Raw genomic sequence first — 57,356 nt, forward strand, 5'->3', positions numbered from 1 at the left:
CTCCTTGGTTCGGGTGTGGATCTGCGGTCGTTGCCGGACGCGGAGCTGGAGGAGCTGACGCGGGCGCGCACGGCGTCGGGCATCGCGGAGTGGCTGGGGCGGAAGACGGGCGCATCGACGGGGGAGGGCGCCGAGTCCCAGCCCCTTCAGGATGCGCAGGCCTCTCAGGCCTCTCAGGCCTCTCAGGCCTCTCAGACCTCCCAGATCTCCCAGATCTCTCAGATCTCTCAGACCACTCAGACCACCCAGACCACCCAGGCCCCCCAGCTCTCCTCGGCTCCCGCCGCGGCCTCGGCTCCGGCGTCGGACCAGGCACCCGCCTCAGACCTCGGGGTGCCGCCTGCCGAGGAGCCGAACGGGTCCCCCACCGGATCCGCGCCCCTCACCGGATCCGCCCCCAAGCGCTACCTCCTGCGGCCCACCGCCCTCGCCCCCGCTCCCGCCCCCGGCTCCGTCGAGCAGGATCTGCGGGGGAAGCACTTCCTCGTCGTCGGGGACGGGACGGCTGTGGCGCAGGCGCTGGTCACCCGGCTCACCGTGCTCGGGGCCAGTGCCGTGCGCGGCAGCGGGGATCTCGAAGGGCATGCCGCGCCGCTCGACGGCGTGCTGCACGTCGGGGCCCTCGCGCCCGTCGGCGAGGCCCTGCTGCCGGGACAGTTCCCCGTGTTCAAGGGCCTGCTCCGACGCGCCCCCCGCTGGCTCATCTGCGCCCGCTACGCCGGTGACGCCAACGGCCTGAGCGGCTTCTTCCGCACCGTCGCCCGCGAGTACCCGGACACCCTCTCCCGCGTCGTCGACCTCGACGCCTCCTGGTCGCCCGCCGACCAGGCCGAGGCCCTCGTCGAGGAACTCCTCGCCCCCGACCGCGAGCCGGTCGTGCTCCGCACCGAAGCCGCCGACGCCCCGGCAGGCGCGCGGCGCGGCATCGAGACGTACGAGAGCGGACTCGGCCTGCTCGGCGGCGGCGGGGCGGGACCGGCCGGGGACGGGGCCGCGGAGGCCGCCGTCCTCGGGCTCGGCCCGGACTCCGTGGTCGTCCTGGCCGGCGGCGCCCGCGGCATCACCGCCCGCTTCGCCGTCGCCCTCGCCACCGCGTCCCGCTGCCGCGTCGAACTCCTCGGCCGCACCGAACTCCCCGACGGCGGCGACCCGTTCCCCGAGGCCCGCGACAAGGTCGCCCTGCGCGCCGCCCTCGCCGCCCGCGGCGGCCTGCGCCCCGCCGAGATCGAGCGCGAGGCGAGCCGCGTCCTCGCCGCCCGCGAGGTCGCCCAGACCCTCGCCGAGATCCGCGCGGCGGGCGGCACCGCCGGTTACCGCGCCCTCGACCTGCGCGACGCCGAAGCCGTGCAGCAGGCGGTCAAGGACATCCAGGCGCGCCACGGCCGCATCGACGGCATCGTGCACGCCGCCGGGATCATCGAGGACCGGCTCGTGACGGAGAAGGACCCGGACTCCTTCACCCGCGTCTACGGCACCAAGGTCGACGGCGCCAAGGCCCTGCTCGCCGCGGTCCACCGGCTGCCCGAACTGCCCCGCTTCGCCGTCCTGTTCGGTTCCATCTCCGCCGTCTACGGCAACCGCGGCCAGATCGACTACTCCGCCGCCAACGACGCCCTCGCCGCCCTCGGCCGGCACTGGCGCGACGCCACCGGCAGCCGCGCCCTCACCGTCCACTGGGGCCCGTGGGCGCCGACGGGGGCGCACGACGGCATGGTCTCGCCGGAGCTCGGCCGGGAGTACGCCCGCCGCGGCATCTCCCTCATCGACCCCGAGGAAGGCGTCCTCGCCCTCCTGCGCGAACTCGCCTGGGGCGACGCGGAGACCGACGAGGTCGTCTACACCGCGTCGGGCTGGTGACCGCGGTGCTGCGAAAGGCGCCGCCCGTCGCGATCGTCGGCATGGCGGTCACCCTGCCGGGGGCCGCCGACCTCGACACGTACTGGCACAACGTCCGTACAGGCGCGGACGCCATCTCCGAGGTCCCGCACGCCCGTTGGGACCAGGACGAGTACTACCGGCCCGACGCGATCTACTGCCGCCGCGGCGGCTTCGTCGACGACCTGCCCGAACTCGCCGCCTTCGACCCGACGGCGTACGGCATCATGCCCGGCTCGGTCCCCGCCACCGAACCGGACCAGCTGATCGCGCTGCGCACCGCGGCCGCCGCGCTCGCCGACGCGGGGCGCGGCGGACCGCCCGCCGACCCCGCGCGGGTCGGCGTGGTCCTCGGCAGGGGCGGCTACCTGACCGACGGCCTGGCCCGCCTGGACCAGCGCGTCCGTACGTCCGGCCAACTGATCCGTACGCTGCGGGAGTTGCTGCCCGACATCGGCGAGGACCGTCTGGCGGAGGTCCGCGAGGCCTTCTGCGAGGCCGTCGGCGGGCCGCGCACCCCCGAGTCCGTGATCGGCCTCGTCCCGAACTTCGCCGCGTCCCGCATCGCCAACCGCCTCGACCTGCGCGGCCCCGCGTACACGGTCGACGCGGCCTGCGCCTCCTCCCTGGTCGCGGTCGACCAGGCGGTGGCGGAGCTCGCCTCGGGGCGCTGCGACATGATGCTCGCCGGCGGCGTCCACCACTGCCACGACATCACGCTCTGGTCGGTCTTCGCCCAGCTCCGCGCGCTGTCCCCGTCCCAGCGGATCCGCCCCTTCCACCGCGAGGCGGACGGCGTCCTGATGGGCGAGGGCACGGGCGTCGTGGTGCTCAAGCGCCTCGACGACGCCCTGCGGGACGGGGACAGGGTGTACGCGGTCGTACGAGGCGTCGGCATCGCCGGTGACGGGCGTGCCGCGTCCCTCGTCAACCCCGACCCGGGCGGGCAGGCGCGGGCCGTCCGCCTCGCCTGGCGGGCGGCGGGCCTCGACCCCTCGGCGCCCGGCTCCCTCGGCCTCCTGGAGGCCCACGGCACGGGCACGCCGAACGGCGACGGCGCCGAAATGGCCACGCTGGCCGAGGTGTTCGGAGCGGGGCGTGAACCGGACGCGGTCATCGGCTCGGTCAAGTCGCAGATCGGCCACACGATGCCGGCGGCGGGCGTGGCGGGCCTGGTCAAGGCGGCCCTGGCCATCCACCACGCCACCCTCCCCCCGCTCCCGCACTGCGACGACCCCCACCCGTCCCTCCTCCCGACCCGCTTCCGCCCTCTGGCGGAGGCACGCCCCTGGGACACCGACCTCCGCCGAGCCGCGGTCAACGCCTTCGGCTTCGGAGGCATCAACGCGCACGTGGTCCTGGAGGCCCCTCCCGCCCCCGCCGATGGCCGTCCCGGCCGTGGGCAGGCGTTCCGCACGGCGAGTGGGGTCTCCCCTGCTCGAGCGGAGTCGAGAGCTTGGGCAAGGGTGGGCACAGCCTCCGCTGCCGGGCACCGTGAACGAGGCGTCACGTCGGTCGACGAGCCCGAACTTCTGCTCCGCCTCGCTGCCCGCACTCCGCGGGAGCTCGCGGAGCTGCTCGACGCCGATGACGTCGAACTGCGCGCCCGCAGGGGGGAACCCCGGGGCGCGGCCCGCGTCGCCATCCTCGACCCCACTCCCAAGCGCCTCGCCCTGGCGAGATCCGCCGCCGCCAAGGCGAAGCTCTGGGGCGGCCGGAGCGACGTATGGTGTGCCCCCGAGCCCCTCCTCGCCCCGCACGCCCACGGCAGGACCGCCTTCCTCTTTCCCGGCCTGGAAGCCGAGTTCACCCCCCAGGTCGACGACATCGCCCGCCACTTCGGCCTCCCGGAACCGGCCGGCCTCGACGCCCGCGTCGGCGACGTGGCCGAACACGGCGCCGCCGTGGTCCGCGTGGGCCGCCTCCTGTCCACCGCCCTGTCCCGCATCGGCGTCACCCCGGACGCCGTGGCCGGCCACAGCGTCGGCGAATGGACGGCCATGGTCGCGGGCGGCATGTTCGCGGACGACGAGGTGGACGCGTTCCTCGGCGACTTCGACCCCTCGGTGCTCCGCGTCCCCGGCCTCGCCTTCGCCGCCTTCGGCGCCCCCGCGGCCCAGGTGGAGGCGGCACTGGCGCGGTACCCCGGAGTCGTCCTCTCCCACGACAACGCCCCCCGCCAGTCCGTCGCCTGTGGCCCGCACGCCGAAGTGGAGGCCCTCGCCGCGCAGTTGAGGGCGGACGGCGTACTCGGACAGGTGCTGCCGTTCGAGTCCGGCTTCCACACGCCGATGCTGGAGCCCTACCTCGCGCCCATCCAGGAGGCGAGCGAGCGGTTCACCCTGCACGGGGCGACCGTGCCGGTGTGGTCGGGGACGACCGCCTCGCCGTTCCCCGAGAGGGAGCGGGAGGTGCGGGCACTGTTCGTGCGGCACCTGCTCGAACCCGTGCGGTTCCGGCAGCTCGTGGAGGCCTTGTACGCCGACGGGGTACGGGCGTTCGTGCAGCTCGGCTCGGGGCAGCTGCCGGCCCTGGTCGGCGACACGCTGGCCTCGCGTGAGCACCTCGCGGTGAGCGCGAACTCGCCCCGGCGGGACGGGATGTCGCAGCTCCGGAGAGTTGCCGCAGGGCTGTGGGCGTGCGGCGCCGAGCCGGACTTCTCGGCGTTCACCCGCCGCCGGGGCTCCCGCTCCGGGGTGCCGGTGGCCCTGGGGGCGCGGCTCGTCTCGCTGGACGCCGCGACCAGGGACCGGCTGCGGTCCTCGCTCCGCGGCGGGACCCGGCAGGACGTCCTCGCCCCGGTCGCCGCGGAGTTCCCCGCGGCGGGGGAGCTGAGGGCCCTGCTCGACTCGACCGCGTCACTGGCCGCCGAACTGTTCACCGGCCGCACCGCGAAGACCTCTCCCACCCACCGTCCCGTCACTCCGCACCGCCCCGCCACCCCGCGGCGCCCCGCCCCCGCCCCCCAGGCAGTCCCCACCCGAGGCGGGCAACCGGCCAAGACGACCCACCCCATCCACATCGACGTCACCACCATGCCCCACCTCCTGGACCACTGCTTCTTCAAGCAGCCCCCCAACTGGCCGGACGTGGCCGACCGTTGGCCCGTGGTCCCCGCGACGACCATCGTCCAGCTGATGATGGACGCCACCCCCGGCGGCGACCTCCCCGTCACCGTCCGGGACGCCCGCTTCCTGGAGTGGGTCGTGGCCGAGCCCGCGGCCGAGGTCGACCTGACGGTCGAGGCGCAGGCCCCCGGCCGGTACGACGTGAACTTCGGGCGGCACGCCAGAGCCACCGTCGAGACCGCCCCCGCGTACCCTTTGGCCCCCGCCCCCTGGCCCGCCCCCGCCACCGAGCGCCCGCCCACCGTCTCCGCCCGGGAGATGTACGACGAGCGGTGGATGTTCCACGGGCCCCTCTTCCGCGGCGTCACCCGCATCGACGCCCTCGGCGACCGCCACGTACGCGGCGTCCTCACCGCGCCGCCCGCCCCCGGCGCCCTCCTCGACAACGTCGGCCAGCTCCTCGGCTACTGGCTGATGGCCACCCACACCGACCGCACCGTCGTCTTCCCCGTCGGCATCCGCGAGGCCCGCTTCCACGGCCCGCACCCGGCGCCCGGCACGGAGCTGCGCTGCGACGTCCGCGTCACGGCCCTGACCGAGACGGTCCTCGAAGCCGACGTCCAGCTCACCCGCGGCGGCCGGGTCTGGGCCGAGATCCGCGGCTGGCAGGACCGCCGCTTCGACTCCCCGGCCCGCATCGACCCGGTCAAGCGCAGGCCCGAGGAGAACACCCTCTCCGACGAGCACCCCGGCGGCTGGCAGCTCGTCTTCGAGTACTGGCCCGACCCCGCGTCGCGCGACCTGATGATGCGCAACCAGCTCGCGGGGGACGAGCGCCGCCAGTACGCCGCGCACCCGCCGCGCGGCAGGCGGCAGTGGTTCCTCGGCCGGATCGCCGCGAAGGACGCGATCCGCAGGCACCTGTGGCGGCTCGGCGAGGGCCCGGTCTTCCCCGGCGAGGTCCGCGTCCGCAACGAGGACAGCGGAAAGCCGCGTCCGGAAGGTGTGCACGGGCGCGAACTCCCGCCCCTGGAGCTCTCGTTGGCGCACTGCGCCGAGGCCGCCGTCGCCCTGGTGCGCCCGCCCGGCGAGGGCCCCGTCGGCATCGACATCGAGGAGATCGCCGAGCGCCCCGACACCACGTACGACGCCGTCCTCGCCCCGTCCGAACGCGCGCTCTTCGACGGTCTCGCCACCCGCGACGGCGACCGGGCCCGCACCCTGACCCGTTTCTGGGCCGCCAAGGAGGCCGCCGCCAAGGCGGAGGGCACCGGCATGGGCGGCCGCCCGCGCGACTTCACGGTGACCGAGGCGGAGGACGGGGCCCTGACCGTGCGGACGCCCGCGGCCCGTGCCCACCGCGTCCGCGTCGCCGAGACCGCGAACCCGCCGGGCCTGCCGCCCCGCGGCTACATCGTCGCCTGGACCGACTCGACCGACCCGACCGAGGAGAACCCGGAATGACCACTCCCGCCACGACTCCCGTCACCGGCCCCGCCACCACCCCCGCCGCCGACTCGGCCGCCGACGAGAGCGCCGTCCTCGCCGGCCTCACCGACGCCCTGCGCTCCGTGCTCGACGAGGCCGAGCTGGAGGCGATGCCGATCACCATGGACACCCGCTTCGTGGAGGACCTCGACCTGGAGTCCATCGACCTGGTCACCCTCACCGGCGAGCTGCGCCGCCGCTACGGCGACCGCGTGGACTTCCCCGCCTTCTTCGCCTCGCTCGAACTCTCCGAGATCATCGGGCTCTCCGTCGGCCAGGTGGTCCGCTACGTGAGCGGGCAGCTGCGGTGACGCTCGTCGAAGCGGGCGGCGCCCGCCTCAACGTCGAGCGGCTCGGGGAAGGGGGCGGCGAGACCGTCGTGCTCGTACACGGCATCGCCACCGACAACCTCACCAGCTACTACTTCACCGTCGCGCCCGAGTTCGCGGCCGCCGGATACGACGTCGTGATGTACGACCAGCGCGGCCACGGCCGCAGCGCCCGGCCCGAACAGGGCTACCGCGTCGAGGAGTTCACCGCCGACCTCACGGCGCTCCTCGACGCCCTCGACATCCGCCGCCCCGTCCACCTCGTCGGCAACTCCTTCGGCGGCACCGTCGCCCTCGACCTCGCCCTGCACCACCCCGACCGGGTGGCCAGCGTCCTCATGGTCGAGTCCGAGCCGCCCACCGCGGCCTGGGCGAAGAAGATGAGCGGGCTGCTCGCCGGATCCGCGTACAAACTGCGCGACGAGCGCACGCTGCCGTGGATCGAGGAGACGTACGGACGCCACGAGGCCCGTCTCGTGCGGTGGGCGCAGCGCATCCTGCACGGCACGAGCATCGCCGAGGACATCGCCGCGAGCCGCATCCCCCACGAGGACCGGTGGCGCTCCCTGGGCATCCCCGTCCTCGCGGTCTACGGCGCCGACTCCGACCTCGCCGACATGGCGCCCTGGCTGGAGGAGCTCCTGCCGCTGTGCCGCACCCTCAAGGTCGAGGGGCACGGGCACTCGGTCCTCGTCGGCACCCCGGAGACCGTCGGGCCGCTGCTCCTGGACTGGGTGGGCGAGGGCCACAAGGAGCTCGCCCGCGGCGGCAGCGGGGTGGCGTCGTCATGAGCCGCTTCCTGTTCGTCGTGCCGCCGCTCGTCGGGCACATCAACCCGCTGGTCGGCGTCGGGGCCGAACTGGAGGCCCGCGGCCACCGCGTCGCCTGGGCGGGCCACCCGGAGCCGATCGCCCACCTGGTCGGCCCCGAGACCGAGTCGTACGCCTGCGCGACCCCGCGGGAGCTGACCAGGCCGCCCGAGCTGCGCGGCGTCGCGGCCCTGCAGTTCCTGTGGCAGGAGTGCTTCGGCCCCCTCGCCGAGGCCATGGCGCCCGGCGTCGAGCGGGCGGTCGACGCGTTCCGCCCCGATGTCGTCGTCGCCGACCAGCAGGCGCTTGCGGGCGCCCTCGTCGCCGAGCGGCGCGGCATCCCGTACGCCACGTCGGCCACCACGACCGCCGAGTTCAGCGGCGCCCTGGAGGGCATGCCGAAGGTGGCCGAGTGGATCGAGGGGCTGATCGGCGGCCTCCGCGCACGCCTCGGCGACCCCGCGGCGGCCTACGACCCGCGCTTCTCGCCGCACCTCCAGATCGCCTTCAGCACCCCCGAACTCGCGGGCTGCGACGCCCCGGGGGCCCGCTGGGTCGGCCCCGCGATCGCCGAACGGCCCGCGCCGGACTTCCCCTGGGAGTGGCTCGACCCGGCGCGCTCCCTCGTCCTCGTCTCGCTCGGCACCGCCAACACCGACACCGGCGGCCGCTTCCTCGCCGAGTGCGCCGCCGCGGCGCGGGAGCGCGCGGCACGGCTGCAGACGGTGCTCGTCGACCCCGGCGGCGTCCTCGACACGGGCTCCGACGCCGATGTCCTCATCGCCTCCGGTGTGCCCCAGCTCCCGCTCCTGGAGCGGGCGTCGGCGGTGGTCTGCCACGCCGGGCACAACACCGTCGCCGAGTCGCTGTGGCACGGCGTCCCGCTGGTCGTCGCCCCCATCCGCGACGACCAGCCGGTGATCGCCGCCCAGGTCACCGCGGCGGGCGCGGGCGTGCGCGTGCGGTTCGGGCGGGCAGGGCGCGCACAGCTGGGCGCGGCCCTCGACGCCGTGCTCACCGACCCGGCGTACGCCACGGCCGCCCGGCGCGTGCGCGACGCCTTCCGCGCGGCGGGCGGCGCCCCGGCGGCCGCCGCGCACCTAGAAAAGCTCGCGGTCTGACCCCCGCGTCCCGACCCCCCACACACTCCAGGAGTACGAGCATGACCACCGACGCCGCCCAGCGGGTCGCCGAACGGCGCCCCGCCTACCTCGCCGAACTCGCCCAGGGCACCGAGCGGTTCCACGAGCCGCGCCGCACCGACTGCCCCTGGTGCGGCTCCTCGCGCCTGCGGGTGCGGCTGCGCACCACCGACCTGATCCAGCACAAGCCGGGCACCTTCACGGTCGACCAGTGCGGCGACTGCGCCCACTCCTTCCAGAACCCCCGCCTCACCCCCGAGGGCCTGGACTTCTATTACCGGGACTTCTACGACGGGCTCGGCGGCAAGGAGGCCGAGAAGCTCTTCGGCGCCGAGTCGAGCACCAAGCGCTACCTCGCCAGCGCCCGCGCCCTGCGCGTCTTCGACGAGCCCGAGTCCTGGCTGGACGTCGGCACCGGCCACGGGCACTTCCCGGCCGTCGCCAAGCAGGTCCTGCCGTACACGTCCTTCGACGGCCTCGACCTGAGCGACGGCGTCGAGGAGGGCGTACGGCACGGGCGCATCGAGGAGGGCCACCGCGGCCACCTCACCCAGCTCGCGGAGTCCCTCGCCGGCCGCTACGACGCGATGAGCATGTTCCACTACCTGGAGCACAGCCTCGACCCGCGCGAGGAGATCAAGGCGGCGCGGACCGTGCTGCGCCCCGGCGGCCACCTGATGATCGAGGTCCCCGACCCCGAGTCCCGCTACACCAAGCTGCTCGGCAAGTGGTGGGTGTCGTACTTCCAGCCGCAGCACCTGCACTTCGTGCCGATCGCCAACCTCCGCAAGGAGCTGGAGTCGCTGGGCTTCACCGTCGTCGCCGAGGAGCGCCGCGAGCCCCACATCCCGTTCGACCTGACGACCGCGCTCGCGCTGTTCCTCAACTGCCATCTGCCCAAGGCCGACGCCCCCTGGCGCGCCAAGGCCGCCACGCCGCTCCAGCTCAGGCTGCGGCAGGCCGCGTGGTGGGCGTCGGTGCCGCTGTTCGCGGTGGCGTACGGACTCGACACGTTCCTGCCGCCGCTGCTCACCCGCACCGGCTTCTCCAACGCCTACCGGGTCATCGCGCGCAGGGGCGACGACAAGTGACGTACGGAGAACGGGAGTTCGCGGGCCGCACCGCCCTGGTCACCGGTGCGGCCTCCGGCATCGGCCTCGCGGTCGCCCGCCGTCTCGCCGCGGCGGGCGCCGCCGTCGCCTGCGCCGACCGGGACGCGGAGGGCGCGGGGAAGGCCGCCGCCGAGCTGACCTCGTCGGGCGCCCACGCGATCCCGGTGACGGTGGACGTCACGGACCCGGTGCAGGTCGAGGCGGCCGTCGCCACCACCGTGTCGGTCTTCGGGGCGCTGCACCTCGCCGTCAACAACGCGGGCGTCGCGGGCCCCACGGCGCTCACCGCCGACCTCGATCCGGCCGAGTGGCGGCGCGTGGTGGACGTGAACCTGCACGGCGTCTTCCACGGACTGCGCTACGAGATCCCGGCGCTGCTCGCGGCGGGCGGCGGCGCGATCGTCAACATGTCGTCGGTGCTCGGCGTGAACGGCTTCCTCGGCTCGGCCGCGTACAGCGCCGCCAAGCACGCGGTGGTGGGCCTGACCAAGAGCGCCGCGATCGAGTACGCCGCCCAGGGCGTCCGCATCAACGCGGTCGGCCCCGGCTTCGTCGAGACCCCGCTGCTGGCCGGGGCCGACCAGGGGGTGCGCGACCTCCTGGTCTCCCTGCACCCGGCGGGCAGGCTCGGCACACCGGAGGAGGTGGCGGAGGTGACGGCGTTCCTGCTGTCGGACAGGGCCTCGTTCACGCACGGCGCGCACTACCTGGTGGACGGCGCGTACAGCGCCCCGTAAGGGGCGCGGGGAACTGCGTGCTCGGCCACGAGAGACCCGCAGTTCCCCACAGGCCTCAGCGGAACCAGACCTGACTGACAGCAGGCGAGATCGACCGGAACAACGGCACAAGATGCTGCCGCTCGATCAACCGGCCCAGCCGCCCCCGCCCTTGAGGCATCGTCAGCGCCCGCACTTCCCCGATGGCGGGGTGCGCGGACCGCAACTTGTACCGCTCGTCGGCGGCCATGGCCCAGTGCATGGGCGGAATGGTGAGATCGCCGACCCGCAGCGAGCCCTTGCGGGTCGCCTTGACGACCCACCGCGGCATCGAGTCCAGGACGAGCGATCCGCCGGGCAGCCGCTCGGCGCAGCCGGCGAGGATGCCGCGGACCTCGCCGGGCCGCAGATACATCATCAGGCCCTGCGCGGTCACGATCACGCCGTTGTCGCGGTCGCGCACCCGGTCAAGCCAGCTCAGGTCGGTGGCGGAGCAGGCCACGACGTGATGGCGCGGGCTCTGCGGGAGCAGCCGGGACCGCAGCGCCGCTGCCTCGGGCAGGTCGACGCTCAGCCACTGCAGACGTCCGTTGTCGGCGCGCCAGAACCCGGTCTCCAGGCCCTCGCCGAGGGCCACGACGGTCGCGTACGGATGGTCGGCGACGTACTCCTGGACGGCCCGGTCGAAGCAGAGCGAGCGCAGCCCCTGGATCTGCGAGAAGAGCGGATGCGGCGGACCGAGCCGCTCCTCGAAGGGGTAGTCGATCTCCTCGACGAGCCGCACGGCCATGGGGTCCTCCAGCACGGAGTCCGCCCGCCGCGCCTCGCAGGCGCGGTTCCACAGGGTCCACAGCAGGGTCTCGGGCACCCCGTCGAGCCGGGGCCTGACGCGCTCGGCGGCGCGCTCCCCGACGCGTACGGGGCGCCCTTCTCCCGATACTTCTTCGGCTTCTTCGGCGATGGTCATAAAGGCAGCTCAAAGCACGCGCCGGTGGCGGGCAAGCCGACACGAGCGTCGTTCAGCCACGTAGCGGCAGGGCCTGTCCCGCGACGACCAGGAGCACGTGCTCGCACTCCGCCGCGAACGCCGTGTTCAGGCGGCCCAGTTCGTCGCGGTAGCGGCGGCCCGACGCCGTGGCGGGGACGATGCCGGAGCCGACCTCGTTCGAGACGGCGACGACCGTGCGCCTGCTCGCGCGCACCGCGTCCGCGAGTTCGGCCACCCGGGCCCGCAGCGTGCGCTCCCCGCCGCCCGCCCACTCGGCGTCGTCCCACGCCTTCACCTCGTCCATGACGTGGGTCAGCCACAGCGACAGGCAGTCGATGAGCAGCGGCGGCCCGTCCTGCGCGAGCAGCGGCACCAGGTCGCAGGTCTCCGCGGTCCGCCAGGACCCCGGGCGCCGCTCCCGGTGCAGGCTCACCCGCTGGGCCCACTCGGCGTCGCCGCTCCTGGTCCCGCCCGTCGCCACGTACAGCACGTCGGGGAACGCCTCCAGGCGCCGCTCGGCCTCCACGGACTTGCCCGAGCGGGCGCCGCCGAGGACGAGGGTGCGGCGCGGCACGTCCGGTACGTCCTCGTAGGCGCCGACGGCCAGCGTCGTCCCGTCCGGCACGGCCCGCGCCCCCGCGGCCGCGAGACGGCGCGTCAGCTCCCTGCCGGGCGGCACCTCGTGGCCGACGTGGACCGCGATGACGTCGGTGGTGGGCCCGACCGCCCCCGCCGCGCGCAGCCGGGCGAGCCCGTCGGGGCGCCCGACGACGTCGGCGACGACCATCTCGTACGGAATCTGCCGGGCGTCGCCGTTCGCGTCGGCGAGCCCCGCGGGCGCGCCGCCCGGCGGCAGGTACAGGAGCCGTTCCCCGTCGGGGCCCGTCACCTCGTACCCGGAACCGGGGGCGTCCAGCGCCACCGCGCGCACCCGGTGCCCGGTGAGCAGCGCCAGCTCCCGGCCGTCGGCGACCCGCCCCGGCTGCGGCAGGCCCGCGGGGACCTCGACCGCGGGCCCGTCGTGCGGATGGGAGAGCAGGACCTGGCGCACTCCGCCGAGCGAGTGCCCCGCGCGGGCGGCCGCGAAGGCGGCACCGGGGGTGAGGTCGAGCAGCAGGACGCCGTCCACGAGCAGCGCGGTGGCGGCGCGGGCCGCGTCACCGAGCGCGGTCGCGCAGGCCGCGCAGGGGCAGTCGGGGAGGGGCAGTCCTCCGGGGGCGCCGGTGCCGAGCAGAGTCAGTTCCACACGAAGATCCTCCCGCGTCGGGTCCAGCGCCGCGCGCCCGGCTAGGCTTCAAGCGGATTCAGGCGGTTCTCAGGGCCGCGAAGGGACCTTCGGGAGGCTGACATGGCGGCATGGACGTGGCGGTTCGAGAAGGCGGACGGGACGGAGGTCCAGCCCGCGGTGCAGCCCGAGGAGTTCACCACACAGGGCGACGCGGAGTCCTGGGTCGGTGAGTACTGGAAGGCGCTGGCCGAGGGCGGTGCCGACCAGGTGACCCTCTTCGAGGACACCAACAAGATCTACGGCCCGATGAGCCTGCACGCGGACGCGGAGGACGCGTCGGCGTAGCGAGCGCGTCGAGCGTGCGAGGGGTGGTGGCCGGAATCCCGGCCACCACCCCTTTCGCGTGTCCGCATGTCGCACGCGCCCGGCTACATCTCGCCGAGCGTGACGTCCGCGGTCTTCTCGTTCCCGTCGCGTACGTACGTGACCTGGACCTTCTGGCCCGGCTTCTCGGAGGCGAGCACCTCGGAGAGGGAGTTGATGGTGGTGATCTCGTCGTCCCCGACCTTGGTGATGATGTCGCCGGCCTCGATCCCCGCCTGGGCGGCGGCGCCGTCCTTCGGGGCCTCGGCGACGGCCACGCCCGCGGGCCGGTAGTCGTCGCCGAGGACGGTGCGTCCGGTGATGTCGAGCGCGGCCCGGCCCGAGTCGGTGACCTTGCCGTCCTTGATGATCTGGTCGGCGACGGTCTTCACCATGGAGGACGGGATGGCGAAGCCGATGCCGGGCGCGGCGCTGTCGCCCATGTCGGGGTCGGTCGCGGCGAGCGTCGGGATGCCGATGACCTGCCCGTCGAGGTCGACGAGTGCGCCCCCGCTGTTGCCCGGGTTGATCGCGGCCGAGGTCTGCACCATGTTCGCGATGGTGGCCCCGGTCCCGCCGCCGGAGCGCCCCTCGCTGACGGTGCGCCCGACGGCCGACACGATGCCCTGGGTGACGCTGGACGACAGGCCGAGCGGGGATCCCATGGCCAGCACGATCTGCCCGACCTCCGCCTTGGCGGAGTCGCCGAACGCCGCGGCCTTCAGCCCGCCGGGCACCTCGCCGAGCTTGATGACGGCGAGGTCCTGTTCGGGGTAGGCGGCGACCAGCTCGGCGGAGAGCGCCTGCTCGCCGGTGGCGGTGGTGACCTTGAAACGCTTCTCGTCGCCCACGACGTGGGCGTTGGTGACGATGTGCCCCTTGTCGTCGTAGACGACGCCGGAGCCGAGGCTGTCGGCGGCGTCGATCTGGACGACGGACGGCAGGACGTCCTTGATCACCTTCTGGTAGTCGTCCTGCAGGTCGTTCGCGGCGGCGGGCGCGGCCTGCGTGGTGGCCCCGTCGGAGCCACCGGAACCGGACCCGGAGGAGGAACACCCGCCGACGAGGGCGACGGCGGAGAGAGCGGAGGCCAGAGCGACGGAGACGACACGGGTACGGGAGAGGTTCATGTCCCGAGTCTCTGTTTTGCCCCTGCGTGCTGCTCGCGCCGCGGGGCAAACGGGTGGGCGGGCGCGGGGAACGCGCCGCGAAGCGGTGCCTAGGCCCGCACCCCGCACAGATGCAGAAGCGCGGCGACCCGCCGATAAGGATCACTGCGCCCGGCCCGCTCCTCCGCGGAGAGCAAGGCCTCGAGCTCCCCATCGGACGGCAACGCCGGATCGTCCCCCACCGTGTCCGTGAAGACCCGCACCCCGTACCAGACCTGCAACGGCGCCGCGATCCCCGCCAGCGTGGCGGTCAACGCGTCGAGCCGGTCCGCCCGGGCGTCGACCCCGATCCGGTTGCGGTACGCGACGGAGTCGAAGGAGGCGAGCGCCCCCGCCCAGTCCCCGGCGAGGCCGGGCCGCATGGCCAGCGCGTCGCCGTTGCGCACCAGGAGGGAGAGCAGCCCGCCGGGCGCCAGCATCCGGGCGAGCCCGGCGAGCAGGGCGTCGGGCTCCTCGACGTACATCAGTACGCCGTGGCAGAGCACCACGTCGAAGCTGCCGGGCAGGAAGTGCACCCCGGTCTGGTGTCCGTCGCCCTCGACGATCCGCACCCGCCCCCGGATGCCCTCGGGCTCCTCGGCGAGCGCCGCGCGCGCGGCGGCGATCATGTCGGGATCCTGCTCGACCCCCGTCACCTTGTGCCCGGCACGGGCGAGCCGCAGCGCCTGCGTGCCCTGGCCCATGCCGACGTCGAGCACCCGCAGTCGCTGCCCCACGGGGAAGCGCGCGGCTATCTGCTCGTCCAGCTGCCGGGCCACCAGTTCCTGGCGTACGACGTTGCGCAGGCCGCCCAGCTTCGACAGCCAGGCCCCCGCCCCGCCGGAGAATCCGCTCAGGGCCGCTCTCCGCGCTTGACCATCGGCTTCGGCAGACGCAGGCGGCGCATCTGCAGCGTACGCATCAGGGCGTACGCGACGGCGCCCTTCTTGCTGTCGCTCGGGAAGCGCTCGTTCAGGCGCTTCTTGAGGCGGAACGCGGTGGCGATCGAGTCGACGATGATCAGCACGATCACGAAGAGCCAGAGCAGCAGCGCGATGTTCTGCAGCTGGGGGACGCGGACCATGCTCAGGACGAGGATGATCACCGCGAGCGGCAGGAAGAACTCGGCGACGCAGAAGCGCGAGTCCACGAAGTCGCGGGCGAACTTGCGCACGGGGCCCTTGTCGCGGGCGGGCAGGTACCGCTCGTCGCCGCTGGCCAGCGCCTCGCGCTGCTTGGCCATCTGGGCACGGCGCTCGTCGCGCTGCCGCTTGGCGGCCTCCTTGCGCGTCGTCGGCGTGTTCGTCACGCTGCGGCGCTGCGACTGGGCCATGGCGCGCTTGGGGGTGGGGCGGCCCTTGGGGGCCTGCGGGTCACGGGGCTGCTTGGAGTCGGTCACCGGCGCCTGCGCGGCCGGGGCCTTCTCTTCCTTGGATCGGCTACGGAACACAAAAACCAAGGGTACGGGGTGCGGGGGCATGGACCCCAGGGGAGTGGGGAACGATCCGGCAACACCGGGCGTCTTGATTTATGTGCCTAAGGGGACGTAGCAGGCGGTAAGCGGCTGGTCCGGCGATGCCGGGCCCGCTGTTTCGGGGGCGCTTCACAGGGGTGCACCTACTCCTTACGCCGGAGCGGTGCCGGACGCAGTCGTCCTTGGGGATGAGCGCATCCGCACGCGAACAGTGCGGTAATGGATGCAGGGCCCGTACTGTGGGTTCTGAGCAGTACCTGGAGCTGGAAGTCCGTCAGAAGGGGGCGCGCGAAGCCCATGAGCGGTGTCATGAAGCGTATGGGGATGATCTTCCGCGCGAAGGCGAACAAGGCCCTTGACCGGGCCGAGGACCCGCGCGAGACCCTCGATTACTCGTACCAGAAGCAGCTGGAGCTGCTGCAGAAGGTGCGCCGCGGCGTCGCCGACGTGGCGACCTCCCGCAAGCGCCTCGAGCTGCAGCTGAGCCAGCTCCAGAAGCAGTCCTCGACCCTGGAGGACCAGGGCCGCAAGGCGCTCGCGCTCGGCCGTGAGGACCTGGCCCGCGAGGCCCTGTCCCGCCGTGCCGCGCTCCAGCAGCAGGTGACGGACCTGGAGACGCAGCACCAGACGCTCCAGGGCGAGGAGGAGAAGCTCACCCTCGCGGCCCAGCGCCTGCAGGCCAAGGTCGACGCCTTCCGCACGAAGAAGGAGACGATCAAGGCCACGTACACCGCCGCCCAGGCGCAGACCCGCATCGGGGAGGCCTTCTCGGGCATCTCCGAGGAGATGGGCGACGTCGGCATGGCGATCCAGCGCGCCGAGGACAAGACCGCGCAGCTCCAGGCGCGGGCCGGCGCGATCGACGAACTGCTCGCCTCCGGTGCCCTCGACGACTCCTCCGGCATGGCCAAGGACGACATCCAGGCCGAGCTGGACCGCCTCTCCGGTGGTACGGATGTAGAGCTGGAACTGCAGCGCATGAAGGCGGAGCTCGCGGGCGGATCCAGCAGCGGGCAGCAGGCGATCGAAGGCGGCCAGGGCCAGTCCCAGCCGCAGCAGCCGCAGGACACCCCCCGCTTCGACAAGCAGTAGCCCTACGCACGTCCCGAGGAGGACGACATGATCGTACGGATCATGGGGGAGGGGCAGGTGAAGCTGGCGGACAGCCACTTCGCCGAACTGAACAAGCTGGACGACGAGCTGCTCGAGGAGATGGAGAGCGGCGACGAACCCGGCTTCCGCCGCACGCTGCACGCGCTCCTGGACAAGGTCCGGGAGCTCGGCACCCCGCTCCCGGACGACGCCCTGGAACCCTCGGAACTGATCCTCCCGTCCCCGGACGCGACCCTGGACGAGGTCCGGGACATGCTGAGCGACGACGGCTTGATCCCGGGGTAGTGGGTTTCTGGCCCCGGGGTGCGGGGCCTGATCCCGGGTCGGGGCGCCCCTGAAAGGGGTGCGGGGCTGTGACATAGGCGGCTCCGCCGCGTGGGCGCGACGAGCCACGTCGAACCGGCAGCCGAAAACCGAAGCCCCTCCCGCCCCCGGAACCGAAGCCCCCGAGTACCAACCAACGGTTCAGGCCCCCGCCAAGGCCCCGTACCGTTGAGCGGTGACCACTCTCCTGCGAGGCCGCGGCTGGGCCAGAACACACCCGCTGGCGGTGGACGCGGCGCTCGCCTCCCTCGTCCTCGTCTGCATGGTCGTCGGCTCCTTCGCCGAGCCCTACGGAGAGCACGGTCCCACCTGGGGCACCCGCACCCCCGACGCCCCGAGCCTCCTCCTCATGGGGCTCGGCGCCCTCGCCCTGGTCTTCCGCCGCCGCGCCCCCTGGTCCGTCCTCGCGGCGACCTGCGCCGCTTCCCTCGCCGAGCTGCTCACCGGTGGCCCCCGCGCCCCCGTCGTGATGTGCGCGGTCATCGCGCTGTTCACCGTCGCCGCCACCACCGACCGCTCCACGACCTGGCGGATCGGCCTGGTCACCATGGCCGTCCTCACCGGCGTCGCGATGCTCCGGGGCCCCCTGCCCTGGTACGCCCAGGAGAACCTCGGCATCTTCGCCTGGACCGGCATGGCCGCCGCCGCGGGCGACGCCGTGCGCAGCCGCCGCGCCTTCGTGAGCGCCATAAGGGAGCGCGCCGAGCGTGCGGAGCGCACCAGGGAGGAAGAGGCCCGGCGCCGCGTCGCCGAGGAGCGGCTTCGGATCGCCCGCGATCTGCACGACGTGGTCGCCCACCACATCGCCCTGGTCAACGTGCAGGCCGGCGTCGCCGCGCACGTCATGGACAAGCGGCCCGACCAGGCCAAGGAAGCCCTCGCGCACGTACGCGACGCGAGCCGCTCCGCACTCAACGAACTCCGCGCCACCGTCGGCCTGTTGCGGCAGACCGGCGACCCCGAGGCGCCCACCGAACCGGCGCCGGGACTGCACCGCCTGGACGAGCTCGTCGAGACGTTCCGCAACGCGGGCCTGCCCGTGGAGGTGGCGCTCGGCCAGATCGGCCTCGACCTGCCCGCGGCCGCCGACCTCGCCGCGTTCCGGATCATCCAGGAGGCGCTCACCAATGTGCGCAAGCACGCGGGGCCGGGCGCCAAGGCCGAGGTGAGCGTCGTCCGCGTGGGCCCGAACGTGGAGGTCACCGTCATCGACGACGGCCCCGGCCACGACAAGGACCCCGGCGACAGGAACCCCGACGGCAAGCCCGGCGACAGGCCCGGCGGCGACGAGAACACCGACGGCGGCGGCCACGGCCTGATCGGCATGCGCGAGCGCGTCACCGCCCTCGGCGGCAGCTGCTCGGCAGGGCCCCGCTACGGCGGCGGTTTCCGCGTCCATGCGATCCTGCCCGTCACCACGGCAAAGGGAGGGACCGCGTGACGATCCGGGTACTGCTCGCCGACGACCAGGCCTTGCTGCGCAGCGCGTTCAAGGTGCTCGTCGACTCCGAGTCCGACATGGAGGTGGTCGGCGAGGCGTCCGACGGGGCGGAGGCGGTCAGGCTCGCCAAGTCCGAGCGGGCCGACGTGGTCCTGATGGACATCCGCATGCCCGGCACGGACGGACTCGCCGCCACCCGCATGATCAGTGCCGACCCAGCCCTCGCCCACGTACGCGTGGTGATGCTGACGACCTTCGAGGTCGACGAGTACGTGGTGCAGTCGCTGCGCGCGGGCGCCTCCGGGTTCCTCGGCAAGGGCGCCGAGCCCGACGAACTGCTCGGCGCCATCCGCATCGCGGCGGCCGGCGAGGCGCTGCTCTCCCCGGTGGCCACCAAGGGCCTGATCGCCAAGTTCCTTGCGCAGGGCGAGGGTTCGGACGGCGGGTCCACGCCGCGCGGCGAGCGGCTCGAGGCGCTCACCGGCCGCGAGCGCGAGGTCCTCGTACAGGTCGCGGGCGGCCACTCGAACGACGAGATCGCCGAGCGCCTCGAGGTCAGCCCGCTCACCGTGAAGACCCATGTGAACCGCGCGATGGCGAAGCTCGGCGCACGCGACAGGGCTCAACTCGTGGTCATTGCGTACGAATCGGGCCTGGTACGTCCAAGGGTGGAGTGACGCGAGGGGCGGCGTACTGCGCCCGCAGTACGCGCGGCACAAGAAAGGGTCCTGGGAGTGAGGCGGCGGGCGTTGCCCATGGCTGATGGTGTGAGGGGCGAACGAGCGCTCGCCGGAGGCACCCGTCTTCCGGCGCCGTCCGATGCCGTCCGCCACCCCTGCCGCGTACGCCACAGAGAGAGACCACCATGTCCTGGCTGTCCCGATTCAGCCTTGCCCAACGGGCGCTCATAGGGCTGATGTCGATCATCGCGATCGTCTTCGGCGCCATCGCGATACCGCAGCTCAAGCAGCAGCTGCTGCCCTCCATCGAGCTGCCCATGGTGTCGGTGCTCGCCCCGTACCAGGGCGCGTCCCCCGATGTGGTCGAGAAGCAGGTCGTCGAGCCGCTCGAGGACAACATCGAGGCGGTCGACGGAATCACCGGCATCACCTCCACGGCGAGCGAGGGCAACGCCGTGATCATGGCCCAGTTCGACTACGGCAACGGCTCCAAGCAGCTCGTCGCCGATGTCCAGCAGGCCGTGAACCGCTCCCGCGCCCAACTGCCGGACGACGTGGACCCGCAGGTCATCGCGGGCTCCACGGACGACATCCCGACCGTCGTCCTGTCCGTCACCTCCGACAAGGACCAGCAGGCCCTCGCCGACCAGCTCGACCGCACCGTCGTCCCCGCCCTGAAGGACATCGACGGCGTCGGCCAGGTCACCGTCGACGGCGTGCGCGACCTCCAGGTCGACGTCACCCCGGACGACGCGAAGCTGGCGAAGGCGGGCCTGACCCCGGCCGCGCTCGGCAAGGCGCTCCAGGCGGGCGGCGCCACGCTGCCGGCCGGCTCCTTCGACGAGGACGGCAAGAACCGCACCGTGCAGGTCGGCGGCGGCTACACCTCGCTCAAGCAGATCGAGGAGCTGCGGGTCACGCCCGAGGCCGGGCCGGGCGACCGGCCGGGCAAGCCGGTGCGCCTCGGCGACGTCGCCACGGTCGCGCAGAAGGAGTCGGACGCGACGTCCATCACCCGCACCAACGGCGAGCCCAGCCTCGCCGTCGCGGTCACGATGGACCACGACGGCAGTGCCGTCGCCATCTCCGACGCGGTCAAGGACAAGCTGCCCGAACTCCGCAAGGACCTGGGGTCGGGCGCCGAGCTGACGATCGCGAGCGACCAGGGCCCCGCGGTCTCCAAGTCCATCGAGGGCCTCACCACCGAGGGCGCGCTCGGCCTCGTCTTCGCGGTCCTCGTCATCCTGGTCTTCCTGGCGTCGATCCGCTCGACGCTGGTGACCGCGGTCTCCATCCCGCTCTCGGTCGTCCTGGCCCTGATCGTGCTGTGGACCCGCGACCTCTCCCTGAACATGCTCACGCTCGGCGCGCTGACCATCGCGATCGGCCGCGTCGTCGACGACTCGATCGTGGTCCTGGAGAACATCAAGCGCCACCTCGGCTACGGCGAGGAGCGCCAGGAGGCGATCCTCAAGGCGGTGCGCGAGGTCGCGGGCGCCGTGACGTCCTCGACCCTGACGACCGTCGCGGTGTTCCTGCCGATCGGTCTGGTCGGCGGCATGGTGGGCGAGCTCTTCGGCTCGTTCTCGCTGACGGTGACGGCGGCGCTGCTCGCGTCCCTCCTCGTCTCGCTGACGGTCGTGCCGGTCCTCTCGTACTGGTTCCTGCGCGCCCCCAAGTCGATCCAGGGCGTCGACCCGGAGGAGGCCCGCCGCAAGGCCGAGGAGAAGGAGACCCGCAGCAGGCTCCAGCGGCTGTACGTCCCCGTCCTGCGCTTCGCGACGCGGCGCCGCCTCACCAGCCTCGGCATCGCGATCGTGATCCTGGTCGGCACCTTCGGCATGGCCCCCCTGCTGAAGACCAACTTCTTCGACCAGGGCGAGCAGGAAGTCCTTTCCATCAAGCAGGAGTTGAAGCCCGGCACCAGCCTGGCGGCGTCGAACGCCTCGGCGAAGAAGATCGAGAAGATGCTCTCCGGCATCGACGAGATCAAGGACTACCAGGTCACGGTCGGCTCGTCCGGCTTCATGGCCGCCTTCGGCGGATCCACGGACACCAACCAGGCCTCGTACACGCTGACCCTCAAGGACAAGGCGTCGTACGAGAAGACGCAGGACCGGGTCGAGAAGGAGCTCGCCGAGCTCTCGGGCATCGGCCAGACCAAGGTCTCCGCCGGTGACGGCTTCGGCAGCCAGGACCTGAGCGTCGTGGTGAAGGCCGCCGACGCGGACGTGCTGCGCAAGGCGTCCGACCAGGTGCGCGACGAGGTCGCAAGGCTCGACGACGTCACCGACGTCCAGAGCGACCTCTCGCAGAGCGTCCCGCGCATCTCGGTCAAGGCCAACTCCAAGGCGGCGGAGGCCGGGTTCGACGAGACCACCCTCGGCCAGGCCGTCGCCCAGGCGGTGCGCGGCACCACCAGCGGCAAGGCGACCCTCGACGACACCGAGCGCGACGTCGTGATCAAGTCGGCGAAGCCGGCGAGGACCCTGGACGAGCTGAAGAAGCTGACGCTCGGCCCCGGCGTGAGGCTCGGTGACATCGCCGACGTGAAGCTGGTCGACGGCCCGGTCTCGATGACCCGGATCGACGGCGCGCGGTCCGCGACGATCACGGCGAAGCCGACCGGCGACAACACGGGCGCGGTCAGCGCGGACCTCACCAAGAAGCTGGACGCGCTGAAGCTGCCGGACGGCGCCACGGCGTCCATCGGCGGTGTCTCCGAGGACCAGGACGAGGCGTTCGCGTCCCTGGGCCTGGCGATGCTCGCGGCGATCGCGATCGTCTTCATGCTGCTGGTCGCGACCTTCCGCTCGCTGGTCCAGCCGCTGATCCTGCTGGTCTCCATCCCGTTCGCGGCGACGGGCGCGATCGGCCTGCTCATCGCCACGGACACCCCGATGGGCGTCCCTGCGATGATCGGCATGCTGATGCTCATCGGCATCGTGGTCACCAACGCGATCGTGCTGATCGACCTCATCAACCAGTACCGCAGGCAGGGGTACGGCATCGTCGAGGCGGTCATCGAGGGCGGCCGCCACCGCCTCCGCCCGATCCTCATGACGGCCCTGGCGACGATCTTCGCGCTCCTCCCGATGGCCCTGGGCATCACGGGCGAGGGCGGCTTCATCGCCCAGCCGCTCGCGGTGGTGGTGATCGGCGGCCTGATCACGTCGACGCTCCTGACGCTCCTCCTCGTCCCGACGCTGTACGCGATGGTGGAACTCCGCAAGGACCGCCGGGCCAAGAAGAAGGCGGCGAAGCGGGCGAAGAAGGCGGGTGTCCCGCCGCAGGCGGACGCCCAGGAGGCGGAACCGGCGAAGGTCTAGAACCCGCCGCCGTCACTCACACCACGGGGTGCTCCTCGTCCAGAGGAGCACCCCGTCGTCGTACGCACATCCGAAGGGAAAGCACCGCAACCCCGCTGCAGCAGGCCATCCCGCAGAACAGCGGCACCGCGGTGCCCTCCCCGCCCAGCCCCACAAGAGGCGCCACCACCGCACCGAGCCCACTCTGCGCCGTGCCGAGAACCGCCGACGCCACCCCGCCGGAGGCCCCCGGCACCCGCGCCAGCGCCAACGCCGCCGAGTTCGCCACCACAAGCCCGAACCCCCCGCACACCACGGCCAGCAACGGCAGACAGACGAAGACCGTCAACAGCCCGCCCACCGCGAGCAGCAACAGCACGCACGACCCGCCCAGCATCGCCGACAGCCCACCCCGAAGCAGCACTTCAGGGGCGATCCGCCCCACGAGCCGCGCCCCCACCGCACTGGACACCGCCACGAAGACCGCCCCCGCGGAGAAGGCGAAGGACGACACTCCGACGCCCATCCCCAGGACGTTCTGCAGCAGGAACGGCGACCCGGCGGCGTAGCAGAAGAGCATCCCGAACCCGAAGGTGAAGGCGAGCGTGTACCCCACGTACGCCCGGTCGCCCACGACCTCCCGCACCGAGGCGACCGCCCGCCGCACCCCACCCGCGTGCCGCCGCTCCCTCGGCAGGCTCTCCGGCACGCCCACCACGACGCCCAGCGTCACGATCAGCGACACCCCGGCGAGCACCCAGAACACGCCCCGCCACCCGCCGGCACCCCCGATCACGGCCCCGCCCGCCGGCGGCGCGAGGACCGGCGCGATCCCGGCCAGCGTCATCAGCACCCCGAACAGCCGCGCGGCGGCGGCCCCTTGGACCACGTCGGCGATCACGGCCCGGCTGATCACCACCCCCGCGGCCCCGCTGAACCCGGTCAGGAACCGCAGCGCCACCAGCCACCCCCACGAGGGCGCGACGGCACACAGCGCGGTCCCCACGGTGCACACGGCGGCGCCCGCGAGCAGCGGTCCGCGCCTGCCGTACCGGTCGGACAGCGGCCCGAAGACGAGATGTCCCACCGCCATGCCGACCAGGAACGCGGTGAGCGTGAGCTGCACCCCCGAGGCGTCGGTGCCCAACTCCCGGGCCATCCGCGGGAAGGCGGGCAGATACATGTCGGTCGACAGCGGACCGACGAACGACAGCAGCGCGAGCGCGGCGGTGAGCAGGGGACGGGGCATGGCGCGGGGACCCTCCTGGGCAGCCGGATGAGCGGGCACAGAAGAAGGGGGGAGGGTCCGGACGAGTGCCGGGAGAAGTGCGCGGAGCACTGGATGCGCGCGAGGAGTTCGACGCGCGTGAGGAGCCTAGAACGCCGTAAGGGGCACCCGCAATGGCGGGCGCCCCTTACACGGCGGAAAGGCGTGCCTACGGAAGCGCCAGCATCCGCTCCAGCGCCAGCTTCGCGAACTGCTCGGTCTCCCGGTCCACCTCGATCTGGTTGACGAGGGTGCCCTCGGCGAGGGACTCCAGGGTCCAGACCAGGTGCGGCAGGTCGATCCGGTTCATGGTCGAGCAGAAGCAGACCGTCTTGTCGAGGAAGACGATCTCCTTGTTCTCGGCGGCGAAGCGGTTCGCCAGACGGCGTACGAGGTTCAGCTCGGTCCCGATGGCCCACTTGGACCCGGCGGGCGCCGCCTCCAGGGTCTTGATGATGTGCTCGGTCGAGCCCACGTAGTCGGCCGCGGCCACGACCTCGTGCTTGCACTCGGGGTGCACCAGGACGTTCACGCCGGGGATGCGGGCCCGCACGTCCTCCACGCTCTCCAGCGAGAAGCGCCCGTGCACCGAGCAGTGGCCGCGCCACAGGATCATCTTGGCGTCGCGCAGCTGCTCGGCGGTCAGGCCGCCGTTCGGCTTGTGCGGGTTGTAGACGACGCAGTCGTCCAGGGACATGCCCATGTCGCGCACGGCGGTGTTGCGGCCCAGGTGCTGGTCCGGCAGGAACAGGATCTTCTCGCCCTGTTCGAAGGCCCACTCCAGGGCCCGCTTGGCGTTGGACGACGTGCAGATGGTGCCGCCGTGCTTGCCCGTGAACGCCTTGATGTCGGCCGAGGAGTTCATGTACGAGACGGGCACGACCTGCTCGGCGATCCCGGCCTCGGTCAGCACGTCCCAGCACTCGGCGACCTGCTCGGCGGTGGCCATGTCGGCCATCGAGCAGCCGGCGGCCAGGTCGGGGAGCACGACCTTCTGGTCGTCCGTCGTCAGGATGTCCGCGGACTCGGCCATGAAGTGCACGCCGCAGAAGACGATGTACTCCGCGTCCGGCCGCGCGGCCGCGTCGCGGGCCAGCTTGAAGGAGTCGCCGGTGACGTCCGCGAACTGGATGACCTCGTCGCGCTGGTAGTGGTGGCCCAGCACGAAGACCTTGTCCCCGAGCTTCTCCTTGGCGGCGCGGGCGCGCTCCACGAGGTCGGGGTCGGACGGGGACGGCAGATCGCCGGGGCACTCCACGCCGCGCTCGCTCCTGGGGTCGGCCTCGCGGCCGAGCAGCAGCAGGGCGAGGGGCGTGGGCTGAACATCGAGGTTCACGCGGTCCACGGGGGACTGGGCGGTGGTCACAACACGCACCCTTTCTAAATCTGCAGACGATCCTTTTCGTCTAATTGACGTTATCTATCATAACCGCTTCGTGTCAGTTTGACGATGGCCATAGTGTCGATGTGACGAATTCCCCGTCCGATGGTCCGGTGTCCCTCGCTGCGCCATGTGCGAGCATGAAGGGGTAAGACGTAAGCGCTCGGCCCGGAATGAATCCGCGGCCCCGCCGGTTGCAACCGTCGGCAAGCAGTCTCCGTACAACCCGGGAGAGAAGCAGATGTCCGTATCGGACGAGACCACCACCGTGAGCGACGGCATCCTCCTGTCGGACGCCGCCGCGGCCAAGGTGAAGGGCCTGCTGGAGCAGGAGGGCCGGGACGACCTGGCGCTGCGCGTCGCCGTTCAGCCCGGCGGCTGCTCGGGCCTGCGTTACCAGCTGTTCTTCGACGAGCGCTCGCTCGACGGCGACGTCGTCAAGGACTTCGACGGCGTGAAGGTCGTCACGGACCGGATGAGCGCTCCCTACCTGGGCGGTGCCTCCATCGACTTCGTGGACACCATCGAGAAGCAGGGCTTCACGATCGACAACCCGAACGCCACCGGCTCCTGCGCCTGCGGCGACTCCTTCAGCTGAGCCTGTAGGTACGCGTACGACGAAGGCGGCGGCCCCCTGAAGCTCCAGGGGGCCGCCGCCTTCGTCATACGCGCTGTCGGCTGCTGCTGCGTCTTGCCGGCCGCCCTTGCCGCTACTTCCGCGGGACGGTCTCGCCGCCCGCCGCGTTCACGACCTTGCGGTCGCCGAGCGGCTTGTCCAGGGTGACCGTCTCGGAGAGCTCCTCGGCGATCAGGACGCAGACCTCGTCCTTCTTCCGCTTCTCGGTGACCGTGACCGTCACGGTGTCGCCGTCCTCGCTCGCGGAGGCGGAGTAGTCACTGCACACGCCGCCCCAGAAGTGCAGGGTCAGTGAGGTGCCGTCGGCGCTGTAGGACTCGACGCCCGCCTCGCTCGTGTCGCCCTTGCCGCCGCCGTCCGTCCCGTCCCCCGGCTTCTCGGTGGGCTCCGTGGGCGTGCCCGGATCGCTGGGCGACGTCAGGTACTTGGGGGCGACCGCCGGGTGCGTCACCGTGAACGTGTCCTGCGCGCCCTGCGGCTTCACCTCGAACAGCCAGGACGGTACGAGGGTCTGCCTGCCGTCCACGAAGTGCGTCGCGAGCCCGAACGTGGCCCCGCTGACGGCGACCGGCCGCGGCTTCGGCGTCGCGGACGACGGCTCGCAGGGCGCCTGCTTCGATCCGCTGCCGCCCTCCGTCTTCGTGCTGTCGTCGGCGTGCGGCACCGGGGTCGCGCAGCCACCGATGCCGACGCGGCCGTCGCCCGCGGTCGAGTTCAGCCGGTCCAGGGTCTCCTGGGCGCCGATCACCGGGTACGTCGCGCCCTTCTCCGGCGCCTTCAACCGGCCGCTGCCGCCGACCACTTCGCCGTCCGAGCCGACCTGGATGCCGGTCGACCAGCCGTACGTCGGCAGGCCGCCGATCACCGGGTCGGCGTTCACCACCCGTACGGCGCCCATGAGCTGGTCCGCGTCCAGCTTCGCGTCGTCCTGGCCGAGCGCCTTCAGGACCGGCGCCGCGGCGTCCTTGGCGGCCTGCTCGCCCACGGCGTCGTCCGCGTCGCCGTTCGGCGCGGTGCCCGTGCTCGAACAGGGCTTGCCCTTGGGGCAGTTGTCGGTGCCGCCCGCGCCGTGCCGCGTGTACGTCCAGGTGCCGGGCGCCTGCTTGTTCACCTCGAGGGAGGGGCCCGAGCCGTCCTTGTCCGGGCCCACCTTCCAGGCGCCGTTCCGTGACGTCGGCGTCCCGCTGACACCAAGTGCCTTGGCCAGCCTGGTCACTTCGGCCGCGGTGACCTCGCCGCGCGCCTGGTACACGGGGGCCGAGCCGGGGCCGTCGGGCAGCTCACCGGTCGCCTTGTACCTGGCGCCGTTCGGGTCCGGCTCGCCCGGCGCGATGCCGTTGCCGCCGTCGCTGCCGCCGCCCTGCCGGTCCCCGCCCGTGTGGCCGTCCAGGGCGAGCGGCGGCGGAGCGCCGCCGTCCCCCGCGGGGGCCCCGTCGCTGCCGCCGTCGCCACCGCCGGACGCGGTCGTCGCGAAGTACGCGCCACCGCCGCCGATCAGCAGCACGGTGGCCGCGACCGAGGCGACGGCCAGGCGGGACCGCCGCCGCGGCGGCTCGGCCGCCTCATGAACGGATCGCTCGGTGCTCACCGCATCGCTCCTTCGACTGCACTGCTGTCCCTGGAAACCCACAGGTGGGCTTCGTCGTATCTCAGTTCCCCTTTACGGGGGACGGCGATGGGACGCAGCGGGGGAGCGCACGGTTCCCTGAACGCGCGCCAGGGCCCGGAACCGGCCTCCCTCAGTCTCCGTATTCAGACATTCCGTCGATCAGTCGCGCGGAAGAAGGCGGGACGGTGATCCCGTGGATGAGCGAGGGCGGCACGGGGACGGTCGCGGCCGCGGCGGGCACCGCCCAGTGCGGTGCCATGCGGGCGCAGTCCCCGCGCAGCGTCTCCATGCTCTCCGGGGTCTCGACGGGGAGGGCGACAGGACGCTTCATGGCGACATCCTTCGGGATAACGGTCATAACGGCACCGTACGCATCCGGCCCTCGACGAAAAAAGACCTACTATCGGGTAGTTTTGCCACTTCAGAGGCGGGGTCTCGACCCGGTAGCGTGAACTGTCAACTCCTCGCCTTTCCTCCAGGAGCATCCAGCCGTGCGTATCGCAGTCACCGGCTCCATCGCTACCGACCACCTGATGACCTTCCCCGGCCGTTTCGCCGACCAGTTGGTCGCGGATCAGCTGCACACGGTCTCCCTCTCCTTCCTGGTCGACGCCCTCGACGTCCGCAGGGGAGGTGTCGCCCCCAACATCTGCTTCGGCATGGGCCAGCTCGGCGGCACCCCGATCCTGGTCGGCGCCGCGGGCGACGACTTCGACGAGTACCGCGCCTGGCTGGACCGGCACGGTGTGGACACCGCCTCCGTCCGCATCTCCGAGACGCTGCACACGGCCCGCTTCGTGTGCACCACGGACGCCGACCACAACCAGATCGGCTCCTTCTACACGGGCGCGATGAGCGAGGCCCGGCTGATCGAGCTCCAGACGGTCGCCGAGCGCGTGGGCGGCCTCGACCTCGTCCTGATCGGCGCCGACGACCCCGAGGCGATGCTCCGTCACACCGAGGAGTGCCGCACCCGCGGGATCCCCTTCGCCGCCGACTTCTCCCAGCAGATCGCCCGCATGGGCGGCGACGAGATCCGCACCCTCCTGGAGGGCGCGACGTACCTCTTCTCCAACGAGTACGAGAAGGGGCTCATCGAGTCCAAGACCGGCTGGACCGACGCCGAGATCCTTTCCAAGGTCGGCCACCGCGTGACGACCCTCGGCTCGCGCGGCGTCCGCATCGAGTCCGCGGGCCAGGACCCGATCGAGGTCGGCGTCCCCGAGGAAGAGGCGAAGGTCGAGCCGACCGGCGTCGGCGACGCGTTCCGCGCGGGCTTCCTCTCGGGCCTGTCCTGGGGCGTCGGTCTGGAGCGCGCGGCCCAGGTCGGCTGCATGCTCGCCACCCTGGTGATCGAGACCGTCGGCACGCAGGAGTACGAGCTGCAGCGCAGCAACTTCATGGAGCGCTTCACCAAGGCGTACGGCCACGAGGCCGCCGCCGAGGTCCGGCCGCACCTGTCCTAGGGGTCACGAGCTCCGGCGGACCACATAGGCGGCGCCGTGGTCCGCCGGCCGCTCACCCACGTACGTGTGCTGCTGCGTCCAGCACCACGCGGGGATGTCCACCGCCGCGACCTCGTCGTCGGCGAGCACGGTGACGGTGCCGCCCACCCGCACCCGCCCGATCGCCTTGGCCAGCTCGATGACCGGCAGCGGGCAGCTCATCCCGAGCGCGTCGACGGTCACGGCCTCCGCCTGCCCGCTCCCGCCCGCGACCGGGGCGCCCAGGGTCTCCCGCACGCCCCGCACGATCCCCGGCAGCACGTCGAGGAACCGCTCGACCTCCGCCTCCTCGGTCCCCGTCGGCAGCGAGACCCGTACGTTGCCCTCGCTCACCACGCCCATGGCCCGCAGCACATGGCTCGGCGTCAGCGTCGAGCTGGTGCACGACGAGCCGGACGAGACGGAGAACCCCGCCCGGTCCAGCTTGTGCAGCACCGTCTCCCCGTCGACATAGAGACAGGAGAAGGTGACCAGATGCGGCAGCCGCCGCACCGGATCGCCCACCACCTCCACGTCCGGCACGAGCCCGGGCACCCGCGCCCTGATCCGCTCCGTCAGCTCCCGCAGCCGCGCGCCCTCCGCGGCGGCCTCGGCCCGCACCGCCCGCAGCGAGGCGGCGGCCGCGACGACCGCCGGAATGTTCTCGAAGCCGGCGGCCCGCCCGGACTCCCGCTCGTCGACCGGGCCTTGAACGGCGAAGCGCACTCCCTTGCGTACGACGAGAAGCCCGACTCCCGCGGGGCCGCCCCATTTGTGGGCACTCCCCGTCAGCAGCGACCAGTCCCCTTCGACCGGACCCCAGGCCAGCGACTGCGCGGCGTCCACGAGGAGCGGCACCCCGGCGGCACGGCAGACCGCGGCCACCTCGGCGACCGGCTGCTCGGTGCCCACCTCGTGGTTGGCGGACTGCAGGCAGGCGAGCGCGGTGTCCTCGCGCAGCGCGTCCGCGTACGCCTGAGGGGTCACCGCCCCGCCCCGGTCCACCGCCACGTCGGTCACCGTCCCGCCGTCGGCCTCGTGGGCCTCGGCCGAATGGAGCACCGACGAGTGTTCGACGGCTGACACGATCAGGTGGCGTCCGACGCGCCGCCGCCCGGCCAGCGCCCCGCCGATCCCGGAGTGCACGGCACGGGTGCCCGACGAGGTGAACACGAGCTCGTCGGGCCGGCACCCCACCGCCTCGGCGGCCGCCTCCCGCGCGGCGTCGAGCAGCAGCCGGGCCCGCCGCCCCTCGCGATACAGCCGCGCGGGATCGGCCCACCCCTCGTCGAGCGAGGCCTGCAGCGCCTGCCGGGCAACGGGATGAAGGGGAGCGGAGGAAGCGGCATCGAAGTAGGACACGCCGTCAACGCTAAGGCGTCCGCATCCCGCCCCGCCCCGCAGGAGCGCCCCGAAGGGGCGCGGGGAACTGCGTGATCAGCCACAACAGGCCCGCAGCCGCGGACCCACGGATTCCGCCGAGCCGGAGGGCGCCCGACCCCCCGTCAGAAAGCGCTCGGCGGCGCGCCGTCCCACCCTTCGGAGTGACCCGCGGCGCGTTAGGCACCCTCCCCGCGCGACCCCAAATAGCGTCCAGTAGGGTTTGGTCCGCATAAACATCCAAACCCCTGCCCGCCGCAGGGCGGCGACCGACCAGCGTGAAGGCCGCAGCCGACCGCGCGGGCGAGACTCTCGGGAAGGCGCTACGTGAGTCCCAACGGCTCCGACCGCTCGTCGCGGCGCCCGATGCGGCGGAAGCTGCCGCAGGTGCTGACTGCGGGCCTGATCCTGGTAACCGCCACCGGTTGCACATACAAGGATTTCCCCCGCCTTGGAATGCCCACCCCGGTAACGGAAGAGGCTCCGCGGATTCTCTCCCTCTGGCAGGGCTCGTGGGCGGCAGCGCTCGCCACGGGCGTGCTGGTCTGGGGTCTGATCCTGTGGAGCGTCATCTTCCACCGGCGCAGCCGCACCAAGGTGGAAGTACCGGCGCAGACGCGTTACAACATGCCCATCGAGGCGCTGTACACGGTGGTTCCCCTCATCATCGTCTCGGTGCTCTTCTACTTCACGGCTCGTGACGAGTCGAAGCTCCTCGCTCTCGAGGAAAAGCCGGCCCACACGATCAACGTGGTCGGCTACCAGTGGAGCTGGGGCTTCAACTACGTCGAGAACGTCAAGGGCGCCGGCAAGGAGAACGCCAAGACGTCCAAGGACCTCGAGGCCATCCCGGAGAGGTTCCGCAAGGACTTCCCGGAGAACGCCAACGGTGTCTACGAGGTCGGTACGCCCGGTGAGCGGAACCCCCAGAACGGCAACCCCGGCCCGACCCTCTGGCTCCCCAAGGGCGAGAAGGTCCGCTTCGTTCTGACGTCGCGTGACGTCATCCACTCCTTCTGGGTGGTGCCGTTCCTCATGAAGCAGGACGTCATCCCCGGCCACACCAACGCCTTCGAGGTGACTCCGAACAAGGAGGGCACCTTCATGGGCAAGTGCGCCGAGCTCTGCGGCGTCGACCACTCCCGGATGCTCTTCAACGTCAAGGTCGTCTCTCCCGAGCGCTACAAGCAGCACCTCGAGGACCTGGCGAAGAAGAACCAGACCGGTTACATCCCGGCCGGCATCGAGCAGACGCCCCACGAGAAGAACCGGGAGACGAACAACCTGTGAGCATCCTCAACGAACCCCAGGGTGCCGCGGCAGCAGAAGACTCGTACGAGAACGAGCTGCCGGTCAGGCGCAAGCAGCCGGGAAACGTCGTCGTCAAGTGGTTGACCACCACTGACCACAAGACGATCGGCACGCTGTATCTGGTCACGTCGTTCGCGTTCTTCTGCATCGGCGGCGTCATGGCGCTCTTCATGCGCGCCGAACTCGCCCGGCCCGGCACGCAGATCATGTCGAACGAGCAGTTCAACCAGGCGTTCACGATGCACGGCACGATCATGCTGCTGATGTTCGCGACGCCGCTGTTCGCCGGCTTCGCGAACTGGATCATGCCGCTGCAGATCGGCGCGCCCGACGTGGCGTTCCCGCGGCTGAACATGTTCGCCTACTGGCTGTACCTGTTCGGCTCGCTCATCGCGGTCGGCGGTTTCCTCACGCCGAACGGTGCCGCCGACTTCGGCTGGTTCGCCTACAGCCCGCTCTCGGACGCGGTCCGGTCCCCGGGCATCGGCGCCGACATGTGGATCATGGGTCTGGCCTTCTCCGGCTTCGGCACGATCCTCGGCTCGGTCAACTTCATCACCACCATCATCTGCATGCGCGCGCCGGGCATGACCATGTTCCGCATGCCGATCTTCGTGTGGAACGTGCTGCTGACCGCGGTCCTCGTTCTGCTGGCCTTCCCGGTCCTGGCCGCCGCGCTGTTCGCCCTGGAGGCGGACCGCAAGTTCGGTGCCCACATCTTCGACGCGGCCAACGGCGGCGCCTTGCTGTGGCAACACCTCTTCTGGTTCTTCGGCCATCCAGAGGTGTACATCATCGCTCTGCCGTTCTTCGGCATCATCTCCGAGGTCATCCCGGTCTTCTCCCGCAAGCCGATGTTCGGCTACATGGGCCTGATCGGCGCGACCATCGCCATCGCCGGTCTGTCGGTGACGGTGTGGGCGCACCACATGTACGTCACAGGCGGCGTGCTCCTCCCGTTCTTCTCCTTCATGACGTTCCTCATCGCCGTGCCAACAGGCGTGAAGTTCTTCAACTGGATCGGAACGATGTGGAAGGGGTCCTTGTCCTTCGAGACCCCGATGCTGTGGGCGGTCGGCTTCCTGATCACCTTCACCTTCGGTGGTCTGACGGGCGTCATCCTGGCCTCGCCGCCGATGGACTTCCACGTCTCCGACTCGTACTTCGTGGTCGCGCACTTCCACTACGTGGTCTTTGGCACCGTGGTCTTCGCGATGTTCTCCGGATTCCACTTCTGGTGGCCGAAGTTCACGGGCAAGATGCTCGACGAGCGCCTGGGCAAGATCACCTTCTGGACGCTGTTCGTCGGCTTCCACGGCACCTTCCTCGTCCAGCACTGGCTGGGTGCCGAGGGCATGCCGCGTCGTTACGCGGACTACCTCGCCGCCGACGGCTTCACCGCGCTGAACACGATCTCGACGATCTGCTCGTTCCTGCTCGGTCTGTCGATCCTGCCGTTCTTCTACAACATCTGGAAGACGGCCAAGTACGGCAAGAAGATCGAGGTCGACGACCCGTGGGGCTACGGCCGTTCGCTGGAGTGGGCGACGTCCTGCCCGCCGCCGCGGCACAACTTCCTCACCCTGCCGCGCATCCGCTCGGAATCGCCGGCGTTCGACCTGCACCACCCTGAGATCGCGGCCCTCGACCACCTCGAGGCCCACGGCCACGAGGACAAGGCGCTCGCGGGCGGCAAGGAGGCCGGCAAGTGAAGATCCAGGGCAAGATGTTCATCTGGCTGAGCGTCTTCGTCCTCGCCATGGCGATCGTCTATGGCGTGTGGTCGAAGGAGCCGGCCGGTACCACGGCGCTCTTCCTGGCCTTCGGCCTGTGCATCATGATCGGCTATTACCTGGCCTTCACGGCCCGGCGAGTCGACGCGTCCGCACAGGACAACAAGGAGGCCGACGTCGCGGACGAGGCCGGCGAGGTGGGCTTCTTCAGCCCGCACAGCTGGCAGCCGCTCTCCCTGGCCGTCGGTGGTGCGCTGGCCTTCCTGTCCATCGCCCTCGGCTGGTGGCTGCTGTACTTCTCGGCCCCGATCATCCTGATCGGCCTGTGGGGCTGGGTCTTCGAGTACTACCGCGGCGAGAACCAGACTCAGTGAGTCCGTAGTTCACGCACCCGTGCCCGAGGGGCCCGGACACTCCTGACGGAGTGTCCGGGCCCCTCGGCGTGCCGGGGGCGCCCCTCGGACGGGTCACTCGCCGCGCCGGAGCTGATGAACCTTCATACCGTGTGATGTATGAGCCACTCACCGCGAATCCGCACGGTACTGAGCTGCACGATGCTGGTGGCCGCCCTCGGTGCGGGGGCCACGGCATGCGGCAGCTCCGACGGCCACCCGCTCTCGGCGAAGCCGTACGACGCGGCCGGCCAGATCGCCTTCAACGGCCCCGTGGGCAGCCAGAAGGCGGACCCCGACAAGCCCCTGGAGGTCACGGCCCAGGGCAAGGAGGGGCGCATCACCGATGTGACGGCCACCGACGAGATGGGTCGGTACGTGGCGGGTGAACTCTCCGCCGACGGCGCCCGGTGGCACAGCACCGCACCGCTGGCGGCCGGCGCCCACTACACGGTGCGCGTGAGCACCGAGGACGAGGAGGGGTCGCCCGGCCGCAAGGTCATGACGTTCGACACGACCCCGGCCGCCAAGAAGAAGCAGCTGAAGGTCACCTTCGGCCCCGAGGCGGGCAAGTACGGCGTCGGACAGCCCGTCACGGCCTCGCTCAGCACCCCGGTGAAGGGCAAGGAGGCCAGGGCGATCGTCGAACGCGCCCTGAAGGTCCGTGCGGTGCCCGCGGCCGAGGGCGCCTGGTACTGGGTGGACAGCGAGACGCTGCACTACCGGCCCAAGGAGTACTGGCCCGCGGGCGCGACCGTGAACGTCTCCAGCAACCTCGAGGGCATCAAGGTCGGCGACAAGCTGTGGGGCGGCGAGGCCAAGCCGCTCAGGCTCACCATCGGCGACCGCATCGAGGCTGTGACGGACGCCTCCTCGCACTGGATGACGGTCTACCGCAACGGCGAGGAGATCAACTCCATCCCGGTGACCACGGGGAAGCCCGGCTACTCCACCCGCAACGGCGTCAAGGTGGTGCTGGGCAAGGAGTACTTCGTACGGATGCGCGGCACCAGCATCGGCATCCCCGCGGGCAGCAGGGACTCGTACAACCTGCCGGTCTACTACGCGACGCGGCTCACCGACACGGGTGAATACGTGCACGCGGCGCCCTGGTCGGTGGGCTCGCAGGGCTACGCCAACGTCAGCCACGGCTGCGTCGGCATGAGCACGAGCAACGCCGCCTGGTTCTTCGAGACCGTACGCCAGGGCGACATCACCCGGACCATCAACAGCTACGGCGAGGACATGCCGACGTTCGGCAACGGCCTCGGCGACTGGAACATGAGCTGGAAGAAGTGGCGGGAGGGCAGCGCGCTGCTCTCCGGGACCAAGGAGGGCCCCGCGGCGGTCGACGCGGCCCGACTGCGGCCGCAGGTCTAGCGGCCCGGCACAGAGGCCGTCAGAGGCACGAGAGAGGGGCCCGCGCCACCGCGCGGGCCCCTCTCTCGTGATCCGTACGCCGTCAGGCCTGAACGGCGAGCCGGGAGCGCAGCAGGGCGGCCAGTGCGTCCGCGAACTCCACCGGCTCGACCGGAAGGGTCACCGCCGCTTCCGCGCGGCTCCAGGTGGCGAGCCAGGCGTCCTGCGGGCGCCCGATGAGCAGCAGGACGGGCGGCGCCTGGAAGATCTCGTCCTTGATCTGGCGGCAGACGCCCATGCCGCCCGCGGGCACCGCCTCGCCGTCCAGGACACAGACGTCGATGCCGCCCCTGTCCAGCTCCTTGAGGACCGCGGGCAGCGTCGCGCACTCGACGAACTCGACGACGGGGACGTCGGTCGCTGGCCTGCGGCCGGTCGCCAGCCGGACTTGCTCGCGGGTGCTCGCGTTGTCGCTGTAGACCAGCACCGTGGCGGTCGGCTGCATTGTTCCTCCAGAACATCAGGCTGAGCTCAGCTGTGCCGTCATGGGATCGGGAACCGATGCGCGGATGCTACTCCTCCCGACACCCCGTCAACACCGGTTCGGAGAGGCCTCCGATGGGCCATCCGGGCAGGACACACGCCGCAGACACTCCGAACGGCACCCCCCGGGGTGAGGGCGGGATAAGCGACCGACATAATGTCGGTCGTGGCGACAGCAACGACAGTAGATACCGGGCACGCGCACCCGCCGGTCAATCGACCGAACCTCACCAGCGTCGGAACCATCATCTGGCTGAGTTCCGAGCTGATGTTCTTCGCGGCCCTCTTCGCGATGTACTTCACCCTGCGATCGGTGACGGGTCCCGATCACTGGAAGGAAATGGCTTCGGCCCTGAACTTCCCGTTCTCGGCGACGAACACCACGATCCTGGTGCTCTCCTCACTCACCTGCCAGCTCGGCGTCTTCGCCGCCGAGCGCGGTGACGTGAAGAAGCTCAGGATGTGGTTCATCGTCACCTTCGTCATGGGTGCGATCTTCATCGGCGGTCAGGTGTACGAGTACACCGAGCTGGTCAAGCACGAGGGCCTCTCGCTCTCGTCGGACCCCTACGGCTCGGTCTTCTACCTGACCACCGGCTTCCACGGACTGCACGTGACAGGCGGCCTGATCGCCTTCCTGCTGGTCCTCGGCCGCACCTATGCGGCCAGGAGGTTCACCCACGAGCAGGCGACCGCAGCCATCGTCGTGTCCTACTACTGGCACTTCGTCGATGTGGTCTGGATCGGCCTCTTCGCCACGATCTACATGATCAAGTAATCGGCGGGTCGCTACGGCGACATACCGACTCATTCCAGAAGCATCGACGCAGAAGATCCTGACACCGGGGTAATCCGTGAAAAAGCTCTCCGCACGACGACGCCATCCGCTGGCGGCGGTCGTCGTCCTACTCCTCGCGCTGGCGGCCACCGGGGGGCTGTACGCCGCGTTCGCGCCGGCGGACAAGGCGCAGGCCGATGACACCGCCCAGTCCCTCGCCATCGACGAGGGCAAGAAGCTCTACGCCGTGGGCTGCTCCAGCTGCCACGGAACCGGCGGTCAGGGCTCGTCCGACGGTCCGAGTCTGGTGGGCGTGGGCGCCGCCGCTGTCGACTTCCAGGTCGGCACCGGCCGTATGCCGCTCCAGCAGCAGGGCGCCCAGGCGCCCAAGAAGAAGGTCATCTACAACCAGACCCAGATCGACCAGCTGGCGGCGTACATCTCGTCGCTGGGTGCCGGTCCTTCGGTTCCGACCGAGAAGCAGTACAGCCCGGACGGGGCCGACATCGCCAAGGGTGGCGAGCTGTTCCGTACCAACTGCGCCCAGTGCCACAACTTCACCGGTGAAGGTGGCGCGTTGACGCACGGCAAGTTCGCGCCTTCGTTGGAGGGTGTCTCCCCGAAGCACATCTACGAGGCCATGCAGACCGGCCCGCAGAACATGCCGTCCTTCCCCGACACGACGATGCCGGAGAAGGAGAAGAAGGACATCATCGCGTACCTCGACGCGGTCAACGGTGAGAAGACCGAGAGCCCTGGCGGTCTCAAGCTGGGTGGTCTGGGGCCGGTCAGTGAAGGCCTCTTCGCCTGGATCTTCGGTCTCGGTTCGCTGATCGCGGTCGCCGTGTGGGTCGCCGCTCGGACCGCAAAGGCCAAGAAGTCATGAGTAGCCAAGAGATTCCAGAAGAGAAGAACCTGCCCAGCGAGCAGGACGCCGAGCACGGCTCGGTGGCGGTCGCGGACGAGAACCCGTTCGCCGACCCGGGCCTTCCGCCCCACGAGCACCGCATCCAGGACATCGACGAGCGGGCGGCCAAGCGCTCCGAGCGCGCGATCGCCTTCCTGTTCACGCTCTCGATGCTGGCCACGGTCGGCTTCATCGCCTCGTTCGTCGCCATCCCGGCGGACAAGAGCGTGTTCATCTGGCCGATCGGTCACATCAGCGGCCTGAACTTCGCCCTGGGTCTGACCCTGGGCCTGGCCCTCTTCTGCATCGGCGCGGGCGCGGTCCACTGGGCCCGCACCCTGATGTCCGACGTGGAGGTCGCCGACGACCGGCACGCGATCGAGGCCGAGCCCGAGGTCAAGGCCAAGGTCATGGCCGACTTCAAGGCCGGTGCCGAGGAGTCGCAGTTCGGCCGGCGCAAGCTGATCCGCAACACGATGTTCGGCGCGCTCGCCCTGGTCCCGCTCTCCGGTGTCGTCCTGCTGCGTGACCTCGGTCCGCTGCCCGAGGACAAGCTCCGGCACACCAAGTGGGCCAAGGGCAAGATGCTCGTGAACATGAACACGCACGAGCCGCTGCGTCCCTCGGACGTGCAGGTCGGTTCGCTGACGTTCGCGATGCCCGAGGGCATGTCGGAGCACGACCACGACTTCCAGACCCAGATCGCCAAGGCCGCCCTGATGATCGTCCGGATCCAGCCGGAGAACATCAAGGACAAGCGCGAGCTCGAGTGGTCGCACGAGGGCGTCGTGGCGTACTCCAAGATCTGCACCCACGTGGGCTGCCCGATCTCCCTGTACGAGCAGCAGACGCACCACGTCCTCTGCCCGTGCCACCAGTCCACCTTCGACCTCTCCGACGGTGCCCGAGTGATCTTCGGCCCGGCCGGTCACGCCCTGCCGCAGCTGCGCATCGGTGTGAACGAGGAGGGCTACCTCGAGGCGCTCGGCGACTTCGAAGAGCCCGTCGGTCCTGCCTTCTGGGAGCGCGGATGAGCACCTCGAATTCTTCGAACGACAAGCGTCAGAAAGCACCCGCCGGTGAGCGGGTGGCCGACTGGGCCGACGGCCGCCTTGGGATCTACTCCCTGGCCAAGGCCAACATGCGCAAGATCTTTCCGGACCACTGGTCCTTCATGCTCGGCGAGATCTGCATGTACAGCTTCATCATCATCATCCTCACGGGTGTGTACCTGACGCTGTTCTTCCACCCGTCGATGAACGAGGTGGAGTACCACGGCAGCTACGTCCCGCTGCAGGGACAGCTGATGTCCGAGGCGTTCAACTCGACCATGCACATCTCCTTCGATGTGCGCGGTGGTCTGCTGATCCGGCAGATCCACCACTGGGCGGCGCTGATCTTCCTCGCCGGCATGTTCGTGCACATGATGCGCGTGTTCTTCACGGGCGCGTTCCGCAAGCCGCGTGAGATCAACTGGCTGTTCGGCTTCCTGCTGTTCGTCCTCGGCATGTTCACCGGCTTCACCGGTTACTCGCTCCCGGACGACCTTCTCTCCGGCACCGGTGTCCGCTTCATGCAGGGCGCGATCCTGTCCGTCCCGGTCATCGGCACGTACCTGTCGATGTTCCTGTTCGGCGGGGAGTTCCCGGGCGGCGACTTCGTGGCGCGGTTCTACTCGGTGCACATCCTGCTGCTGCCGGGCATCATGCTCGGCCTGATGGTGGCGCACCTGATCCTGGTCTTCTACCACAAGCACACGCAGTTCGCGGGCCCCGGAAAGACCAACAAGAACGTCGTCGGCATGCCGCTGCTGCCCGTCTACATGGCCAAGGCCGGAGGCTTCTTCTTCCTGGTCTTCGGTGTCATCGCGGCCATCGCGGCGATCGCCTCGATCAACCCGATCTGGGCTCTTGGCCCCTACCGTCCGGACCAGGTGTCCACCGGCGCCCAGCCCGACTGGTACATGGGCTTCGCCGAGGGTCTGATCCGTGTCATGCCGGGCTGGGAGATCAACCTCTGGGGCCACACGCTGGTCCTGGGCGTGTTCATCCCGCTGATCATCTTCCCGGTGGTCCTCGCGGCGATCGCGGTCTACCCGTTCATCGAGTCCTGGGTCACCGGGGACAAGCGCGAGCACCACATCCTGGACCGCCCGCGCAACGCCCCGACCCGTACGGCCTTCGGTGTCGCGTGGATCACGGCGTACATGATCATGCTCGTCGGTGGTGGAAACGACCTCTGGGCCACGCACTTCCACCTGTCGATCAACGCGATCACCTGGTTCGTCCGGATCTTCTTCTTCGCCGGACCGGTCATCGCCTTCATCGTCACCAAGCGGATCTGCCTGGGTCTGCAGCGGCGCGACAAGGACAAGGTGCTGCACGGACGCGAGTCCGGCATCATCAAGCGCCTGCCGCACGGCGAGTTCATCGAGGTCCACGAGCCGCTCAGTCAGGAGCAGCTGCACACCCTCACCGCGCACGAGCAGTACAAGCCGGTCGAGATCGGCCCGACGGTCGACGAGAACGGTGTCGAGCGCAAGGTGTCCGGTTCGCAGAAGCTCCGGGCCAAGCTCTCCAAGGGCTACTACGGGGAGGACAACCAGATCCCCAAGCCCACCGTCGAGGAGTACAAGGAGATCACGAGCGGCCACGGCCACCACTGATCATCTGAAGCTCACCGAGCTCTGACCACACGGTCGCCACGGCAAGAGCCCCGTCCATTGCATGGACGGGGCTCTTTGCCGTCCCCCGGGCTGGATAGGGTGGTGCCATCCCCGTGTCGAGGGGTGCATTCTTCATACGTCTAGGAATCCCCAGGAGCGGCTATGAACGCTGTGACCCCCGCAGGAGGCAACACCGCGGCGGGCCGTTCCTGGCCCGACGTACTGAACGGCCTGCTCGACGGGCGTGACCAGAGCGCCGACGACACCGCGTGGGCCATGGACCGCATCATGCGGGGCGAGGCGACCGACGCGCAGATCGCGGGCTTCGTGGTCGCGCTGCGCGCCAAGGGCGAGACCGTCGAGGAGATCTCCGGGCTCGTCCGCACGATGTACGAGCACGCCAATGTGATCGAGGTGCCGGGCCAGACCGTCGACATCGTCGGGACCGGTGGCGACGGTGCCAAGACCGTCAACATCTCGACCATGTCCGCGATCGTCGTCGCGGGCGCGGGAGCGAAGGTCGTCAAGCACGGCAACCGCGCCGCCTCCAGCGCGTCGGGCTCCTCCGACGTACTGGAGAAGCTCGGGGTGAACCTGGAGCTGCCGCTCGACCGGGTCGTCGAGGTCGCGGAGGAGGCGGGGATCACCTTCTGCTTCGCGGTGAAGTTCCACCCGGCGCTGCGGCACGCGGGCGCCGCGCGCGGTCAGCTGGGGATCAGGACCGTCTTCAACCTGCTCGGTCCGCTCACCAATCCGGCCAAGGTGCGCTCCCAGGCGGTCGGGGTCGCCGACCCGCGGATGGCGCCCATCGTGGCGGGAGTCTTCGCCGAGCGCGGGCACTCGTCCCTGGTCTTCCGCGGCGATGACGGGCTCGACGAGCTGACCACGACGGGCACCTCCCGCGTCTGGGTGGTGCGCGACGGCGTGGTGCGCGAGGAGTCCTTCGACCCGCGCGACGTCGGCATCGACCTGGTGCCGATCTCCGCGCTGCGCGGCGCGGACGCCTCGTACAACGCGGAGGTCGCGCTGCGGCTCCTGGACGGGGAGACCGGGCCCGTGCGGGACGCGGTGCTCCTCAACGCGGCCGCGGCCCTCGTGGCCCTGAAGCCGACCGACGAGCCGTTCGCGGCGCAGATCGGCGCCGGCATGGCGCGGGCCGCGCAGTCCATCGACTCCGGTGCGGCCAAGAAGGCGCTGGAGCGCTGGGTGGCGGCCAGCAACCGCTGAAAGCTCCGACCGATGTGACGCAGGGCGCAGTCCGGATTCTGGACTGCGCCTTGCGCGTCGAAGATCGTGTGGCAGGATGCTGCACAGGTCATGAGTGACAGCGACTACGGCCCCGGCCCGCTGTCCGGCAACCCTCCGTCCGTGGCGGGGTGCCCCGGGTGAAGACCAGGCCGTACGCAGCAAGGCGTATGGCAAGCGCGGACCCCTCGCAACCCTGGGGTCCTGGTCCTCAAGGGAGCAGTCTCGTGAGCCAGCGAATGTGACAGGGCTTCTACGCCCCGCCTCCGCACACCCTTTTCATCCTTGTCCCGCGCCGTCGAAGCAGCTCTCGGAGCAGCTCCGGCGCGGTGAATTCGCCTGCCTCTCACGGGAGTTCGCCATGTCTGTTTCCGCCGTTGCCGTCGACGCCTCCGTCTGCGCCCCGCTGCCGGTCCTCGGCAGGGACGTCACCGTTCCGCTGGTCACCGGTGGTGAAGTCAGCTACGCCGCGCTCGACTACGCGGCGAGCGCGCCGGCCCTGCAACGGGTCTGGGACGATGTGGCGGCCTACGCCCCGTACTACGGCAGCGTGCACCGCGGGGCCGGTTACCTGTCGCAGCTCTCCACCGACCTCTTCGAGAACTCCCGCACGGCTGTTGCCGAGTTCCTCGGCTGCCGCGAGGACGACCAGGTCGTCTTCACCCGGTCCACCACCGACTCGCTGAACCTGCTCGCCGCCGCCCTGCCCGCCGACTGCCAGGTCTTCGTCTTCGAGACCGAGCACCACGCCTCGCTCCTTCCGTGGCGGGACGCGCGGGTGACCTACCTGAACGCGCCGCGCACCCCCGAGGAGGCGGTGCGGACGCTGGAGCGGGCCCTCGCCGACCGTGACCCCTACGGTCCCGCGCTGGTCTGCGTCACCGGGGCCTCCAACGTCACCGGTGAGCTCTGGCCGGTGCGCGAGCTGGCGGCGGCCGCTCACGCGCACGGTGCCCGCATCGTGCTCGACGCCGCCCAGCTCGCGCCCCACCACCCCGTCTCCCTCGCCGAGTTGGACGTCGACTGGGTCGCCTTCTCCGGGCACAAGCTGTACGCGCCCTTCGGCTCGGGCGTGCTCGCGGGCCGTTCCGACTGGCTGCGCGACGCCGAGCCCTACCTCGCGGGCGGCGGTGCCTCGCGGAAGGTGGCGCGACGCGCCGACGGCGGCGTGGACGTGGAGTGGCACGAGAGCGCCGCGCGGCACGAGGCCGGCTCCCCGAACGTGATCGGCGTCTACTCCATCGCCTCCGCATGCAAGGCGCTCACCGACGCGGGCTTCGACGAGCTGGTGGCCCGGGAGCAGTACCTGATCGGCAAGGTGCGCGAGGGCCTCGCCGAGGTGCCGCAGGTGCGCGTGCTCTCGCTCTTCGGGGACGACGCGCCGCGCGTGGGCGTCATCTCCTTCGTGGTGGACGGCTGGAACAGCTCGCACTTCGCCGCCGCGCTCTCCGCCGAGTACGGGATCGGCGTACGGGACGGCCTGTTCTGCGCCCACCCGCTGGTGCGCACCCTGCTGGGCAGCGAGCCCGACGAGCCCGGCGAGTGCGGCGCCCCGGAGGCGGAGCCGGGCGAGAAGTCCCTGAACGCGATCCGCGTGAGCTTCGGCGCGGGCACCCCCGACGAGCACGTCGAGCGTTTCGTGCGCGCCGTCAAGGAGCTGGTGGCGGACGGCGCGCGCTGGAACTACCGCACCGAGGACGGGCGTTGCGTGCCCGACACCGCCGCCGCGTGAGGGCGCGGCGACGGCAGCCGTGAGCCGAGCTGGATCATCCGCAGGGCCCGTTCGGTCGCGTCGGTGAGGAACTCGCCGCCCCGGCCGAGCGCCTCCGTCAGCGAGACGGGGGCGGGCAGGATCGCGCTGTAGGCGTCGACGCCGGCCGCCCGCACCTGGTGGGCGCCGTGACCGATGGTGCCCGCGAGCACCAGGACCGGGCGGTCGAACAGCTTGGCGCGGCGGGCCACTTCGGCCGGGACCTTGCCGCGCGGCGTCTGGTGGTCCAAGGCGCCCTCCGCGGTGATCACGAGGTCGGCGCGGGCCAGCCGGGCGTCCAGGTCGAGCCGGCCGAGCAGCACGTCGAAGCGGGGGAGCAGGGCGGCGCCGAGCGCGGCGAGTCCGGCGCCGAGGCCCCCGGAGGCGCCGGTGCCGGGGCCGCGGAAGAGGTCGGTCCGCACGTTCAGGTCGCGGGTGAGGACGTGCGCCCAGTGGTCCAGGGCGGCCGCGAGCTCCTCGACCTGTGTGGGGGTCGCACCCTTCTGGGGGCCGAAGACGCGGGCGACGCCGCGCTCGCCGCACAGGACGTTGAAGGGGTTGCAGGCGACGCGGATCTCGGTGTCCGCGAGGCGGGGGTCGAGGCCGCTCGGGTCGATGCGGCTCAGGCGTTTCAACTCCCGTCCGCCGCGCGGGAGTTCCCAGCCGTCGGCGTCCAGGAGCCGGGCGCCGAGCGCCTGCAGGGCGCCCGCGCCGCCGTCGGAGGTGCCCGAGTCGCCGCAGCCGACCAGGATGCGCCGTGCCCCCGTGTCGAGCGCGGCGCGGATCAGCTCGCCGACTCCGTACGTCGTGGTGGCGCCCGGGTCGCGCAGGTCGCGGGGGACCAGGGAGAGCCCGGCCACCGCCGCCATCTCCACGACCGCCGTGCCGTCGCGGAGCAGGGCGAAGTGCGTGCCGATGCGCTGGCCCACGGGGCCCGTCGCGGGCAGCGCGACGAGGCGGCCGCCGTCCGCGGCCGCCAGCGCGCGGGCCGTGCCCTCGCCGCCGTCGACCAGCGGGATCAGATCGGTCTCGGCGTTCGGGACGACGCGGCGTACGCCCGCGGCGATGGCGTCGGCCGCGGAGCTCGCGGACAGGGACTCCTTGAAGCCGCTGGGGGCGATGGCGAAGCGGGTCAGCATGAGGGTCTCCTCGGGTGGTTCAGCGGTCTTCCGGGTCAGCGGACGGGGACGCCGAGCAGTGGCCACAGCGTCAGGGCGAAGAGCAGGACGAGCGCGGCGCTCAGCGGTGCCAGGACCGCGGAGAGGCGCAGCAGGTCGCGCGGGGTGTAGGTGGGGGTGCCGGGGATCTCGGCGAAGAGGGTGACCGGCTTCGCGGAGGCGGGCAGCGTGTGGCAGAAGCCGGCGGCCGCCGTGGAGGCCAGGGCGGCGGCGACCGGGTTGACGCCCGCTCCGGCGGCCGCCGCGACGACCAGCGGGACGAGCACCGATGAGCGGGCCGAGCGGGACTGCAGGACGAGGTGCGCGGCGGTGCTGACCGCGACGACGACGGCGAGGAACGCCCAGGGCGACAGATCCAGGGGCAGCCCGGACACCAGCCACTGCGCCGCCCCCGAGTCGGCGAGCGCGACGCCCATCGCCATCGTCGCGGCCATGAACAGGAGCAGCGACCAGGGGACGGTCCTCAGGGCGTCCTTGAGGCGTACGGTGCCAAGAGCGGGGGAGGCGGCCACGACCGCGCCGATCAACGCGACGACGGCGGGCGGGACGTGGTGCAGCGGCTCGCTGCACCACAGCGCGACGACCGTCGCGAGCAGCAGGGCGCAGCGCGTCTCGCCGGGCTCCCAGGGGCCTGTGACGGGCTGCTCGCTGTGCTCCTGGAGCTGGTCGAGGGTGATGCGGACCGGGCCCTTGCGGTCGGCGCGCCGGGTGGTCGTCAACAGGACGGCCTCCGCCGCCAGATGGGAGGAGGCCATGGCGAGCGGCAGGCCGAGCAGCAGCCACTGCGTGAAGCCGATCCGCTCGCCGGTGGCCTCCCACAGGACCGACACCGTGATCAGATGTGCTCCCGCGCCGATCAGTGTCGCGACCGCGGACAGGAGGATCACGGTCGGAAAGAGCAGCGCGAGCATCACGACCAGTCGCTTCCGGTCGGCGAGGACCTTGGCGAGGGCGAGGAAGACGGGCAGTGCGAGCGCGGCGCGCCCCGAGGTGGCCGGCACCGCGAAGGCCGTCACGACCAGGGCCGCGGTCGTCAGATGCGTCAACTGCCGTACGCTGCGCGCCCCGCTGACGAGGAAGGCCGCCGCCCGCCCGGAGAGCCCGCTGCGCGCCACGGCGGCCGCGAGCACGAAGGCGCAGATCAGCAGCCACACCGTCTCGTCGCCGAGGGTGCCGAACAGCGTGTCGCTGCTGATCACGCCGGTCGCGGTGAGAGCGAGGCCCGCGCCGAGCGCGATGTACGTGTCGTCGATCGGCGTGCCGATCCAGGCACAGGTCGCCAGGGCGAAGACGCCGAGCGTGAGGCGGGCGTCGCCGCCGAGGCCCGGGAAGTTCCCGGGGACCAGCAGCAGGGCGCAGATGCTGAGCGCGGTGCAGAGGGTCACGGCTTGCCGCAGGTTCAAGGTCACGCGGTTCAGCGTGGTGCGGCGCCGTGAGCCCTCAATGAGCCGTAGATGAAAGGAAGTTCACCGAGCGCGTGCCGGGGGGGGGCTCCGGGGCCCGCCGTGTCACTCGGGCAGCCTGTATCCCATCCCGCGCACCGTCTCCACCCGCTCCGAGCCCAGCTTCTTGCGCAGCGCCCTGACGTACACGTCCACGATGTTCGACCCCGGGTCGAAGTCGTAGCCCCACACGTGGGAGAGGATCTGCTCCCGCGAGAGCACCTGCCCGGGGTGGCGCAGGAACAGCTCCAGGAGGACGAACTCGCGCGCCGTCAGATCCACCGTCCGCTCGCCCGAACGCGCCCTGCGGGTCCGCAGGTCGAGGGTGAGCTCGCCGCTGCGCAGCACCGTCACCTCGGGCGCCCGCGCCGCCGTGCGCAGCCGCAGCCGCACCCGGGCCAGGAGCTCCTCGAAGCGGAAGGGCTTGGTCATCCAGTCGTCGGCGCCGCCCTCCAGGCCCGCCACCGTGTCGCGCACCGAGTCCCGCGCGGTCAGCACGATGACGGGCGTGCTCACGCGGGCCTCGCGCAGCTGGCGCAGGACCGTGAAGCCGTCCTTGCCGGGCAGCCCGATGTCCAGGACGATCAGGTCGAAGCCGCCGGTCAGGGCGTAGTCGTGGGCGGTGTCCCCGTCGGCGACCACGGTGGTCGTGAAGCCGTTGGCGCGCAGCCCCTTCTCGACGAAGGAGGCGATGCGCTCCTCGTCCTCGACGATCAGTAGCCGGTTCACTGCTGCGCCGCCCCTTCCGGGTGTGCGTGTACGTGTGTGTGTACGAGGACGAAGGTGGCGCCGCCGCCCTCCGTGGGGCGCAGTTCGACGCGCCCGCCGTGGCCCTCGGCGATGGCCTTCACGATGGCGAGCCCCAGGCCCGCTCCGGTGGCGCGGGAGCCGCGCCGCGCGGTGCCGCGGCGGAACCGCTCGAAGATCACCGCGGCGTCCTGCGGCTGCACCCCGGGCCCGCTGTCGGCGACGTACAGCTCGATCCGTCCCGCGCACAGGCGCGAGCCGATGCTGACGCGCTGCCCCGGCTGGGTGTGCTGGACGGCGTTCTGCGCCAGCTGAACCATCGCCTGGGTGATGCGCTGGGGGTCCAACCCGACCTCGGCGTCGGCGACTTCGGCGAGCTTCCAGTCGCGCTCGCCGAGCGCCCTCGCCTTGACGAAGACGTCCGCGGTCAGCTCGGCGAGCTGCACCGGCTCGGGGGTGACGAAGTCGGGGCGCTCCGCCTTGGCGAGCAGCAGCAGGTCCTCGACGATGCGGCTCATCCGGTCCAGCTCCTCCATGACGATGCGGACCGTCTCCTCGCGCTCGCCCGGCTCGTCGCCCATCAGCTCCAGGTGGCCGCGGACGATGGTGATGGGGGTGCGCAGCTCGTGGCCCGCGTCGTCGACGAACTCGCGCTGGGCGACGAAGGCCCGCTCCAGGCGGTCCAGCATGCCGTTGAAGGTCTCGGCGAGGGCCGCGACGTCGTCCCTGCCCTGCACCGGGATGCGCCGGGTCAGGTCCTGCTCGGTGAGCTGCGCGGCGGTCGTGCGCACCAGGCGCACCGGTTTGAGGATGCGCCCGGCGACCGCCCAGCCGATGCCCGTCGTCAACAGGAGCGCGACGCCGGAGATGGCGAGCAGCATGGTGAACACGTCGCCGGCCTTGGCCTGTTCGCCCGCCGGGTGGAAGGCCACGACGAAGGCCGCGGCCGGATGGCCCGCGCTCGCCTCGATCTCCACCTTCGCCCAGCGGACCTCGCCCCGGTCGCGGTGGAGCGTGCCGGTCGCGTCGGGGGACTCGAAGACGGCCCGCAGCGCGGCGGGGTCCTCGGCCAGCGGATGGTCGATCCGCGGCTCGCGGGACTGCTCCTTCTTGGCGGGCCCCCTGCCGTCGCGGCCGACCAGGCCGAGGAGCTCCTCGTCGGGGTCGGCGTACTGGCGTGACAGGAAGAGCCGCAGCAGGGGGTCGGGGTCGGTGAACCGCTCGCCCGTGTGCGGGTCGACCCCTTCGCGCGCGAGGTTGGTGAACTCCCCGGTCTCCTGGGCCAGGAGCCGGTCGATGCGGTGGTCGACGTCGCGCAGGAGCACCGAGCGGGTGGTGGCCGCGACCGCGGTGAGCGCGACGGTCATCACCACGAGCAGCCACAGCAGGATGCGGACCCGGGCGGATATCCAGCGGCGCGGGGGTTCAGCCGTCGTCACCGGGGCCGTCGTCGTCGTTGTCGCCCCGGCCTTCGCTGCCGTCGTCGTCGTTGTCATCGCCCGAGGGATTCTCGCTCACCGGCGGCGGGGACACCTTCTCGTCGCTCGGCGTGGGCCGGGGTGAGGTCGGTGTCGAGGACGGTGAGCCGCTCTCCAGCTCCACCTTCGGCGGGGACTTGGGCGGCTCGGGGTTGTCGGTGAGGGCGTAGCTGGTCGCGGCGATGCCGAGCGGGATCGCCACGACGGCCGCGAGGGCCGCCATGCGGTGGGAGAAGACCATGACAGCGAGGGTGGTGGGCGTACCGCGTCGGCAGGATGAGGCGCAGATGAGGAAACGCTCATCCGGCCCACGGCCACCTGTGGAACGGGCCTGCGCTCACGGACCCGGCCTGAACTCGCGGGACCGGCTCGCGCTCGCGGGACCGGCCTGAACTCGCGGGACCCGCTTGCGCTCGCGGGACCGGTCTCAGGAGTCGAGGCCGATCGCGAACGCGGCCTCCAGGTCGTGCTGCGAGTACGTGCGGAACGCGACGTGGGTGTCCGTCGCCTCCACACCGGGGATCTTGCTGATCCGGCCGGGGATCACGTCCGCCAGGTCGTCGTGGCGCGGCACGCGCACCATCGCGATCAGGTCGTACGTGCCGGTCACGGAGAAGACCTCGCTGACGGAGTCGAGCGCGGCGATCGACTCGGCGATCTCCGGAATCCGGTCCACGCTGGTCTTGATGAGCACGATCGCGGTGATCACGGCTGACTGTCTCCCTCGGTGGCCGGTGCTGCTGTGCCTTTCACTCTAGCCCTCCCGTCTCCCGCCCCCGCCCCCGCAAGGATGCGCTGCGCGCTCCCCTCTTCCTCCACCCGTAGACCCCCCACGCGTAGAGAAACCCGAGCGAGAACCCCACGAGGTGCGCCAGGTACGCCACCCCCGTGCCGTTGCCCCCCTGCCCTGCCGCCAGCCACTGCAGCGCCACCCAGAACGGCAGCACCACCCACGCCGGAAACCGCAGCGGCAGGAAGAAGAGGAACGGGAAGAGGCTGGTGACGCGCGCCTTAGGGAAGAGATAGAGGAAAGCGCCGAGGACGGCGGAGATCGCCCCGGAGGCTCCCACGAGCGTCTTGTCGGAGCCCGCGTGCGCGGCGGCGTACGCGAACAGGGCGAGGTATCCGCAGCCGACGTAGAAGAACGCGTACTGGAGGTGCCCCATGCGTTCCTCGACCATGACCCCGAACACGTACAAGAACAGCATGTTTCCGAGCAGATGAAGCCAGCTTCCGTGCACGAAGAGAGCGGTGAACGGACCGAGGGCGGCACGGGGGACACCGTCGAAGAGCTCGACGGGCACCACGCCCCACCGCTCGAAGTAGGCCTGCTGCGCGGCGAGCAGCCGGTCGCCGCTGCCGTGGACCGGGTTGAGCCCGGACACCGGGGAGATCACGAAGACCACGCAGCAGACGGCGATCAGCGCGTACGTCACCGGGGCGGGGCCCCTGAGCAGCCGGCCCGCCCTCGTACCCCATGTGTTGATCATGAACAGAGCATGACGTAACGGGCGCTACCTGCACAGACCGCCATGCCGCTCCGGAGGCCGCCGCATGGCGCCCCTTACAGGCCTTAGGGTTACGGGCAATGCGCACCGCGGAAACCCGCGGTGACGACACGGTCGCCGAAGACGTCGCCGAAGAAGCATCGAACGAGTCACCGAACGAGTCACCGAAGAAAGTGAACAGCAACGATGACGGTTCCCCTGCCGACCGCCACCACCCGGTGGCGCTGCACGCTCTGCGGCAATCTCACGCGTTTCGACGTGACCCGCACCTCGAAGGTCGTCGAGTATGTCCATCTCGACCTGGCCGGTGAGTCGAAGGTCGAGGAACGCGAGGTGGTCAGTGAGACCATCGAGTCGGTGCGCTGCCGCTGGTGCAACGCCGTGGATCAGGTGGAACTCGTGGACAGGCCGGGCGCCGACTCCTGAGGGAGCGGGGCCCGCACAGCTAGTGGGGTGACGGATGGTGGAGAGCGCAGGCGGGGAGCCGGACGACGGCGCCGCTGAGGTGCTCGACCGTCCGCTGCCCGACGGGGTGCGCCGACGGGTCGTCCAGATCGTCTCGGACGGCTTCGGCGGCCTCACCCTGGCCGAACTGCCCGCCCAGCTGCGGCAGTACGCCCGGTTCACGCCCACCCGGCGGGCGAAGTTCGCGGGCAACGCCATGGCGGCCGCGCTGGAGGGCGACACCCTCTTCCGCCAGCGCATCGGCGAACGGCTCAGGGAGGCCCAGCCCGAGCTCGCCGGCGCCCTGGACGCGGGCTCGCCGCCCCCGGCCGCCGACCCGCTCGACGTGGCGGCCGCGGCCTACGTGCTGCGCCCCACGGGCTGGGTGAAGCTGGTCACCGCCGCGGGCGAGGAGGCCCAGCGGGCCGACGCCGAGCGCGCGGACGAGGAGACCAGGGCCGAGCTGGAGCGGCTGCGCGAGGAGCTGGCCGTGGCCCGCGGCCAGACCAAGGCCGAGACCGAGCGGCTGCGCACGGAGCTCGAAGCGGCGCGCAGGGAAGCCGAATCGATGCACCGCAAGCTGCGCGGGGCCCTCAGCGACGTCAAGCGGGGCGAGGCGGCGCTGCGCAAGGCCGCCGCCGAGATGGAGACCGTGCGGTCCGAGGGGCAGGCGCAGGTGTCCGCCGCCGAGAGCGAGACGCGGCGGATCAAGGCGCGGCTCGGCGAGACCGAGGCCGCCCTGGAGGCCAGCCGCAGGGCGGCGCGCGAGGGGCGCAGCGTCGAGGACATGCGGGTGCGGCTGCTGCTCGACACGGTGCTCGACGCGGCCCAGGGGCTGCGCCGTGAACTGGCCCTGCCGCCCGTCTCGGTGCGGCCCGCGGAGACCGTGGACGCCGTCGAGCCGGGCCGGATGTCGCCCAAGGACATCGCTGCCCGCGCCCTCTCGGAGAACGATCCGGCCATTCTTGATCAGTTGCTCGCGCTGCCGCAGGCGCACCTGGTCGTCGACGGCTACAACGTCACCAAGACCGGCTATCCCACGATGCCGCTGGAGAAGCAGCGGCTGCGTCTGCTCGGCTCGCTCTCGCAGCTCGCCCTGCAGTCGGGCGCCGAGGTCACCTGCGTCTTCGACGGCGCCGAGCTGGCCGCGCCGGTGCTGCTCGCGCCGCCGCGCGGTGTGCGCGTGCTGTTCTCCAAGCCCGGTGTCACCGCTGATGAACTGATCCGTCAGCTGGTGCGCGCGGAGCCGCCGGGGCGGCCCGTGGTCGTCGTCTCGACCGACCGCGAAGTGGCCGACGGCATCGCGAAGGCGGGCGCGCGGCCGGTGGCTTCGGCGGTTCTCCTGAAGAGGCTTTCGCGCGGCTAGAAGAGGCTTTCGCGGGGCTAACGGTCCTCAAGTAACTCCTGGGCCCTATGCCCGAATTGAGGGATCTCTCACGCGACATAGCGTCAGAAGATCATCACTCACTGTGCGTTATCGGTAAAGAATGCGCTCGGCGACCGGTTTTTTGCCGGTGGGATTTGAACTGATCACAAGAAGGTCACTAGGGTCACGCCCGAACCTCCGCTCGGTTGATCACCCATCCGGGGTGACGGCGGCGGTACCCGCCCACCGGGTCTCGGTAGGCGGCTGGAGGAAGAAGGAGCCGCCTTCGTGGCGTCCCACCGTCGACCCAAGCAGCCGAGCCGCACCCGCGTGACCGTGCTCACCGCGACCGCCGCCGCTGCCGTGGCGCTCACCTCGCAGGGCGCCGCCCAGGCCGCGCCGAAGCCGAGCAAGGACGAGGTCAAGTCCAAGGTCGACAAGCTCTACGAGGACGCGGGCCTTGCCACCGACAAGTACAACGGTGCCAAGGAGAAGCAGGAGAAGCTCGAGAAGCAGATCGACGACCTCCAGGACAAGGTCGCCCGCGGCCAGGAGGAGCTCAACGACCTGCGCGACGGCCTCGGTTCGCTGGCCAGCGCGCAGTACCGCTCCGGCGGCATCGACCCCTCTCTGCAGCTCTTCCTCTCCTCCGACCCGGACAGCTACCTCGACAAGGCGTCCACCCTGGACCAGTTGAGCGGCAAGCAGGTCGAGGCGCTCAAGAAGATCCAGAAGAAGCAGCGGGACCTCGCGCAGCAGCGCAAGGAGGCCGCGGGCAAGCTGGACGACCTCGCCGACACCCGCAAGGAACTCGGCAGGAAGAAGAAGGAAGTCCAGGGCAAGCTCGGCGAGGCGCAGAGGCTCCTCAACACGCTGACCGCCAAGGAGAAGCAGCAGCTCGCCGAGAAGGAGCAGCGCGCGAGCCGCGCCTCGAACGAGCGCGTGGAGCTCGGCAAGGAGAAGGCCGCGTCCGGTCGCGGCCAGGCCGCCCTGAGCGCCGCCGCCACCCAGCTCGGCAAGCCGTACGTCTCCGGCGGCTCGGGCCCCAACTCCTACGACTGCTCCGGGCTCACCCAGTGGGCGTATGCCCAGGCCGGTGTCTCCATAACCCGGACCACGTACACGCAGCAGAACGACGGCACCCGGATCGGCCGCAGCGAGCTCAAGCCCGGCGACCTGGTGTTCTTCAACAACCTCGCGCACGTCGGCTTCTACGCCGGCAACGGCCAGGTCCTGCACGCCCCCAAGCCCGGCGCCGTGGTGCGCTACGAGGCGATGGAGTACCTCGGCAACTTCCAGTTCGGCGTCCGCGTCTGAGGCCACGGCCTCCCCGGACGTCAACGCCTTGCCGACACCGCCCAAACGGGCGAATTCCGGCAACTCCCGCTGACCCCGCGCCCCGTTGATGACCTGCGTCAGAGACGGGGCGTCGGGCTGTCCGCGCCCTTCGAGGTCGTTGGCCCCTCCGTAGTCGCACGGCTACTGTCGGCGCGCATTCCCCCGGGACGGCCCGGGGGTTCGTCAGCGGAAGGGAGAGCGGCTTCCCGTGGGGTCCCATCGCCGTCCCGCACAGCCCGGCCTCGACCGGAGCACGCGCGTGACCGTCCTTTCAGCGGCAGCGGCCACCGCGGCGGCGGCCTTCGGTGCCGCGCCCGCAGGTGCCGCGCCGCAGGACAAGCCGTCCGACACCCGGGCCCAGGTGGACCGGCTGTACGAGCAGGCCGAGAAGGCAACCGAGGCCTACAACAAGGCCGATGAGCGCGCGGACAAGCTGCGTGCGCAGGTCGAGCGGGCCAAGGACAGCGTGGCGCGCGGCCAGGAGCGGATCAACCAGATGCGCGGCGCGCTCGGTTCGCTGGCGGGCGCGCAGTACCGCTCCGGCGGCATCGACCCCTCGCTGGAGCTGATGCTCTCCTCGGACCCGGACGGCTACCTCGACAAGGCCGCGGCCCTGGACCGCATCAGCAGCCGCCAGGCGGGCGAACTCGCCGATCTGCAGCGGGCCCAGCGCGGCCTCGCCCAGGAGCGCGCGGAGGCGGGCCGCAAGCTCGCCGAGCTGGAGAAGAGCCGCACCACCGTCGCCCGCCACAAGCGCACCGTCGAGCACAAGCTCGCCAAGGCCAGGCGGTTGCTGAACTCGCTGCCGAGCGAGGAGCGCGAGGCGTACGACAGGTCCTCGCGCTCCGGCGCCGCCGGGCGCACCGAGATGCCGGACCTCGGCAGCGCGGCCCCGTCCTCCTCGCGGGCCGCCGCGGCCATCGCCGCCGCCAGGTCCGCGGTCGGCCGCCCCTACGTCTGGGGCGCCAACGGCCCCTCCGGCTTCGACTGTTCGGGCCTGACCCAGTGGTCGTACGCCCAGGCGGGAGTCGGACTGCCGCGCACCTCGCAGGCCCAGCGGTACGCCGGGCAGCAGGTGTCCCTGGCCGAGGCGCAGCCCGGCGACCTCGTGACCTACCGCGACGACGCCAGCCACATCGGGATGTACATGGGCAACGGCCAGGTGGTGCACGCCCCGTACCCCGGAGCTCCGGTCCGCTACGACCCCGTCGGCATGATGCCGGTGTCATCCGTGACGCGGATCTGAGCAGCCCCCGGCCCACGCCTCCCCGTACGATCGGGAACGTGGCTGGTCACAGACGTGGGTCGTGGGTGGTGGCGCTGTGCTTCGCGCTCTGCCTCGCCGTGCTGGCCGGATGCGGCGGCGATCCGGTGCCGGACGCCGCCGCGGGCGACGTGCGCAGACTCCTGGAGCGGCGCGCGCAGGCCGTCCTCGACGGGGACGAGGGGGCGTACGAGCGGACCGAGCGGCTCGCGCACGGTGCGGCGGACGTCTTCGAGAACGTGCGCGGCATCCCGCTGCAGTCCTTCGAGTACCGCCTGACCCGGCTCGACCGCGCGGGCTCCGAGGCCACGGCGAGCGCCGAACTGCGCTACCGCCTCAAGGGCTACGACCGCGCCCCCCTCACCGCCGCGCGCACCCTGTCCCTGGAGCGCCGCGGCGGACAGTGGTACGTGACCGCGGAGCGGCCCGCGAAGAAGGCGGGCGAACAGCTCTGGGACCAGGGGCGGGTGACGGCCGAGCGGGGCGGGCGCAGCCTCGTGCTCGGCGTCGGACAGAGCGCCTCGGAGCTGCGCGCCTACCGCGAGCTCGCCGACCGCGCGGTGCCCGCCGTGCGGGACGCCTGGCCGCGGGAGTGGCCCGAGCGGGTCGTCGTCCTCGCGCCGCGGTCCCTGAAGGGCATGGCGGGGCTGCTGGGGGCGCCCGCTTCCGGGTACCGGGGGATCGCGGCGGTCACCACGGGCGAGGCGGGCGGGTCCCGGCGTGCGCCGGCGGACCGGATCATCATCAACCCCGAGGCGTACGGCGTCCTCGGGGACTTCGGCAAGCAGGTCGTCCTCACCCACGAGACGACCCACGTCGCCACCCGCGCCCAGACCTCCGCCGCGACCCCGCTGTGGCTCTCCGAGGGCTTCGCGGACTGGGTGGGCTACCGCGGCACGGGGCGCACCCCGGCGCAGGCCGCGCCCGAGCTGCGGCGCGCGGTGCAGGCGGGGCGGCTGCCCGGCGGGCTCCCGAAGGACGAGGAGTTCGGCTTCGCGGAGGACGCCGAGCGGCTCGCGGGGGCGTACGAGGGCGCGTGGCTGGCCTGCCGGATGATCGCGCAGCAGTGGGGCGAGCGGAAGCTGACGGACTTCTACCGGGCGGTGGGCGAGCACAAGGAGCGGGCGGGCGCGGTCGAGGACGCCCTGCGCGAGGTCCTCGACACGACACCCGAGGACTTCACGGCGCGCTGGCGTACGTATCTGCGCTCGGAGCTCGGCTGACCCCCGCCCGCGCGGACTGCCGCTCCAGGGCGCGCGGTTCGGACACGGTCTGCCGCCACAGGTTCCTGCAGGCCAGCAACGTCGCCGCGACCAGCAGGCCATTGCGTACGAGGAGCAGGGCCACGCCCAGCGGATCGCTGGCCACCACGTGCGAGAACCAGACGGGGAACTCCAGGAACGTCACCGGCGTGGCCACGAGGACAAGGCGCGCGGGGACCTCCATGCGGCTCGTGCGGAACAGCAGGCAGACGGCGGCGATCCCGACCAGCCACAGCATGTACTGCGGGCTGATCACCCGGCTCGTGGTGGTGAAGAGCAGCACGGCCACGAACGCCGCGTCCGCGGGCGTGCCCGTCGACCAGGACCGCGCGCGCAGCCGCCACACCAGGAGCCAGCCGAAGGCCGCCACCGTCAGGGCCTGCGCCGCGGTGCTCACCAGCGGGACGTGCGGGCCGAGGAACTCCACCGAGCCGTAGTTGAGCCGCACCTCGCCCTGCCAGCCCAGGTGCCGCGCGACGTGCAGGACGAGGGCGCCGAGCGACTCCACCTCCGTGCCGCGGTCGCGCTGGAAGGTGAGGAACGCGAGCGCGCCCGGCATCGCCACCAGGAACGCCAGCGTGAGGCAGAGGGCCGTGCCCGCCGCGGCGGCCCAGGAGCGCCGCGTCGCACGCCCGCGCGGGGTGCCGACGAGCAGCAGCACCGGCCACACCTTGAGCAGCGCCCCGAACCCGGCGAGCACCCCCATGGCACGCGGACGGCGCGCCCCCGCGAGCAGCGCGGCGACCGCGACGGCGGTGACCATCACGTCGTAGCGGGCGTAGACGATGGGGCCGAGCAGGGCCACGCCCAGGACCCACACCCAGGCGCCCCGCGGTGACGTGCCGGGCCGCCGCCCCGCGTACAGGAGCAGTCCGCACACCGTCGCGTCGCAGAGGAAGGCGAGGACGAAGAAGGCCGACGCGTAGCCGAGGAAGGGCAGCAGGGCGGGGGAGAGGATCGCGAGGGCGGCGGCGGGCGGGTACTGCCAGGTGACGTCGTCGAGCGGGAAGGTGCCGGTGCGCAGGACCTCGTACCAGCCCTGGTAGATGACGGACACGTCGGAGCTCACGTCCGGGCCGGGGGCCATCAGCACATGGAAGACGCAGAGCAGCAGGACGGCTCTGGTCAGGACCCAGACGGTCAGGATGCGCACCATACGTACGTCTCGCCCCTTTTCGTATGCATCAGTGACTTCTCATGTACTTCGTCGCGATTCGAGAAGTCATGATGCCGGGGCGAACCGTGCGAGAGCCAAGAGGCTGGGCCATTCGGTACTGTCGGGCGCGATGCACAAGACCCTGATCGTCACGAACGACTTCCCGCCCAGGCCCGGTGGCATCCAGGCGTTCCTGCACAACATGGCGCTGCGCCTGGACCCCGAGCGGCTCGTCGTCTACGCCTCCACCTGGAAGCGCGGCCGTGAGGGCGCGGAGGCCACCGCGGCCTTCGACGCGGAGCAGCCCTTCAAGGTCGTACGCGACCCCACGACGATGCTGCTCCCGACCCCGCGGGTCACCCGCCGCGCGGTCTCGCTGCTGCGCGAACACGGCTGTACGTCGGTGTGGTTCGGGGCGGCCGCCCCGCTCGGCCTGATGGGCTCCGCGCTGCGCAAGGCGGGGGCGACCCGGCTCGTCGCCACGACCCACGGCCACGAGGCGGGCTGGGCCCAGCTGCCGGCCTCGCGCCAACTCCTGCGCCGGATCGGTGAGTCGACGGACACGATCACCTACCTCGGCGAGTACACGCGCTCGCGGATCGCCGCCGCGCTCACCCCCGCCGCGGCGGGCCGCATGGTCCAACTGCCGCCCGGCGTCGACGAGAAGACCTTCCACCCCGGCTCCGGCGGCGACGCGGTGCGGGCGCGGCTCGGCCTGACCGACCGGCCGGTGGTGGTCTGCGTCTCGCGGCTCGTGCCGCGCAAGGGGCAGGACACGCTGATCCTCGCCATGCCGCGGATCCTGGCGCGGTCGCCCGAAGCGGTGCTTCTGATCGTCGGGGGCGGCCCCTACGAGAAGGACCTGCGCAGGCTCGCGGCCGAGACGGGCGTCGCGGACTCCGTGCGGTTCACCGGGGCGGTGCCGTGGGAGGAACTCCCCGCCCACTACGGCGCGGGCGACGTCTTCGCCATGCCGTGCCGGACGCGGCGCGGGGGCCTGGACGTGGAGGGCCTCGGCATCGTCTACCTGGAGGCGTCCGCCACGGGGTTGCCGGTGGTCTCCGGCGACTCCGGCGGGGCGCCGGACGCCGTCCTCGACGGCGAGACGGGGTGGGTCGTGCGGGGC

Annotated in this window: 50 protein-coding genes and 1 riboswitch (1 of these 51 only partly in view); of the genes, 31 read left to right on the forward strand and 19 right to left on the reverse strand. The window is 71.6% G+C overall.

The features are described 5' to 3' along the window. From ACZ4D5_RS05630 to ACZ4D5_RS05660, 7 genes are all read left to right on the forward strand, one after another. Positions 1–1,857: SDR family NAD(P)-dependent oxidoreductase (locus tag ACZ4D5_RS05630; protein WP_467771034.1), on the forward strand; the 1,857-nt coding region annotated here is incomplete at its 5' end. 5 nt (positions 1,858–1,862) lie between these two features. Further along, positions 1,863–6,407, forward strand: coding sequence for a beta-ketoacyl synthase N-terminal-like domain-containing protein (locus ACZ4D5_RS05635; protein WP_467771035.1), 4,545 nt, complete (start codon positions 1,863–1,865; stop codon positions 6,405–6,407). Further along, positions 6,404–6,742 (forward strand): acyl carrier protein, encoded by a 339-nt coding sequence (locus ACZ4D5_RS05640; protein WP_467771036.1) that lies wholly within the window; start codon positions 6,404–6,406, stop codon positions 6,740–6,742. The genes ACZ4D5_RS05635 and ACZ4D5_RS05640 overlap by 4 nt, the downstream gene beginning before the upstream one ends. Further along, on the forward strand, positions 6,739–7,551 hold the full coding sequence (locus ACZ4D5_RS05645; protein WP_467771037.1) for an alpha/beta fold hydrolase: 813 nt from the start codon (positions 6,739–6,741) through the stop codon (positions 7,549–7,551). Before ACZ4D5_RS05640 ends, ACZ4D5_RS05645 begins: the two co-directional genes overlap by 4 nt. Continuing rightward, positions 7,548–8,690 carry a glycosyltransferase gene (locus ACZ4D5_RS05650; protein WP_467771038.1) on the forward strand — a complete coding sequence of 381 codons (1,143 nt, stop codon included), beginning with the start codon at positions 7,548–7,550 and terminating at the stop codon, positions 8,688–8,690. Before ACZ4D5_RS05645 ends, ACZ4D5_RS05650 begins: the two co-directional genes overlap by 4 nt. A gap of 41 nt (positions 8,691–8,731) precedes the next feature. Further along, positions 8,732–9,802, forward strand: a complete 1,071-nt coding sequence (locus ACZ4D5_RS05655) for a class I SAM-dependent methyltransferase (RefSeq protein ID WP_467771039.1) — start codon at positions 8,732–8,734, stop codon at positions 9,800–9,802. After that, the gene (locus ACZ4D5_RS05660) at positions 9,799–10,560 is read left to right on the forward strand and encodes an SDR family NAD(P)-dependent oxidoreductase (protein ID WP_467771040.1); all 762 of its coding nucleotides are present in this window, start codon (positions 9,799–9,801) and stop codon (positions 10,558–10,560) included. The genes ACZ4D5_RS05655 and ACZ4D5_RS05660 overlap by 4 nt, the downstream gene beginning before the upstream one ends. 55 nt (positions 10,561–10,615) lie before the next feature. Here ACZ4D5_RS05660 and ACZ4D5_RS05665 read toward each other — a convergent pair whose 3' ends face one another. Together ACZ4D5_RS05665 and ACZ4D5_RS05670 are read right to left on the reverse strand one after the other, a co-directional pair. Then, a complete protein-coding gene (locus tag ACZ4D5_RS05665; RefSeq protein WP_467771041.1) occupies positions 10,616–11,506 on the reverse strand; it encodes a class I SAM-dependent methyltransferase in 891 nt (296 codons plus the stop codon). A 52-nt stretch (positions 11,507–11,558) separates the two neighbouring features. Beyond that, positions 11,559–12,773, reverse strand: coding sequence for a bifunctional adenosylcobinamide kinase/adenosylcobinamide-phosphate guanylyltransferase (locus ACZ4D5_RS05670; RefSeq protein ID WP_467771042.1), 1,215 nt, complete (start codon positions 12,771–12,773; stop codon positions 11,559–11,561). Between the two features lie 102 nt (positions 12,774–12,875). Between ACZ4D5_RS05670 and ACZ4D5_RS05675 the strand changes: the two genes are divergently transcribed. Beyond that, positions 12,876–13,100 (forward strand): hypothetical protein, encoded by a 225-nt coding sequence (locus ACZ4D5_RS05675; protein WP_467771043.1) that lies wholly within the window; start codon positions 12,876–12,878, stop codon positions 13,098–13,100. 83 nt (positions 13,101–13,183) lie between these two features. On the opposite strand, the gene ACZ4D5_RS05680 is transcribed toward ACZ4D5_RS05675, so the two are convergent. From ACZ4D5_RS05680 to ACZ4D5_RS05690, 3 genes are all read right to left on the reverse strand, one after another. Then, positions 13,184–14,248: a S1C family serine protease gene (locus ACZ4D5_RS05680; protein WP_467771044.1), complete on the reverse strand. Its 1,065-nt coding sequence runs from the start codon at positions 14,246–14,248 to the stop codon at positions 13,184–13,186. A gap of 89 nt (positions 14,249–14,337) precedes the next feature. After that, complete coding sequence (locus ACZ4D5_RS05685) at positions 14,338–15,045, reverse strand: class I SAM-dependent methyltransferase (protein WP_467771045.1); 708 nt, start codon at positions 15,043–15,045, stop codon at positions 14,338–14,340. Between the two features lie 74 nt (positions 15,046–15,119). After that, on the reverse strand, positions 15,120–15,746 hold the full coding sequence (locus tag ACZ4D5_RS05690; protein WP_467771046.1) for a DUF3043 domain-containing protein: 627 nt from the start codon (positions 15,744–15,746) through the stop codon (positions 15,120–15,122). Between the two features lie 291 nt (positions 15,747–16,037). Here ACZ4D5_RS05690 and ACZ4D5_RS05695 point away from each other — a divergent pair, with 291 nt between their 5' ends. From ACZ4D5_RS05695 to ACZ4D5_RS05715, 5 genes are all read left to right on the forward strand, one after another. Continuing rightward, positions 16,038–16,832 carry a PspA/IM30 family protein gene (locus ACZ4D5_RS05695; protein ID WP_467771047.1) on the forward strand — a complete coding sequence of 265 codons (795 nt, stop codon included), beginning with the start codon at positions 16,038–16,040 and terminating at the stop codon, positions 16,830–16,832. A gap of 27 nt (positions 16,833–16,859) precedes the next feature. Beyond that, on the forward strand, positions 16,860–17,138 hold the full coding sequence (pspAA, locus tag ACZ4D5_RS05700) for a PspA-associated protein PspAA (protein WP_467771048.1): 279 nt from the start codon (positions 16,860–16,862) through the stop codon (positions 17,136–17,138). A gap of 214 nt (positions 17,139–17,352) precedes the next feature. Beyond that, complete coding sequence (locus ACZ4D5_RS05705; protein ID WP_467771049.1) at positions 17,353–18,618, forward strand: sensor histidine kinase; 1,266 nt, start codon at positions 17,353–17,355, stop codon at positions 18,616–18,618. After that, positions 18,615–19,295, forward strand: coding sequence for a response regulator (locus tag ACZ4D5_RS05710; protein WP_467771050.1), 681 nt, complete (start codon positions 18,615–18,617; stop codon positions 19,293–19,295). The genes ACZ4D5_RS05705 and ACZ4D5_RS05710 overlap by 4 nt, the downstream gene beginning before the upstream one ends. Before the next feature lie 188 nt (positions 19,296–19,483). After that, positions 19,484–22,627 (forward strand): efflux RND transporter permease subunit, encoded by a 3,144-nt coding sequence (locus ACZ4D5_RS05715; RefSeq protein WP_467771051.1) that lies wholly within the window; start codon positions 19,484–19,486, stop codon positions 22,625–22,627. Between the two features lie 16 nt (positions 22,628–22,643). Here ACZ4D5_RS05715 and ACZ4D5_RS05720 read toward each other — a convergent pair whose 3' ends face one another. Both ACZ4D5_RS05720 and nadA read right to left on the reverse strand, forming a co-directional pair. After that, a complete protein-coding gene (locus tag ACZ4D5_RS05720) occupies positions 22,644–23,855 on the reverse strand; it encodes a multidrug effflux MFS transporter (RefSeq protein WP_467771052.1) in 1,212 nt (403 codons plus the stop codon). A gap of 187 nt (positions 23,856–24,042) precedes the next feature. After that, positions 24,043–25,248, reverse strand: coding sequence for a quinolinate synthase NadA (gene nadA, locus ACZ4D5_RS05725; RefSeq protein ID WP_467771053.1), 1,206 nt, complete (start codon positions 25,246–25,248; stop codon positions 24,043–24,045). 247 nt (positions 25,249–25,495) lie between these two features. Between nadA and ACZ4D5_RS05730 the strand changes: the two genes are divergently transcribed. Further along, positions 25,496–25,852 carry a HesB/IscA family protein gene (locus ACZ4D5_RS05730; RefSeq protein WP_030933606.1) on the forward strand — a complete coding sequence of 119 codons (357 nt, stop codon included), beginning with the start codon at positions 25,496–25,498 and terminating at the stop codon, positions 25,850–25,852. 112 nt (positions 25,853–25,964) lie between these two features. Here the strand turns inward: ACZ4D5_RS05730 and ACZ4D5_RS05735 are convergent, their stop codons facing one another. Beyond that, positions 25,965–27,479, reverse strand: a complete 1,515-nt coding sequence (locus ACZ4D5_RS05735; protein ID WP_467771054.1) for a hypothetical protein — start codon at positions 27,477–27,479, stop codon at positions 25,965–25,967. A 151-nt stretch (positions 27,480–27,630) separates the two neighbouring features. Then, the gene (locus ACZ4D5_RS05740) at positions 27,631–27,831 is read right to left on the reverse strand and encodes a hypothetical protein (protein WP_467771055.1); all 201 of its coding nucleotides are present in this window, start codon (positions 27,829–27,831) and stop codon (positions 27,631–27,633) included. Between the two features lie 160 nt (positions 27,832–27,991). Here ACZ4D5_RS05740 and ACZ4D5_RS05745 point away from each other — a divergent pair, with 160 nt between their 5' ends. Continuing rightward, positions 27,992–28,966 carry a carbohydrate kinase family protein gene (locus tag ACZ4D5_RS05745; protein WP_467771056.1) on the forward strand — a complete coding sequence of 325 codons (975 nt, stop codon included), beginning with the start codon at positions 27,992–27,994 and terminating at the stop codon, positions 28,964–28,966. A 3-nt stretch (positions 28,967–28,969) separates the two neighbouring features. Here the strand turns inward: ACZ4D5_RS05745 and ACZ4D5_RS05750 are convergent, their stop codons facing one another. Then, positions 28,970–30,346, reverse strand: coding sequence for an aminotransferase class V-fold PLP-dependent enzyme (locus ACZ4D5_RS05750; protein WP_467771057.1), 1,377 nt, complete (start codon positions 30,344–30,346; stop codon positions 28,970–28,972). A gap of 345 nt (positions 30,347–30,691) precedes the next feature. Here ACZ4D5_RS05750 and ctaC point away from each other — a divergent pair, with 345 nt between their 5' ends. The 4 genes from ctaC to ACZ4D5_RS05770 all read left to right on the forward strand — a co-directional run bounded on the left by ctaC (position 30,692) and on the right by ACZ4D5_RS05770 (position 35,180). After that, entirely contained in the window at positions 30,692–31,654 is a 963-nt protein-coding gene (ctaC, locus tag ACZ4D5_RS05755; RefSeq protein WP_467771058.1) for an aa3-type cytochrome oxidase subunit II, read from the forward strand. Beyond that, the gene (gene ctaD / locus ACZ4D5_RS05760) at positions 31,651–33,387 is read left to right on the forward strand and encodes an aa3-type cytochrome oxidase subunit I (RefSeq protein ID WP_467771059.1); all 1,737 of its coding nucleotides are present in this window, start codon (positions 31,651–31,653) and stop codon (positions 33,385–33,387) included. Before ctaC ends, ctaD begins: the two co-directional genes overlap by 4 nt. Beyond that, positions 33,384–33,782: a cytochrome c oxidase subunit 4 gene (locus tag ACZ4D5_RS05765; protein ID WP_467771060.1), complete on the forward strand. Its 399-nt coding sequence runs from the start codon at positions 33,384–33,386 to the stop codon at positions 33,780–33,782. The genes ctaD and ACZ4D5_RS05765 overlap by 4 nt, the downstream gene beginning before the upstream one ends. A 138-nt stretch (positions 33,783–33,920) precedes the next feature. Then, complete coding sequence (locus ACZ4D5_RS05770) at positions 33,921–35,180, forward strand: L,D-transpeptidase (RefSeq protein ID WP_467771061.1); 1,260 nt, start codon at positions 33,921–33,923, stop codon at positions 35,178–35,180. A gap of 82 nt (positions 35,181–35,262) precedes the next feature. Here ACZ4D5_RS05770 and ACZ4D5_RS05775 read toward each other — a convergent pair whose 3' ends face one another. Next, positions 35,263–35,664, reverse strand: a complete 402-nt coding sequence (locus tag ACZ4D5_RS05775) for a hypothetical protein (RefSeq protein ID WP_467771062.1) — start codon at positions 35,662–35,664, stop codon at positions 35,263–35,265. Positions 35,665–35,859: 195 nt separating this feature from the next. On the opposite strand from ACZ4D5_RS05775, the gene ctaE reads away from it, so the two are divergent. The 6 genes from ctaE to ACZ4D5_RS05805 all read left to right on the forward strand — a co-directional run bounded on the left by ctaE (position 35,860) and on the right by ACZ4D5_RS05805 (position 43,029). Continuing rightward, the gene (gene ctaE, locus ACZ4D5_RS05780) at positions 35,860–36,480 is read left to right on the forward strand and encodes an aa3-type cytochrome oxidase subunit III (RefSeq protein ID WP_362331510.1); all 621 of its coding nucleotides are present in this window, start codon (positions 35,860–35,862) and stop codon (positions 36,478–36,480) included. A 76-nt stretch (positions 36,481–36,556) separates the two neighbouring features. After that, entirely contained in the window at positions 36,557–37,366 is an 810-nt protein-coding gene (gene qcrC / locus ACZ4D5_RS05785; protein WP_467771063.1) for a cytochrome bc1 complex diheme cytochrome c subunit, read from the forward strand. Further along, positions 37,363–38,421, forward strand: coding sequence for a cytochrome bc1 complex Rieske iron-sulfur subunit (qcrA, locus tag ACZ4D5_RS05790; RefSeq protein ID WP_467771064.1), 1,059 nt, complete (start codon positions 37,363–37,365; stop codon positions 38,419–38,421). Before qcrC ends, qcrA begins: the two co-directional genes overlap by 4 nt. Beyond that, positions 38,418–40,052: a cytochrome bc1 complex cytochrome b subunit gene (qcrB, locus tag ACZ4D5_RS05795; RefSeq protein WP_467771065.1), complete on the forward strand. Its 1,635-nt coding sequence runs from the start codon at positions 38,418–38,420 to the stop codon at positions 40,050–40,052. The genes qcrA and qcrB overlap by 4 nt, the downstream gene beginning before the upstream one ends. A 162-nt stretch (positions 40,053–40,214) precedes the next feature. Beyond that, positions 40,215–41,279 (forward strand): anthranilate phosphoribosyltransferase, encoded by a 1,065-nt coding sequence (gene trpD, locus ACZ4D5_RS05800; protein ID WP_467771066.1) that lies wholly within the window; start codon positions 40,215–40,217, stop codon positions 41,277–41,279. An 86-nt stretch (positions 41,280–41,365) separates the two neighbouring features. After that, positions 41,366–41,483: riboswitch (SAM riboswitch) on the forward strand. A 175-nt stretch (positions 41,484–41,658) separates the two neighbouring features. After that, the gene (locus ACZ4D5_RS05805; protein ID WP_467771067.1) at positions 41,659–43,029 is read left to right on the forward strand and encodes an aminotransferase class V-fold PLP-dependent enzyme; all 1,371 of its coding nucleotides are present in this window, start codon (positions 41,659–41,661) and stop codon (positions 43,027–43,029) included. Here the strand turns inward: ACZ4D5_RS05805 and ACZ4D5_RS05810 are convergent. From ACZ4D5_RS05810 to ACZ4D5_RS05840, 7 genes are all read right to left on the reverse strand, one after another. Further along, positions 42,981–44,186 (reverse strand): glycerate kinase family protein, encoded by a 1,206-nt coding sequence (locus tag ACZ4D5_RS05810; RefSeq protein WP_467771068.1) that lies wholly within the window; start codon positions 44,184–44,186, stop codon positions 42,981–42,983. The genes ACZ4D5_RS05805 and ACZ4D5_RS05810 overlap by 49 nt on opposite strands. A 35-nt stretch (positions 44,187–44,221) precedes the next feature. After that, positions 44,222–45,634, reverse strand: a complete 1,413-nt coding sequence (locus ACZ4D5_RS05815) for an SLC13 family permease (protein ID WP_467771069.1) — start codon at positions 45,632–45,634, stop codon at positions 44,222–44,224. A gap of 99 nt (positions 45,635–45,733) precedes the next feature. After that, a complete protein-coding gene (locus tag ACZ4D5_RS05820; RefSeq protein ID WP_467771070.1) occupies positions 45,734–46,396 on the reverse strand; it encodes a response regulator transcription factor in 663 nt (220 codons plus the stop codon). Further along, the gene (locus tag ACZ4D5_RS05825; RefSeq protein ID WP_467771071.1) at positions 46,393–47,910 is read right to left on the reverse strand and encodes a sensor histidine kinase; all 1,518 of its coding nucleotides are present in this window, start codon (positions 47,908–47,910) and stop codon (positions 46,393–46,395) included. The genes ACZ4D5_RS05820 and ACZ4D5_RS05825 overlap by 4 nt, the downstream gene beginning before the upstream one ends. Then, the gene (locus tag ACZ4D5_RS05830) at positions 47,840–48,133 is read right to left on the reverse strand and encodes a small secreted hydrophilic protein (protein ID WP_467771072.1); all 294 of its coding nucleotides are present in this window, start codon (positions 48,131–48,133) and stop codon (positions 47,840–47,842) included. The genes ACZ4D5_RS05825 and ACZ4D5_RS05830 overlap by 71 nt, the downstream gene beginning before the upstream one ends. 186 nt (positions 48,134–48,319) lie before the next feature. After that, positions 48,320–48,601, reverse strand: coding sequence for an Lrp/AsnC family transcriptional regulator (locus ACZ4D5_RS05835; protein WP_125512351.1), 282 nt, complete (start codon positions 48,599–48,601; stop codon positions 48,320–48,322). Between the two features lie 40 nt (positions 48,602–48,641). Further along, positions 48,642–49,382: a rhomboid family intramembrane serine protease gene (locus tag ACZ4D5_RS05840; protein WP_467771073.1), complete on the reverse strand. Its 741-nt coding sequence runs from the start codon at positions 49,380–49,382 to the stop codon at positions 48,642–48,644. Positions 49,383–49,586: 204 nt separating this feature from the next. Here ACZ4D5_RS05840 and ACZ4D5_RS05845 point away from each other — a divergent pair, with 204 nt between their 5' ends. From ACZ4D5_RS05845 to ACZ4D5_RS05865, 5 genes are all read left to right on the forward strand, one after another. Further along, positions 49,587–49,826 carry a hypothetical protein gene (locus ACZ4D5_RS05845; protein WP_362331544.1) on the forward strand — a complete coding sequence of 80 codons (240 nt, stop codon included), beginning with the start codon at positions 49,587–49,589 and terminating at the stop codon, positions 49,824–49,826. A gap of 34 nt (positions 49,827–49,860) precedes the next feature. Continuing rightward, a complete protein-coding gene (locus tag ACZ4D5_RS05850; RefSeq protein WP_467771074.1) occupies positions 49,861–51,210 on the forward strand; it encodes an NYN domain-containing protein in 1,350 nt (449 codons plus the stop codon). Between the two features lie 288 nt (positions 51,211–51,498). Continuing rightward, positions 51,499–52,527, forward strand: a complete 1,029-nt coding sequence (locus ACZ4D5_RS05855; RefSeq protein WP_467771075.1) for a C40 family peptidase — start codon at positions 51,499–51,501, stop codon at positions 52,525–52,527. Positions 52,528–52,756: 229 nt separating this feature from the next. Continuing rightward, on the forward strand, positions 52,757–53,794 hold the full coding sequence (locus ACZ4D5_RS05860) for a C40 family peptidase (RefSeq protein WP_467771076.1): 1,038 nt from the start codon (positions 52,757–52,759) through the stop codon (positions 53,792–53,794). 38 nt (positions 53,795–53,832) lie between these two features. Then, positions 53,833–55,035 (forward strand): hypothetical protein, encoded by a 1,203-nt coding sequence (locus ACZ4D5_RS05865; RefSeq protein ID WP_467771077.1) that lies wholly within the window; start codon positions 53,833–53,835, stop codon positions 55,033–55,035. On the opposite strand, the gene ACZ4D5_RS05870 is transcribed toward ACZ4D5_RS05865, so the two are convergent. Continuing rightward, positions 54,992–56,230, reverse strand: coding sequence for a glycosyltransferase 87 family protein (locus ACZ4D5_RS05870; protein ID WP_467771078.1), 1,239 nt, complete (start codon positions 56,228–56,230; stop codon positions 54,992–54,994). The two genes, ACZ4D5_RS05865 and ACZ4D5_RS05870, sit on opposite strands and share 44 nt — an antisense overlap. Positions 56,231–56,360: 130 nt before the next feature. Here ACZ4D5_RS05870 and ACZ4D5_RS05875 point away from each other — a divergent pair, with 130 nt between their 5' ends. Further along, a protein-coding gene (locus ACZ4D5_RS05875; protein ID WP_467771079.1) for a glycosyltransferase family 4 protein crosses the window boundary here: on the forward strand, positions 56,361–57,356 show its 5' portion. It continues 147 nt past the right edge of the window; 996 of the gene's 1,143 nt are visible here — the first part of the coding sequence; it begins with the start codon at positions 56,361–56,363; its stop codon lies off the right edge, out of view.

This window comes from Streptomyces sp. NPDC025651, assembly GCF_055558735.1.

Bases quoted from the DNA above. Each gene is read 5' to 3' on its own strand.
- ACZ4D5_RS05640 (WP_467771036.1), top strand. From the start codon at position 6,404: ATGACCACTCCCGCCACGACTCCCGTCACCGGCCCCGCCACCACCCCC.
- ACZ4D5_RS05650 (WP_467771038.1), top strand. From the start codon at position 7,548: ATGAGCCGCTTCCTGTTCGTCGTGCCGCCGCTCGTCGGGCACATCAAC.
- ACZ4D5_RS05655 (WP_467771039.1), top strand. From the start codon at position 8,732: ATGACCACCGACGCCGCCCAGCGGGTCGCCGAACGGCGCCCCGCCTAC.
- ACZ4D5_RS05665 (WP_467771041.1), bottom strand. From the start codon at position 11,506: ATGACCATCGCCGAAGAAGCCGAAGAAGTATCGGGAGAAGGGCGCCCC.
- ACZ4D5_RS05675 (WP_467771043.1), top strand. From the start codon at position 12,876: ATGGCGGCATGGACGTGGCGGTTCGAGAAGGCGGACGGGACGGAGGTC.
- ACZ4D5_RS05680 (WP_467771044.1), bottom strand. From the start codon at position 14,248: ATGAACCTCTCCCGTACCCGTGTCGTCTCCGTCGCTCTGGCCTCCGCT.
- ACZ4D5_RS05690 (WP_467771046.1), bottom strand. From the start codon at position 15,746: ATGCCCCCGCACCCCGTACCCTTGGTTTTTGTGTTCCGTAGCCGATCC.
- ACZ4D5_RS05695 (WP_467771047.1), top strand. From the start codon at position 16,038: ATGAGCGGTGTCATGAAGCGTATGGGGATGATCTTCCGCGCGAAGGCG.
- pspAA (WP_467771048.1), top strand. From the start codon at position 16,860: ATGATCGTACGGATCATGGGGGAGGGGCAGGTGAAGCTGGCGGACAGC.
- ACZ4D5_RS05715 (WP_467771051.1), top strand. From the start codon at position 19,484: ATGTCCTGGCTGTCCCGATTCAGCCTTGCCCAACGGGCGCTCATAGGG.
- ACZ4D5_RS05720 (WP_467771052.1), bottom strand. From the start codon at position 23,855: ATGCCCCGTCCCCTGCTCACCGCCGCGCTCGCGCTGCTGTCGTTCGTC.
- ACZ4D5_RS05730 (WP_030933606.1), top strand. From the start codon at position 25,496: ATGTCCGTATCGGACGAGACCACCACCGTGAGCGACGGCATCCTCCTG.
- ACZ4D5_RS05740 (WP_467771055.1), bottom strand. From the start codon at position 27,831: ATGAAGCGTCCTGTCGCCCTCCCCGTCGAGACCCCGGAGAGCATGGAG.
- ACZ4D5_RS05770 (WP_467771061.1), top strand. From the start codon at position 33,921: ATGAGCCACTCACCGCGAATCCGCACGGTACTGAGCTGCACGATGCTG.
- ACZ4D5_RS05775 (WP_467771062.1), bottom strand. From the start codon at position 35,664: ATGCAGCCGACCGCCACGGTGCTGGTCTACAGCGACAACGCGAGCACC.
- ctaE (WP_362331510.1), top strand. From the start codon at position 35,860: ATGTCGGTCGTGGCGACAGCAACGACAGTAGATACCGGGCACGCGCAC.
- qcrA (WP_467771064.1), top strand. From the start codon at position 37,363: ATGAGTAGCCAAGAGATTCCAGAAGAGAAGAACCTGCCCAGCGAGCAG.
- qcrB (WP_467771065.1), top strand. From the start codon at position 38,418: ATGAGCACCTCGAATTCTTCGAACGACAAGCGTCAGAAAGCACCCGCC.
- trpD (WP_467771066.1), top strand. From the start codon at position 40,215: ATGAACGCTGTGACCCCCGCAGGAGGCAACACCGCGGCGGGCCGTTCC.
- ACZ4D5_RS05805 (WP_467771067.1), top strand. From the start codon at position 41,659: ATGTCTGTTTCCGCCGTTGCCGTCGACGCCTCCGTCTGCGCCCCGCTG.
- ACZ4D5_RS05810 (WP_467771068.1), bottom strand. From the start codon at position 44,186: ATGCTGACCCGCTTCGCCATCGCCCCCAGCGGCTTCAAGGAGTCCCTG.
- ACZ4D5_RS05825 (WP_467771071.1), bottom strand. From the start codon at position 47,910: ATGACAACGACGACGACGGCAGCGAAGGCCGGGGCGACAACGACGACG.
- ACZ4D5_RS05830 (WP_467771072.1), bottom strand. From the start codon at position 48,133: ATGGTCTTCTCCCACCGCATGGCGGCCCTCGCGGCCGTCGTGGCGATC.
- ACZ4D5_RS05840 (WP_467771073.1), bottom strand. From the start codon at position 49,382: ATGATCAACACATGGGGTACGAGGGCGGGCCGGCTGCTCAGGGGCCCC.
- ACZ4D5_RS05845 (WP_362331544.1), top strand. From the start codon at position 49,587: ATGACGGTTCCCCTGCCGACCGCCACCACCCGGTGGCGCTGCACGCTC.
- ACZ4D5_RS05850 (WP_467771074.1), top strand. From the start codon at position 49,861: ATGGTGGAGAGCGCAGGCGGGGAGCCGGACGACGGCGCCGCTGAGGTG.
- ACZ4D5_RS05870 (WP_467771078.1), bottom strand. From the start codon at position 56,230: ATGGTGCGCATCCTGACCGTCTGGGTCCTGACCAGAGCCGTCCTGCTG.